51 protein-coding genes and 3 tRNA genes (1 of these 54 only partly in view) are annotated in these 57671 nt (G+C 61.3%); 23 read left to right on the forward strand and 31 right to left on the reverse strand.

Annotated features, from left to right (window positions below; all coding sequences use genetic code 11):
* Positions 1–306: 306 nt before the first annotated feature.
* Positions 307–1143, reverse strand: a complete 837-nt coding sequence (locus N005_RS25600; protein ID WP_047703737.1) for an IclR family transcriptional regulator — start codon at positions 1141–1143, stop codon at positions 307–309.
* Between the two features lie 251 nt (positions 1144–1394).
* Between N005_RS25600 and N005_RS25605 the strand changes: the two genes are divergently transcribed.
* The 8 genes from N005_RS25605 to N005_RS25640 all read left to right on the forward strand — a co-directional run bounded on the left by N005_RS25605 (position 1395) and on the right by N005_RS25640 (position 9533).
* Positions 1395–2420, forward strand: a complete 1026-nt coding sequence (locus N005_RS25605; RefSeq protein ID WP_047703738.1) for an ABC transporter ATP-binding protein — start codon at positions 1395–1397, stop codon at positions 2418–2420.
* Positions 2417–3286 carry an ABC transporter permease gene (locus tag N005_RS25610; RefSeq protein ID WP_047703739.1) on the forward strand — a complete coding sequence of 290 codons (870 nt, stop codon included), beginning with the start codon at positions 2417–2419 and terminating at the stop codon, positions 3284–3286. The genes N005_RS25605 and N005_RS25610 overlap by 4 nt, the downstream gene beginning before the upstream one ends.
* A 6-nt stretch (positions 3287–3292) precedes the next feature.
* The gene (locus tag N005_RS25615) at positions 3293–4087 is read left to right on the forward strand and encodes an ABC transporter permease (RefSeq protein WP_047703740.1); all 795 of its coding nucleotides are present in this window, start codon (positions 3293–3295) and stop codon (positions 4085–4087) included.
* Positions 4088–4094: 7 nt separating this feature from the next.
* A complete protein-coding gene (locus tag N005_RS25620) occupies positions 4095–4385 on the forward strand; it encodes a (2Fe-2S)-binding protein (protein WP_047703741.1) in 291 nt (96 codons plus the stop codon).
* Positions 4386–4593: 208 nt separating this feature from the next.
* Positions 4594–5949, forward strand: a complete 1356-nt coding sequence (locus N005_RS25625; RefSeq protein ID WP_047703742.1) for an FAD/NAD(P)-dependent oxidoreductase — start codon at positions 4594–4596, stop codon at positions 5947–5949.
* The gene (locus tag N005_RS25630; protein WP_047703743.1) at positions 5946–7061 is read left to right on the forward strand and encodes an NAD(P)/FAD-dependent oxidoreductase; all 1116 of its coding nucleotides are present in this window, start codon (positions 5946–5948) and stop codon (positions 7059–7061) included. Before N005_RS25625 ends, N005_RS25630 begins: the two co-directional genes overlap by 4 nt.
* A gap of 17 nt (positions 7062–7078) precedes the next feature.
* Positions 7079–8125, forward strand: a complete 1047-nt coding sequence (locus N005_RS25635) for an ABC transporter substrate-binding protein (protein ID WP_047703744.1) — start codon at positions 7079–7081, stop codon at positions 8123–8125.
* A gap of 82 nt (positions 8126–8207) precedes the next feature.
* Positions 8208–9533 carry a leucine-rich repeat-containing protein kinase family protein gene (locus N005_RS25640; RefSeq protein WP_047703745.1) on the forward strand — a complete coding sequence of 442 codons (1326 nt, stop codon included), beginning with the start codon at positions 8208–8210 and terminating at the stop codon, positions 9531–9533.
* Between the two features lie 178 nt (positions 9534–9711).
* Here N005_RS25640 and N005_RS25645 read toward each other — a convergent pair whose 3' ends face one another.
* Positions 9712–10416 carry a YebC/PmpR family DNA-binding transcriptional regulator gene (locus N005_RS25645; protein WP_047703746.1) on the reverse strand — a complete coding sequence of 235 codons (705 nt, stop codon included), beginning with the start codon at positions 10414–10416 and terminating at the stop codon, positions 9712–9714.
* A 218-nt stretch (positions 10417–10634) separates the two neighbouring features.
* Here N005_RS25645 and N005_RS25650 point away from each other — a divergent pair, with 218 nt between their 5' ends.
* Together N005_RS25650 and N005_RS25655 are read left to right on the forward strand one after the other, a co-directional pair.
* Complete coding sequence (locus tag N005_RS25650) at positions 10635–12041, forward strand: type VI secretion system Vgr family protein (RefSeq protein WP_047703747.1); 1407 nt, start codon at positions 10635–10637, stop codon at positions 12039–12041.
* 156 nt (positions 12042–12197) lie between these two features.
* Positions 12198–12746, forward strand: coding sequence for a cytochrome b (locus tag N005_RS25655; RefSeq protein ID WP_047703748.1), 549 nt, complete (start codon positions 12198–12200; stop codon positions 12744–12746).
* 6 nt (positions 12747–12752) lie between these two features.
* On the opposite strand, the gene N005_RS25660 is transcribed toward N005_RS25655, so the two are convergent.
* The gene (locus N005_RS25660; RefSeq protein ID WP_047703749.1) at positions 12753–13661 is read right to left on the reverse strand and encodes a 1-aminocyclopropane-1-carboxylate deaminase/D-cysteine desulfhydrase; all 909 of its coding nucleotides are present in this window, start codon (positions 13659–13661) and stop codon (positions 12753–12755) included.
* A 188-nt stretch (positions 13662–13849) separates the two neighbouring features.
* On the reverse strand, positions 13850–15889 hold the full coding sequence (locus N005_RS25665) for an oxidoreductase (RefSeq protein ID WP_047703750.1): 2040 nt from the start codon (positions 15887–15889) through the stop codon (positions 13850–13852).
* A gap of 250 nt (positions 15890–16139) precedes the next feature.
* Between N005_RS25665 and N005_RS25670 the strand changes: the two genes are divergently transcribed.
* The 3 genes from N005_RS25670 to N005_RS25680 all read left to right on the forward strand — a co-directional run bounded on the left by N005_RS25670 (position 16140) and on the right by N005_RS25680 (position 19728).
* Positions 16140–17369, forward strand: coding sequence for a DUF3422 domain-containing protein (locus tag N005_RS25670; protein ID WP_047703751.1), 1230 nt, complete (start codon positions 16140–16142; stop codon positions 17367–17369).
* Between the two features lie 194 nt (positions 17370–17563).
* Entirely contained in the window at positions 17564–18694 is a 1131-nt protein-coding gene (locus N005_RS25675; protein ID WP_047703752.1) for a carbon-nitrogen hydrolase family protein, read from the forward strand.
* Positions 18695–18705: 11 nt separating this feature from the next.
* Entirely contained in the window at positions 18706–19728 is a 1023-nt protein-coding gene (locus N005_RS25680; protein WP_392397540.1) for an AraC family transcriptional regulator, read from the forward strand.
* A 283-nt stretch (positions 19729–20011) separates the two neighbouring features.
* On the opposite strand, the gene N005_RS25685 is transcribed toward N005_RS25680, so the two are convergent.
* The 10 genes from N005_RS25685 to N005_RS25730 all read right to left on the reverse strand — a co-directional run bounded on the left by N005_RS25685 (position 20012) and on the right by N005_RS25730 (position 30494).
* Positions 20012–20857, reverse strand: a complete 846-nt coding sequence (locus tag N005_RS25685; protein ID WP_047703754.1) for a DUF2242 domain-containing protein — start codon at positions 20855–20857, stop codon at positions 20012–20014.
* A gap of 224 nt (positions 20858–21081) precedes the next feature.
* Entirely contained in the window at positions 21082–22953 is a 1872-nt protein-coding gene (locus N005_RS25690) for a SurA N-terminal domain-containing protein (protein WP_047703755.1), read from the reverse strand.
* A 222-nt stretch (positions 22954–23175) separates the two neighbouring features.
* A complete protein-coding gene (locus N005_RS25695) occupies positions 23176–23448 on the reverse strand; it encodes an HU family DNA-binding protein (RefSeq protein ID WP_047703756.1) in 273 nt (90 codons plus the stop codon).
* Between the two features lie 148 nt (positions 23449–23596).
* Entirely contained in the window at positions 23597–25993 is a 2397-nt protein-coding gene (gene lon, locus N005_RS25700) for an endopeptidase La (protein WP_047703757.1), read from the reverse strand.
* A gap of 304 nt (positions 25994–26297) precedes the next feature.
* Positions 26298–27581: an ATP-dependent Clp protease ATP-binding subunit ClpX gene (clpX, locus tag N005_RS25705; protein WP_024778305.1), complete on the reverse strand. Its 1284-nt coding sequence runs from the start codon at positions 27579–27581 to the stop codon at positions 26298–26300.
* A gap of 107 nt (positions 27582–27688) precedes the next feature.
* Positions 27689–28330: an ATP-dependent Clp endopeptidase proteolytic subunit ClpP gene (clpP, locus tag N005_RS25710; protein WP_003183177.1), complete on the reverse strand. Its 642-nt coding sequence runs from the start codon at positions 28328–28330 to the stop codon at positions 27689–27691.
* Positions 28331–28422: 92 nt separating this feature from the next.
* Positions 28423–29733 (reverse strand): trigger factor, encoded by a 1311-nt coding sequence (gene tig / locus N005_RS25715; protein WP_041021204.1) that lies wholly within the window; start codon positions 29731–29733, stop codon positions 28423–28425.
* Positions 29734–30158: 425 nt separating this feature from the next.
* Positions 30159–30243: transfer RNA gene (locus N005_RS25720), tRNA-Leu, on the reverse strand.
* Between the two features lie 58 nt (positions 30244–30301).
* Positions 30302–30377: transfer RNA gene (locus N005_RS25725), tRNA-His, on the reverse strand.
* A 40-nt stretch (positions 30378–30417) separates the two neighbouring features.
* Positions 30418–30494 (reverse strand) — tRNA-Arg (locus N005_RS25730).
* 281 nt (positions 30495–30775) lie between these two features.
* Here N005_RS25730 and folD point away from each other — a divergent pair.
* Positions 30776–31630, forward strand: coding sequence for a bifunctional methylenetetrahydrofolate dehydrogenase/methenyltetrahydrofolate cyclohydrolase FolD (folD, locus tag N005_RS25735; RefSeq protein ID WP_047703758.1), 855 nt, complete (start codon positions 30776–30778; stop codon positions 31628–31630).
* Between the two features lie 266 nt (positions 31631–31896).
* Entirely contained in the window at positions 31897–32835 is a 939-nt protein-coding gene (gene pbpG, locus N005_RS25740) for a D-alanyl-D-alanine endopeptidase (RefSeq protein WP_047704164.1), read from the forward strand.
* A 178-nt stretch (positions 32836–33013) separates the two neighbouring features.
* On the opposite strand, the gene N005_RS25745 is transcribed toward pbpG, so the two are convergent.
* Together N005_RS25745 and N005_RS25750 are read right to left on the reverse strand one after the other, a co-directional pair.
* On the reverse strand, positions 33014–33220 hold the full coding sequence (locus N005_RS25745; RefSeq protein WP_047703759.1) for a DUF6021 family protein: 207 nt from the start codon (positions 33218–33220) through the stop codon (positions 33014–33016).
* 100 nt (positions 33221–33320) lie between these two features.
* A complete protein-coding gene (locus N005_RS25750; protein WP_047703760.1) occupies positions 33321–33998 on the reverse strand; it encodes a lipoprotein in 678 nt (225 codons plus the stop codon).
* A 224-nt stretch (positions 33999–34222) separates the two neighbouring features.
* Between N005_RS25750 and N005_RS29510 the strand changes: the two genes are divergently transcribed.
* A complete protein-coding gene (locus N005_RS29510; RefSeq protein WP_162843611.1) occupies positions 34223–34387 on the forward strand; it encodes a hypothetical protein in 165 nt (54 codons plus the stop codon).
* A 75-nt stretch (positions 34388–34462) separates the two neighbouring features.
* Here the strand turns inward: N005_RS29510 and N005_RS25755 are convergent, their stop codons facing one another.
* On the reverse strand, positions 34463–35212 hold the full coding sequence (locus tag N005_RS25755; RefSeq protein WP_047703761.1) for a TerC family protein: 750 nt from the start codon (positions 35210–35212) through the stop codon (positions 34463–34465).
* Between the two features lie 28 nt (positions 35213–35240).
* Positions 35241–35504, reverse strand: a complete 264-nt coding sequence (locus N005_RS25760) for a hypothetical protein (protein ID WP_047703762.1) — start codon at positions 35502–35504, stop codon at positions 35241–35243.
* Between the two features lie 136 nt (positions 35505–35640).
* On the opposite strand from N005_RS25760, the gene nhaR reads away from it, so the two are divergent.
* Entirely contained in the window at positions 35641–36534 is an 894-nt protein-coding gene (gene nhaR / locus N005_RS25765; protein ID WP_047703763.1) for a transcriptional activator NhaR, read from the forward strand.
* On the opposite strand, the gene N005_RS25770 is transcribed toward nhaR, so the two are convergent.
* Positions 36531–37685: an MFS transporter gene (locus tag N005_RS25770; RefSeq protein ID WP_047703764.1), complete on the reverse strand. Its 1155-nt coding sequence runs from the start codon at positions 37683–37685 to the stop codon at positions 36531–36533. The two genes, nhaR and N005_RS25770, sit on opposite strands and share 4 nt — an antisense overlap.
* Positions 37686–37970: 285 nt before the next feature.
* Here N005_RS25770 and sstT point away from each other — a divergent pair, with 285 nt between their 5' ends.
* The gene (sstT, locus tag N005_RS25775; RefSeq protein WP_047703765.1) at positions 37971–39203 is read left to right on the forward strand and encodes a serine/threonine transporter SstT; all 1233 of its coding nucleotides are present in this window, start codon (positions 37971–37973) and stop codon (positions 39201–39203) included.
* Positions 39204–39385: 182 nt separating this feature from the next.
* Here the strand turns inward: sstT and N005_RS25780 are convergent, their stop codons facing one another.
* A complete protein-coding gene (locus N005_RS25780) occupies positions 39386–39895 on the reverse strand; it encodes a DUF1993 domain-containing protein (protein WP_047703766.1) in 510 nt (169 codons plus the stop codon).
* 129 nt (positions 39896–40024) lie between these two features.
* Here N005_RS25780 and N005_RS25785 point away from each other — a divergent pair, with 129 nt between their 5' ends.
* Complete coding sequence (locus N005_RS25785) at positions 40025–40672, forward strand: YceH family protein (protein ID WP_047703767.1); 648 nt, start codon at positions 40025–40027, stop codon at positions 40670–40672.
* A gap of 3 nt (positions 40673–40675) precedes the next feature.
* Here the strand turns inward: N005_RS25785 and N005_RS25790 are convergent, their stop codons facing one another.
* A complete protein-coding gene (locus tag N005_RS25790) occupies positions 40676–41497 on the reverse strand; it encodes a shikimate 5-dehydrogenase (RefSeq protein ID WP_047703768.1) in 822 nt (273 codons plus the stop codon).
* A gap of 165 nt (positions 41498–41662) precedes the next feature.
* Here N005_RS25790 and N005_RS25795 point away from each other — a divergent pair, with 165 nt between their 5' ends.
* Positions 41663–42013, forward strand: a complete 351-nt coding sequence (locus tag N005_RS25795) for a hypothetical protein (RefSeq protein WP_047703769.1) — start codon at positions 41663–41665, stop codon at positions 42011–42013.
* 131 nt (positions 42014–42144) lie between these two features.
* Here the strand turns inward: N005_RS25795 and N005_RS25800 are convergent, their stop codons facing one another.
* The 6 genes from N005_RS25800 to N005_RS25825 form a co-directional block, all read right to left on the reverse strand.
* On the reverse strand, positions 42145–43665 hold the full coding sequence (locus N005_RS25800; RefSeq protein ID WP_047703770.1) for a nucleobase:cation symporter-2 family protein: 1521 nt from the start codon (positions 43663–43665) through the stop codon (positions 42145–42147).
* A 159-nt stretch (positions 43666–43824) separates the two neighbouring features.
* Positions 43825–44643: an arylamine N-acetyltransferase family protein gene (locus N005_RS25805; protein WP_047703771.1), complete on the reverse strand. Its 819-nt coding sequence runs from the start codon at positions 44641–44643 to the stop codon at positions 43825–43827.
* 115 nt (positions 44644–44758) lie between these two features.
* A complete protein-coding gene (gene xth, locus N005_RS25810; RefSeq protein WP_047703772.1) occupies positions 44759–45553 on the reverse strand; it encodes an exodeoxyribonuclease III in 795 nt (264 codons plus the stop codon).
* A 37-nt stretch (positions 45554–45590) separates the two neighbouring features.
* On the reverse strand, positions 45591–48167 hold the full coding sequence (locus N005_RS25815; protein WP_047703773.1) for a bifunctional diguanylate cyclase/phosphodiesterase: 2577 nt from the start codon (positions 48165–48167) through the stop codon (positions 45591–45593).
* 80 nt (positions 48168–48247) lie between these two features.
* Positions 48248–49816, reverse strand: coding sequence for a sensor domain-containing diguanylate cyclase (locus N005_RS25820; RefSeq protein WP_047703774.1), 1569 nt, complete (start codon positions 49814–49816; stop codon positions 48248–48250).
* A 352-nt stretch (positions 49817–50168) separates the two neighbouring features.
* Positions 50169–50828, reverse strand: a complete 660-nt coding sequence (locus tag N005_RS25825; protein WP_047703775.1) for a ribonuclease T2 family protein — start codon at positions 50826–50828, stop codon at positions 50169–50171.
* Between the two features lie 183 nt (positions 50829–51011).
* Here N005_RS25825 and chrA point away from each other — a divergent pair, with 183 nt between their 5' ends.
* Positions 51012–52355: a chromate efflux transporter gene (gene chrA / locus N005_RS25830; RefSeq protein ID WP_047703776.1), complete on the forward strand. Its 1344-nt coding sequence runs from the start codon at positions 51012–51014 to the stop codon at positions 52353–52355.
* Here the strand turns inward: chrA and arsN2 are convergent.
* Complete coding sequence (gene arsN2 / locus N005_RS25835) at positions 52352–52783, reverse strand: arsenic resistance N-acetyltransferase ArsN2 (protein WP_052126474.1); 432 nt, start codon at positions 52781–52783, stop codon at positions 52352–52354. The genes chrA and arsN2 overlap by 4 nt on opposite strands.
* Positions 52784–52970: 187 nt before the next feature.
* Here arsN2 and N005_RS25840 point away from each other — a divergent pair, with 187 nt between their 5' ends.
* Both N005_RS25840 and N005_RS25845 read left to right on the forward strand, forming a co-directional pair.
* Positions 52971–54122, forward strand: coding sequence for a mechanosensitive ion channel family protein (locus N005_RS25840; RefSeq protein ID WP_052126475.1), 1152 nt, complete (start codon positions 52971–52973; stop codon positions 54120–54122).
* 229 nt (positions 54123–54351) lie between these two features.
* Complete coding sequence (locus N005_RS25845) at positions 54352–54831, forward strand: hypothetical protein (RefSeq protein ID WP_047703777.1); 480 nt, start codon at positions 54352–54354, stop codon at positions 54829–54831.
* 10 nt (positions 54832–54841) lie between these two features.
* On the opposite strand, the gene N005_RS29580 is transcribed toward N005_RS25845, so the two are convergent.
* The 3 genes from N005_RS29580 to N005_RS25860 form a co-directional block, all read right to left on the reverse strand.
* Positions 54842–55090: a hypothetical protein gene (locus N005_RS29580; RefSeq protein WP_197678629.1), complete on the reverse strand. Its 249-nt coding sequence runs from the start codon at positions 55088–55090 to the stop codon at positions 54842–54844.
* Positions 55091–55398: 308 nt separating this feature from the next.
* Positions 55399–56901 (reverse strand): cysteate racemase, encoded by a 1503-nt coding sequence (gene cuyB / locus N005_RS25855; protein ID WP_047703778.1) that lies wholly within the window; start codon positions 56899–56901, stop codon positions 55399–55401.
* Between the two features lie 11 nt (positions 56902–56912).
* Positions 56913–57671 carry the 3' portion of a dicarboxylate/amino acid:cation symporter gene (locus N005_RS25860; RefSeq protein WP_047703779.1) on the reverse strand. Its footprint extends 534 nt past the window's final position, so only the last 759 of its 1293 coding nucleotides appear in the window; the start codon falls outside the window, past its right edge — the gene reads right to left on this strand; it ends in the stop codon at positions 56913–56915.

Below are 57671 nucleotides of genomic sequence, written 5' to 3' on the forward strand. Positions count from 1 at the left end.
TCGCGAGCAGGCTCGCTCCCACACTGGAGCTGGGATGGCCGCAACATCGGTGTCCGACGCCGTACCTGTGGGAGCCGGGCTTGCCCGCGATGGCGGCGGCGCATTCAACAGGGGTGCAGACTGATCCACCGCTGTCGCGAGCAGGCTCGCTCCCACACTGGAGCTGGGATGGCCGCAACATCGGTGTCCGACGCCGTACCTGTGGGAGCCGGGCTTGCCCGCGATGGCGGCGGCGCATTCAACAGGGGTGCAGACTGATCCACCGCTGTCGCGAGCAGGCTCGCTCCCACAAAAGGACTCGGAACTTCACCCCTGCCCGAACACCTGCGAAGGTCGGCGCAGCAGCGGGTCGAACGGGTTGATCCGCGGGCCGATCGACGCCGCCTCGCGCTTGAGCATCTCCACCACCGTCGGCAGGCGATCCGGCCCCAGGCGGTCGCTGATGGTCGCCACGCTCAAGGCCGCCACAGCACGCCCGCCGCGATCCAGGATCGGCACCGCCACCCCGGCCATCCCCTGCAACACACCGGTGTTGCGTCCGGCATAGCCCAGGCTGCGCACGTTCTCCACTTCCGAGCGCAGGAAGACTTCGTCGTACAGATGAAAATCCTTGAGCCGCGGCAGGTTGTAGTGGATCACCGTGTCGCGCTCCTCTTCCGGCAGGAACGCCAGGATCGCCAGGCTGCCCTGCCCCACGCCCAACGCCACCCGGCCGCCGATATCGCCGGTAAAGGTGCGGATCGGGAACGGGCCTTCGCTGCGGTCCAGGCAGATCGCATCGAAGCCGCTGCGCGCCAACAGGAATAACGAGTCCCCCAGGGACGCCGACAGCCGCAGCATGGCCGGTCGCGCTAGCTCACGCAGGTTGCCGGTGTTCCCGGCACGGGCGGCCAGGGCGAAGAAGTCCAGGCTCAGGCGATAGCGTTTGCTGCGTCCATCCTGCTCGACCATGCCCTCGTCCATCAGGCTGCGCAGCAGGCGATGGGTGGTCGGCTGGGACAGGCCGATGCGCTGGGCCAGTTGCGTCACCCGCTCCCCGCCTTCAGCGCTGTCACCCAGGCTGCGCAACACGGCGAACAACCTGGAGACGGCGCCAACCCCGACTTCGCTTCTTTCAGTATTCCGATCAGTGGAATTATTCATTAAGTTTTTTACTCATCAATTCACTGATCGAATGAAACTAAAAATAGTCATCGCCTCAGTGAAATAGGCCATTGAGCCCATCCTATTCTTCGTCCTACTCTGCGTCCATACAGGGGCGATTCGAACAACAGCGGCAGCCGATCCAGGTCGAGCGCCAACGCACCGAGTGTCCTGCGTCACCCCTTCGTATCTGCCCTTACAAAAAAGCGCGCCTCACGGCGACGCATAACAATCTCAGGTGGAGCGCAGTCATGGCTTTCGTGCAACTTGAAAACTTGAGTAAACGCTACGGCGACATCGACGCCGTGGTGGCCACCAACCTCGCCGTGGAAAAGGGCGAATTCGTCTCGCTGCTGGGCCCATCCGGCTGCGGCAAGACCACCACCCTGCAAATGATCGCCGGCTTCGTCGAAGTCAGCAGCGGGCGCATCCTGCTGGACGGCCGCGACATCACCCACGCCAAACCCGCCAGCCGTGGCCTGGGCGTCGTGTTCCAGAGTTATGCGCTGTTTCCCCATATGAGCGTCCGGGACAACGTCGCTTTCGGCCTGCGCATGCGCAAGGTGCCGGCCAGCGAACTCCAGCAACGGGTGGACCGGGTGCTGAAGCTGGTGCGCCTGGACCGGCATGCCGAACGCTATCCCCGTGAGCTCTCGGGCGGTCAGCGTCAGCGCGTGGCACTGGCCCGGGCACTGGTGATCGAACCGCCGGTGCTGCTGCTCGACGAGCCGCTGTCCAACCTCGACGCCAACCTGCGCGAAGAGATGCAATTCGAAATCCGCCGCATCCAGCGGGAAGTCGGTATCACCACGTTGATGGTCACCCACGACCAGTCCGAAGCGCTGTCCATCAGCGACCGCGTCGTGGTGATGCAAGCCGGGCGCATCACCCAGATCGATACGCCCTACACCCTTTACGAACACCCGCGTACCCCCTTCATTTCCGGCTTCGTCGGCAAGGCCAACCTGCTGCCCGGCGAACGTGACAGTGCGGGCCTCGTTCAAGCCTGCCAGCCAGGCCAGGGCGAACTGATCCTGAGCCTGCGCCCGGAAAAGATCGACCTGTGCGCCGCCGGCGCGGGCCGCCTGCAAGGCAAAATCGTCAGCCGTTTCTTCCTCGGCAGCCAATGGTTGTATGGCGTCTCGACCGGCCTGGGCGAACTCTGCGTGGTGCGTCGAAATGACGGCAGCGCGCCGATGACCGAAGGCACGGTGGTGGGCCTGGACTGGGATCCGGCGCTGCTGCGGGTGCTGAGTGTCGATGAGGTGCCGGCATGAAGCTGCTGGACGGAATCCGCCGGGGCCGACAAGGCTACCTGATGTCCTCACCGGCCCTGGCCATGTACCTGGGTTTGCTGATGATTCCCCTGGGGTTGACGCTGGTGTTGTCGTTCAACGTTTTCGACTACGGGTCGGGCATCGACAGCCACGCGTACACCTTCGATCACTACATCAGCCTGCTGGGGGATTCGTACTTCTACGAGATCTTTTTGCGCACCTTCTGGATCAGCGCCCTGACCACGATTTTGTGCGTGTTGATCGGCGTGCCCGAAGCGTACGTGCTCAGCCGCATGGGCGCGCCCTGGCGCTCGATTTTCCTGATCCTGATCCTCACCCCGTTGCTGATTTCGGTGGTGGTTCGCGCCTTCGGCTGGAGCCTGCTGCTGGGCGCCGACGGGTTGGTCAACCAGACGCTGCAAGCGTTCGGTGGCGCGCCGATGAAGTTGCTCTATACGCCATTCGCCGTGGTCATCGCCCTGGTCCACGTGATGCTGCCGTTCATGATCATTCCGGTCTGGACCTCGCTGCAGAAGCTCGACCCGGCCGCAGAACAGGCCGCACTGTCCCTGGGTGCCAGCCAGTTCACGGTGATCCGCAAGGTGGTGCTGCCGCAGATCATGCCCGGCGTCCTGTCCGGCACCCTGATTGTGTTCGGCCTGGCCGCCAGCTCCTTCGCCATCCCCGGGCTGCTCGGCGGACGCCGCTTGAAGATGGTCGCCACGCTGATCTACGACCAGTACTTGTCGGAACTCAACTGGCCCATGGGCGCGGCCATCGCCATCGCGCTGTTGCTGCTCAACCTGCTGATCATGCTGTCGTGGAACCGCATGATCGAAGGCCGCTACAAGAAGTCATTGGGGTAACTCATCATGTCCAGGAACGGTCCTTTCGCCCTGTTGTTTCACGCCTTGGTCGTGGCGTTCATGCTGGCGCCGCTGGTGGTGGTCTGTCTCGTCGCCTTCACCCCGGAAAACACCTTGAGCCTGCCGACCACGGAGTTCTCCCTGCGCTGGTTCCGCGCCGTGTTCGAGCGCGCGGACTTCGTCGATGCGTTCTACAACAGCCTGGCCTTGGCGTTCTGCGCGGCCTCGCTGGCGACGTTGATTGCGGTACCGGCGGCGCTGGCAATCACCCGCCTCGAATTTCCCGGCCGGGATTTTTTCAATGGCCTGTTCCTGTCGCCGATCATCATTCCGCACCTGGTGCTGGGTGTGGCGCTGCTGCGGTTGTTTGCGCTGATGGGGGTCAATGGCAACTTCACCTGGCTGATCTTCGCCCACGTGTTGGTCATCACTCCGTATGTGCTGCGCCTGGTGCTGGCGTCGGCCATCGGCCTGGACCGCAGCGCCGAACAGGCTGCGCAATCGTTGGGTGCCGGGCGCTTCACACTGTTTCGGCAAATCACCTTGCCGATGATCCTGCCGGGGGTGGCCGGGGGCTGGTTGCTGGCGTTCATCAACAGTTTCGATGAAGTCACCCTGTCGATCTTTGTCACGTCACCGGCGACGCAAACCCTGCCGGTGCGCATGTATGTGTACGCCACCGAATCCATCGACCCGATGATGGCGGCGGTGTCGGCACTGGTCATTGCGCTGACCGCACTGACGATGATTCTGCTCGACCGGGTCTACGGCCTGGATCGGGTTCTGGTGGGCAAACAATGAGGGCACCATGGCGCTGCTGAAACGACTGGCCGAAGGCGACCGCCCGGCCCTGGATTTTACCCTCGACGGCCAGCCGGCCAGCGGTCTGTTGGGCGATACGCTGCTGACCGCCGTACTGACCTGCGGCGACCACCTGCGCGGCAGCGATTTCAGCGCCGAACCCCGGGCGGGGTTCTGCCTGATGGGCGCCTGCCAGGACTGCTGGGTCCGCCTCGGCGACGGCCGCCGCGTCCGCGCCTGCGCCACCCTGCTCGAAGCCGGCCAGCAAATCACCCGCGAACCGGGGCGCCAGGTATGAACAGCTCATTTATTCCCTGTGGGGGCGACCTGCCTGTCGCCATCGTCGCTGAATGGACCATCGCTATCGCGAGCGGGCTCGCTCCCACAGGGGAGTTTCGGCGATCACAACATCCAGGTTCACCACCGATCCACTGTGGGAGCGAGCCTGCTCGCGATAGCGCCTTCGACAGCGCCACATACCCCTCGGTCTTGTCGATGAGGTCGTCATGAAACCCATCGCCATTATCGGTGCCGGCCCCGCCGGGATCCGTGCCGCCCAGACCCTGGTCGCCCACGGCGTGTACCCGGTCCTGCTGGACGAAGCCTTGCGCGGTGGCGGGCAGATCTATCGGCGGCAGCCGGCCAATTTCAAGCGCTCGCCAGCCAAGCTGTATGGCTTCGAAGCCCACAAGGCCCAATCGATCCACCAGACCATCGATGAGTTGCGCAACCAGCTCGACTATCGTCCCGACACCCTGGTATGGAACGCCGAAGCCGGCCTGCTCGACACCCTGCATGAAGGTCGCGCCGCCCGGCTGGAATATTCGAAGTTGATCGTCGCCACAGGCGCCACCGACCGGATCCTGCCTGTACCGGGCTGGACGTTGCCGGGGGTGTACAGCCTCGGCGCAGCGCAGATCGCCCTGAAGTTCCAGGGCTGCGCCATCGGTGAACGCGTGGTATTCGCCGGCAGCGGCCCGTTGCTTTATCTGGTGGCCTATCAATACGCCAAGGCCGGCGCCAATGTGGTCGCCGTACTCGACAGCTCCCCCCTGGGCGCCCAGGTCCGCGCCCTGCCCGGCTTGCTGAAACAACCGGCCACGCTCGCCAAGGGTCTCTACTACCGGGGCTGGCTGACCGCCCATGGCATCGCCGTGCATCAAGGCGCGAGCCTGTCGCGTATCGACGGTGAGCGCCGCGTGCATTCGTTGAAATGGCGCAACGCAAAAGGCGAACACAGCCTCGATTGCGACGCGGTCGCCTTCGCCCACGGCTTGCGCAGCGAAACCCAACTGGCCGACCTGCTGGGCTGCGAGTTCACCTGGAACGCCCTCAACCGCGCCTGGCTGCCCCAACGGGACAGCGCCGGCCGCAGCAGCGTGACCGGCGTCTACCTCGCGGGTGACGGCGCGGGAATCATGGGTGCCGACGCCGCCGAGAAAGCCGGCGAACGCGCCGCCCTGGCCCTGCTGGAGGACAGCGGTTACCGAGTCGACCCGCAGCGCTGCACCCAACTGGAAACAGAACTCGAACGCATCAGCCATTTCCGCCAGGGCCTGGAACGTGCCTTTGCCTTCCCGCAAGGCTGGGCCGCCGACGCGGCTGATGAATTGATGATTTGCCGTTGCGAAGAAGTCAGCGTCGGCGACATCCGTCGGGTGATCGGCGAAGGCCATTGGGAAATCAACCGGGTCAAGGCCCATTGCCGGGTCGGCATGGGGCGTTGCCAGGGACGAATGTGCGGCGCCGCGGCGGCGGAAATCATCGCCAGCGAAAGTGGACGGCCCATTTGCGGCATCGGTCGCTTGCGCGCCCAGGCGCCAGTCAAACCCGTACCGTTTGGCCTGGAGGTCGAGCCATGATCGAAGTCGACGTGGTGATCATCGGCGGCGGCATCGTCGGTTCGTCGGCAGCGTTGTTCCTGAGCAAGGCCGGGCGTCGGGTGGCTCTGCTGGAACGGGACTTCTGCGGCTCGCACTCAAGCGGTGTGAACTATGGCGGTGTGCGACGCCAGGGTCGGCCCTTGTCGCAACTGCCCCTGTCGCAACGGGCCCACGAAATCTGGAACCAGCTCCCCCAGTTGATCGGCATCGACGGTGAGTACCAGCGCAGCGGCCATCTGAAACTGGCCCGCAGCGCCGAGGACATGCGTGCCTTGCAGGACTACGCCGCCAGCAGCCAGGGCTTTGGCCTCGACTTGCAACTGCTGGATCGCCAGGCACTGCGCGCACGTTTTCCCTGGGTGGGTGCGGTGGCTGTCGGCGCCTCGCTGTGCCCGGACGACGGTCACGCCAACCCACGATTGGTGTCGCCTGCCTTTGCCCAAGCCGCCCGCCGGCATGGCGCTCAGGTTCATGAACAATGCCCGGTCAGCCTGGTTGAACATGACGGCCTGCGCTTTACCGTGCGAACCGAAACCGGCCTGACGCTGCGCGCCCCCTGGCTGCTGAACTGCGCCGGCGCCTGGGCCAGCCATTTCGCCGCACAGTTCGGCGAAGCCGTGCCCATGTATGCCGGGCATCCGGCGATGCTGGTCACCGAGCCATTGCCTTTGGTGATGAACGCCAGTACCGGCGTCGAAGGCGGTGGAATCTATGCGCGCCAGGTTGCCCGCGGCAACTGCGTGTTGGGCGGCGGCCAGGGTTTCGCCCTGGACGACGCTCGCGCCCGGCCCGGCCAGAACGCCGTGATCGAGATCCTGCGCCAGGCGGTCGAGCTCTATCCGTTCCTGGAGGGCGCCCAGGCGATTCGCACCTGGAGCGGCACTGAAGGTTACCTGCCCGATCGCCAGCCGGTGATCGGGCACAGCAGCACCCAACCCGGCCTGTTGCATGCGTTCGGCTTCGCCGGAGCGGGCTTCCAGATCGGTCCGGCGGTGGGCCAGGCGCTCACCGAAATCATCTGTTGCGGCGAATCGAAAACGTCGCTGGATGCGTTTTCCATCACCCGGTTTCACTCCATCTCCGTTTCTTGATAGAGGAAGGTCGCGCCATGAATAACGTCAAACGCACTGCACTGCTGGGCTTTTCCTGCTTGAGCGCACTGTTCGCCGTCGGCCAGGCACACGCCGAGCCAACGCTTTACCTGGGCATGAACGGCGGCACCATGGAGCGGCTCTACGCCGACAAGGTCCTGCCGGCCTTCGAGAAAGCCAACAACGTCAAAGTGGTGATCGTGCCTGGGACCTCGGCGGACATCCTGGCGAAAGTACAGGCCAGCAAGGACAACCCACAGATGCACGTCATGTTCCTGGATGACGGCATCATGTACCGCGCCATCTCCATGGGGCTCTGCGACAAACTCGAGGACAGCCCGACCCTGGCGCAAATCCCCGCCAAGGGCCGCATCAAGGATCAGGCCGTGGCCGTCAGCCTGGGTGTGACGGGACTCGCCTACAACACACGCCTGTTCAAGGAAAAAGGCTGGAGCGCGCCGACGTCATGGATGGACATGGCCGATCCGCGCTTCAAGGACAAACTGGTGTTCCAGTCGGTGGCCTCGTCCACCTTCGGCCTGCACGGTTTTCTGATGTTCAACCGGATCCAGGGTGGCAACGAGACCAACGTCGAGCCGGGCTTCAAGGCCTGGCCGAACACCGTGGGGCGCAACGTGCTGGAATACATCCCCAGCTCGGCGAAGATCTCCGAAATGCTGCAGACCGACGAAGCCGCGCTGTTCCCGCTGACGCCGACCCAGGTGACCGCGCTGAAACTCAAGGGCATGCCAGTGGAATATGCACAGCCGAAGGAAGGCGCCGTGGTGCTCAACGTCGCCGAATGCGCCATCGCCCACAACACCCAGCCCGAGCTGGCACAGAAACTCGCCGCCTTCCTGCTCACGCCTGAAGCCCAGGCCATCGCCCTGGAAGAAGGCGACCAGATTCCGTCCAACCCCAACACCCCCACCACCGAGAAGACCCGCGGCCAGGTGGAAGCCATGAAGCAATACCTGGAAACGGCGATTGCGGTGGACTGGGACCAGGTCAATGAACAGCGTCCGGCGTGGAACGCGCGTTGGAGTCGCAGTATCGAGCGCTAGCCGAACCAGCTTTTGTGGCGAGGGGATTTGTAACAAACTAGGTGGCATCGAACTTTTCTTGATAAACGGTGCCACCCCTCCCATGAACACCCTCGCCCAACTCCGCGCCGGCCAGCTGTCAGGCATCACCCGGTTGGACCTGGCCTGTGGCCTGACGCAGTTCCCCCGGGAAATCTTCGACCTGGCGGACTCCCTCGAGATCCTCAACCTCAGCGGCAACCAGTTGGAAACCCTGCCCGATGACTTGCACCGGCTGACTCGGCTGCGGGTGCTGTTCTGCTCGGACAATCGCTTCACCGAACTGCCTGAATGCCTGGGCCGTTGTGCCGCGTTGACCATGGTCGGTTTCAAGGCCAACCGCATCGAGCGCGTCCCCGCCGCGGCCCTGCCGCCGCTGCTGCGCTGGCTGATCCTGACGGACAACCGCGTCAGCCAGTTGCCGGATGAACTGGGACGGCGTCCACATCTGCAAAAACTGATGCTGGCCGGCAACCGCCTGCAGCAACTGCCCGCCAGCCTGGCCCAGTGTCACCGACTCGAGCTGCTGCGGATCGCCGCCAATCAATTGGACGATCTGCCGCAATGGTTGCTGGAACTGCCCCGCCTCAGTTGGCTCGCCTACGCCGGCAACCCGCTGGAAACCCAAGCCGACGAGGCTGCGCAGCGCAGCACGCCCCCCATCGACTGGGCACAACTGAGCCTGCAACAACCATTGGGCGAAGGCGCCTCGGGGGTGATTCATCAGGCGCTGTGGCAGGCGACAGGCCAACCGGCGCGAAACGTCGCGGTGAAGATGTACAAGGGCGAGATGACCAGCGACGGCTCGCCCCTGCATGAAATGCACGCCTGTATCACGGCGGGCCGACATCCGAACCTGATTGAAGTGTTAGGGCAGGTCGCCGGACATCCTGAAAAACAGGCCGGGCTGGTCATGGCGCTGATCGAGCCCAGCTATCGAAACCTGGCCGGGCTGCCGAGCCTGGCCTCCTGCACCCGCGACGTGTATGCCGACACGTTGCGCTTGAGCGCCAGCGCAGCCTTGCGTATCGCCCGGAGCATCGCCTCGGTGGCGGCACACCTGCATCGTCAAGGCATCACCCACGGGGATTTGTACGGGCACAACGTCCTCTACAACGATCAGGGTGACTGCCTGTTGGGGGATTTTGGCGCGGCATCTTTCCACGCCACCACAGACACCCCGCAAACCCGTGCATTGCAACGCATCGAAGTGCGGGCGTTCGGGATTCTGCTCGGTGAGTTACTGGCGCGGATCGAGCCGGGGAGTGATGAGGTGCAGCTTGCGACGCTACAGGCGTTGGAGGCGCGTTGCTGTCAGCCGGAGGTGCTGGCGCGGCCGGGATTCGAGGAGATTGAGCGGGTATTGGCCGGCAGCTTGGCCACCGGCTGATCGAACGCAGCTTGTCTCTGTGGCGAGGGGATTTATCCCCGTTGGGCTGCGTAGCAGCCCCTTGCCTCAACCTCGGTACACCTGATAAATCGAGTTGGCTGTCTTGGGGCCGCTACGCAGCCCAGCGGGGATAAATCCCCTCGCCACAAAGGACAATCTCGCCTCTCAGGGAATCCCTTTAACCCGCCAACCCGACAAACATATCCTGCACGTCATCGTGGTTGTCGAGGCCTTCAAGGAACGCTTCGACTTCGGCCATCTGCTCGTCGGTCAGGCCGCTGACCGGGTTTTTCGGCTGGTAGCCCAGTTTGGCGGACAACACCGTGAAGCCCTGGGCCGGCAGCGCTTTCTGCACGGCGTCGAGGTCGGCCGCATCGGTGATGAACAACGTCGCGCCCTCTTCGCCCGGTTCGAAATCCTGGGCACCGGCCTCGATGGCGGCCATTTCCGGATCGGCGTCCGGGCTGTCCGGGGCGGCCTCGATCATGCCGACATGGTTGAAGTCCCAGGCCACCGAACCCGAAGCGCCCAACTGGCCCTTGCGGAACGCGACGCGGATTTCGGCCACGGTACGGTTGATGTTGTCGGTCACGCATTCAACGATCAGCGGCACCTGGTGCGGCGCAAACCCTTCGTAGGTCACACGGTGGTACTGCACGGTCTCGCCGAGCTGGCCCGAACCTTTCTTGATCGCGCGCTCCAGGGTCTCGCGGGGCATCGACGCCTTCTTCGCCTGCTCGACCACCAGCCGCAGGTGCGCATTAGTCGCCACGTCGGCGCCGTTGCGCGCGGCAATGGTGATTTCCTTCACCAGCTTGCCGAAGATCTTGCCCTTGGCGTTGGCAGCCGCCTCTTTGTGTTTAACCTTCCACTGTGCGCCCATCACTCACTCTCTTGTCTGACGCGCCAAGACATCTGCCGGCCGGCGCTGTGGCGCAAGTTTATACGGCCTAAACCGGCTGATCGACCAAAAAATGCGCCCCGGCGAATCGACATTTTCACAACATGCTGTAGGCAGTTTCCGAAATAGCGATTCAAGAGCACCCTTTCGCCCCGCGGTTTCGTACCCTCGCGACTTCTTCTCTTCAAGTAAGCACCGCGATGCGCAACGACACGGAAAGCCCCTTCAGCCTGACTCTCACGCAAAGCGACCTGCGCCTGCAAGTGCTGCGGTTCAGCGGTCGGGAGGCCCTCAACCAGCCGTACCGCTTCGACCTGGAACTGATCGGCCTCGCGCCGCCGATCAATCCCGACACGCTGCTGGGGCAACCGGCATTCCTGCGCCTGGACGGTGAATCCGGTGTACATGGCATCGTCCACAGCGTCAGCCTGAGCGCCCATGCACCGCACCGTATCGGCTATCGCCTGACGCTGGTTCCCCATCTCCAGCGTCTGGAGCAGGGTCCGAGACGACGGGTTTTCCATCAGCTCAGCGTCGTGCAGATACTGCAACGCCTGCTGGAAGACAACGCCGTGCCCGCCCACAGCTACCGTTTCGAACTGCCCCACGGACAGTACCCATCCCGCCCGTTCTGTATCCAGTACGAGGAAAGCGACCTGGAGCTGTTGCAACGGCTATGCGAGCAAGAAGGTATTCATTACCACTTCGAACACTCCCCGTCCGGCCATGTCCTGGTGTTCGCCGAAGATCCCAAGAGTTTCCCGGCGCGGGCGATCGAGCTTGCACTGGGTACACAAGCCGATGAGCACCCGGCACTCGAGCGACTGTACCAACGTCACCACCCGACGACGCCTGCCCTGCCCGGCCGCTTCGCCGAGCGGGCAACGTCGCCCGCCGAAACCGGTGCCGCGAATCATGGGTTCAACGGCACCGATCACGAAGCGATGCGGAGCAATCCAGCGTCAGCTCATGCTTATCAGATCGGGCGCCGGAACCTGGAGCGGCTGCGCTGCCGGCAACGGGAAATCCACGGCCACAGCACGCAACCGGCCCTGCGTAGTGGTCGCATCGTGCAGATCGGTGAGCACCCGATATCGACGTTCAACGATCAATGGCTGGTTGTCGAGGTCCAGCATCGCGGCAGGCAGTTTTCGATCCTGGAAGCGAATCAGCCGCCTGTGTCGTCGGCCAGGGATTATCGGAACACGTTCTCGGCCATCCCCTGGTCCAGCGTGTTCAGGCCTGCCCTCAAACACCCCCGGCCGAGCATTCCCGGCTACCACGTGGCACATGTCCTCGGTCCTGCCGGGCGGCCGGCGGAGCCCGATGAGCGAGGTCAGGTCCGGGTCAGCTTGTGGAGCCCGGGTGACGAAGGCATCCCCCTGCCCATGTCACGCTTGAGCCTCCACGACAGCCCGCCCCTGATGGCCGGCAGTGAAGTGCTGGTGAGCTTTCTCGACGGCGATCCCGACCGGCCGGTGCTGTACCCGGGCGGCCTCGATAGCGGTGGCCGGCGCAACATGGCGTCGAAAAAACCGCCACCGGGCAACAGCGACGTCAGGCTGTTGTTCGACTGGCTGCTGAACCCTCCGGACACAACACCCTGATCCGCCAGCGAGTACCGCAGCCGGTCAGGGGGCGCAAACCGGGGTTCGTATGGATAAAACCTGATCCGGCTCATGCAAACCCAGCGAAACGGGCTTACAGTAGCAGCACAACGCCGCACGAGACGGCGCTTTACCCTGATGTCTGGAGATACCCGCATGCCCTGGAAAAATTCCGAAAACCGCTACAGTACCGTCACGATCACCTTGCACTGGTTGATGCTGGTGCTGCTGGCTGTGGTTTATGCCTGCATAGAATTTCGCGGGATCTTCCCCAAGGGCAGCGGCGGTCGAACCCTGATCAAGGAAGCCCACTTCATGCTCGGCCTGACCGTGTTCCTGCTGGTCTGGCTGCGCCTGTTCGCCCGCAGCGTGGGCAAGGCACCGGCCATCTTTCCGGCTTCGCCCGTCTGGCAGACCTTCCTTGCGCGCCTGATGCACTGGGCGCTGTACCTGTTCATGATTGCCATGCCGCTGCTGGGCTGGCTGATCACCAGCGCCGAAGGGCATCAGGTGATGTTCTACGGTTTCGACCTGCCGCTGCTGGTCGATCAGGACAAGGCATTCGCCAAGCAGCTGGAAGGCTGGCATGTGCTGGGCGGCACCATCGGCTACTGGTTGATCGGCCTGCATGCCCTGGCGGGGCTGTATCACCACTACATCGTGCGCGACAACACGTTGCTGCGGATGATGCCGAAGCGCGGCTGACGGCGCTCACTCAACCCCCCGGCGGCCTTGCAAGCCGCCGGTGTGGACGAAAATCAGGCGTGCGCCTCGAGCAAACCGGCCAGCCTCGACCTGCGCCTTGAGCATCATCAACGCCTTGCCGGTGTAGAGCGGCTCCAGTTCGATTGCGTGGGTGGCATCGATGAAGTCCCTCAGTAGCGCGTCGACCCGGGCGAAGCCGCCACGGCTACCGTCGAGCAATTCATAACGTGGGTCGGTAATGCCTGCCTCGCGCACGATGTTTTCGACCTGTTGCGCTACGCCGTGGTCCTCGGGCACCGCGAGCACACCATGGACCGGATGCGCGCCCGCTTCGGCCAACACCAGCCCCGCCAGCGACGTTCCGGTGCCGCAAGCCAGCCACCAGCCGTGATAATCCGTCCAACCCAATGCCGCCAGCTGCTTGCGGGCGCTGGTCACCCAGGCCTTGCAGCCCTGCGCGCCCGGCAAGCCTGAGCCACCTTCGGGCACCGGATGCAGGTGGGGATACCGCGCCTGCCAGGTTGCCCAGAAATCCGCGGCGTGCCGCTCCCGATAGCCGCCATATCCCAACCAGTGCAGCTCCATGCCGAATGCTTGCAGGTCGAGTATTGTCGGTGTTTCCCGAGGATGGCCACGCACCAGCCCGACCGTTGGAAAACCAAAGCGCTTGCCGGCGGCGGCCAGTGCGTGCAGGTGGTTGGAATAGGCGCCGCCCAGGCTCATGATCCCCTCGGCACCGGCCTCGTGGGCGGCGCGCACATGATGAATCAGCTTGAACCACTTGTTGCCGCTGATCAGTGGATCGATCCGATCCAGGCGCAACACCGCCACTTCGACACCGGCGCGGGTGAGCCAATCCAGATGCAGGAGTTCGAGTTTAGGGTTGGGGTGCCAATCAAGGGCAGGAAGAAGCATTGCGAGCAGGCCCGACGCGAAGAGGCCCGCATTCTAACAGGCGGTCACGGATGGCCGCAGATTCAGCCTCACCACATCCCCCTGTGGGAGCGAGCCTGCTCGCGATAGCGGTGGTCCAGTCGACAGAAATGTCGGATGTGCCGCCGTCATCGCGAGCAGGCTCGCTCCCACAGGGGATCTGCGCCCCCTTACAACTGCGCCGCCAACCGCGAACCCTGGTTGATGGCCCGCTTGGCATCCAGTTCCGCCGCTACGTCGGCGCCGCCGATGAGGTGGACGGTCTGACCCGCCGCTTCCAGGCCTTCCTGCAATTCACGCAACGGATCCTGGCCGGCACAGATCACGATGTTGTCCACCGCCAGCACCTGCGGCTCGCCGCTGTCGCCGATACGGATGTGCAGGCCTTCGTCGTCGATCTTCAGGTACTCGACACTGTTGAGCATCTGTACCTGCTTGTTCTTCAGCCCCGTGCGATGGATCCAGCCGGTGGTCTTGCCCAGGCCGTCACCGACCTTGGAAGTCTTGCGCTGCAACAGGAACACCTGCCGCGCCGGTGCATGGGGCTCGGCCTTGATCCCGGCCACGCCGCCGCGTGCCTGGAGCTGGGTGTCGATCCCCCACTCCTTCCAGAACGCCTCGCGGTCCTGGCTGGTGGCGACGCCCTGGTGCACCAGGAACTCCGACACGTCAAAGCCGATACCACCGGCGCCGATCACCGCCACGCTGCGGCCCACCGGCTTGCGCTGCAGAATCACGTCCAGGTAGCTCAGTACCTTGGCATGCTCCACACCGGGAATCGCCGGCACCCGCGGTGCAATCCCCGTGGCGAGGATGATCTCGTCGTAACCGCCTGCCACCAATTGCTCCACATCCACACGGGTGTCGAGGCACAGCTCGACATGGGTGGTCTGCAGCTTGCGCTTGAAGTAACGCAGGGTCTCGAAGAATTCTTCCTTGCCCGGCACGCGCTTGGCGACATTGAACTGGCCGCCGATCTCGCTGGCCGAATCGAACAGCGTCACCTGATGCCCTCGCTCGGCCGCCACCGTGGCCGCGGACAACCCGGCGGGGCCGGCGCCGACCACGGCAATTTTCTTCACCTGGGTGACCGGCAGGTAGTTGAGTTCGGTTTCATGGCAGGCCCGCGGGTTCACCAGGCAACTGGTCAGCTTGCCGCCGAAGGTGTGATCGAGGCAGGCCTGGTTGCAGCCGATGCAGGTATTGATTTCATCCGCCCGGCCAGCGGCAGCCTTGTTGACGAAATCCGGATCTGCCAGGAACGGCCGTGCCATGGAGACCATGTCGGCGTCGCGCTCGGCGAGGATCTGCTCGGCCACTTCCGGCGTGTTGATGCGGTTGGTGGTGATCAGCGGAATGCTCACCGAACCGCGCAGCTTGGCCGTGACCTTGCTGAACGCCGCCCGGGGAACCTTGGTGGCGATGGTGGGGATGCGTGCCTCGTGCCAGCCGATACCGGTGTTGATAATCGTCGCGCCGGCCTGCTCGATAGCCTTGGCCAACTGGACGATTTCCTCCCAGGAGCTGCCGCCCTCCACCAGGTCGAGCATCGACAGGCGAAAAATGATGATGAAGTTCGGCCCTACCGCCTCGCGCACCCGACGCACGATTTCCACCGGCAGGCGCATGCGGTTTTCATAGCTGCCGCCCCAACGGTCGGTACGGTGGTTGGTGTGAGCCGCCAGGAACTGGTTAATGAAATACCCTTCCGAGCCCATGATCTCGACGCCGTCGTATTCGGCTTGCTGGGCCAGCTTTGAGCAAGTGACGAAGTCGCTGATCTGTTTCTCGATCCCCTCCTCGTCAAGTTCCTTGGGCTTGAACGGATTGATCGGCGCCTGGATCGCGCTAGGCGCCACTTGCTTGGGGCTGTAGGCGTAGCGTCCGGCGTGGAGGATCTGCATGCAGAGCTTGCCACCGGCCTCATGAACGGCCCGGGTGACGATCCGGTGCTTGAGCGCTTCTTCTTCGGTGGTCAGCTTGGCGGCGCCGGAATACACGCCGCCCTCGTCGTTCGGCGCAATCCCGCCGGTCACCATCAGGCCTACGCCGCCACGGGCACGCTCGGCAAAATACGCCGCCATGCGTTCGAAACCACCGGGCTTTTCCTCAAGCCCCGTGTGCATCGACCCCATCAGGGTACGGTTGCGCAGCGTGGTAAAACCCAGGTCCAACGGGGCCAGCAGATGCGGGTAGTGAGGGGCGGTCATCGGTAACTCCACAACGGGCGATCACGGAAAGTGCGGAAGCTCTATGGCCTCCATCAGTCATGCCCACAGCCTAAAAGCCGGGACAACCGCGCTCAATGACCGAAACTGACAACCTATTGATCCAAATGTGCAGCGATCCAGTACCAATGGAGGAGCGCACCCAGGTGACTCCCAGTGGAACGGGCCAGTCCCATGTTTAGTGGCCCAAGCGGCTGAACAAAAGACCATTCCAACCAGACAGGCCGCTCGCATGCATCCCCAACGAAAAGCCCTGCACAACGAACTGCACGCCCGCCCATCGCTGTACTTCGACGAACCGGCCCATGTCTTCCATCTGGCGTTCCTGGGTGACAGCGCCCAGTGCACGACCCTACTCGAGCGGCTATGCCCCGCAGACGTGCTGGATCAAGCCGCCCAGGGCATTACCCGGATCGACGGATACCCGCTCAAGTGGGAACGCCACGCCGAGTTCTTCACCCTGACCCTGGTGGTGCCTGCCAGCAGTCACGAACTGCAGTGGAGCACGCTGCCTGAATGCCTGGCGCGGGGTATCGAAGGTCACGCTCGACAGATCATCAATTCGGTCCAGGTGGTGGTGCGCTCGGAAGACGGACTCGACCTGTCCGGCTACGGCTTCAAAGATCCCTGCGGCTCGAGCGTGGGAGGTGGCGACGCCATGGTCTGGAGCGACTTTCGCCTCACCGAGGACGGCACCAACCGCTTCCTGTTCATCAATCGGCGGCTCAACGCCTATCGCCAGGGGCGCATGATCCGGCGTCTGCTCGAAATCGAAACCTATCGCATGATGGCGTCCTTGTCCCTCAGTGTCGCCAAGGCGCTGGACCCGCAACTGAACGAGTTCGACCGCAGCCTGGTGACACTCTCCGAACACAACGCCAATGCCAGCGGCGTGCACGCCAAGGCCTTGCTGGAGGACATCGCGCAACTGTCTCGCCGGATCGTCGGCAGCTCGGTGAAAAATCGCCACCGTTTCAGCGCCACCCGGGCCTACGCACAATTGGTATTCGAGCGCCTGGCCGAGTTGCGTGAAAGCCATCTGGGCGACTGCCAGAGGCTGGGCGTGTTTATCGAGCGACGCTTCAAGCCGACCGTGCGCTATTGCGCGGCGACCGAGCAGCGTCTGGAACAACTGGCCATGAGCGTTGCCAACCTGGGCGACTTGCTCCAGGCGCGGGTACAAGTGGAAATGGAAGACCAGAACGCGGAGATTCTGCGCAGTCTCAATGCCCGGGCCGATGCACAGATCAAGATCCAGCGGGCGGTGGAAGGGCTGTCGATCATTGCCATCACCTACTACCTGATCAACCTGTTCAAGCTGGTCTATAGCGGATTGCATACGCTGGGTGCGGACCTATCGGCGCGCGAAGCATTGCTGGGGATGGCGCCACCGGTGCTGTTGATCATGTTGTTGATCATGTTGTTGATCATGCTGCGGATCAGAAAGGCCAAGAATCACTAAGTGTGAAAGCCTGACCATTGCCCATCGTGGGAGCGAGCCTGCTCGCGATAGCGGTGTGTCAGCTGCCATTGAGCTTGCTGATCCGGCGCCATCGCGAGCAGGCTCGCTCCCACACAGGGACTTCTCTTTTGCTAATTCCAGGTTTTACCGTACCCTGCGCCGTAAGAACCGTACACGGCCGCTGACTGCTCTCCATGCGTAAACTTTTGTACCTGCTGTTTTCACTGGCCCTGATCGCCGCCCTGACGAGCTATGCGCTGTGGACGACGGATCGCCCGACGGGGCACTACCTCTCGGACCTGCGCATCGACCTGGCAGTCGACCAGGGCGTTCCCGCCGAGCGAGGCAACTTGCTGGGCATCCAACCTGAGCTGTTCCCCACCGACTACCAGAACCCCGGGCACCTGCGCCGGAAACTGGCGGCCTATCTGCAGACCGCTCGCGAGCTGGGCTTGCTCAGCGACAAGACCGTCGTGGTCCTGCCCGAACACATCGGCACCTGGTTGATGATCAGCGGAGAAAAGGACGAGCTGTATCAGGCCGGCACGTTGAAGGATGCCATGAACTGGCTGGCGATCAGCAACCCGCTGGCGTTCATCCGCGGGTTGATCAGTGCCCAAGGCGACAACCGCCTGGACGACGCCTACCTGCGGATGAAAGCCGACAGCATGGCCCGCGATTACCAGGCCATGTTCGGTGGGCTGGCCCGGGAGTTCGGCGTGACCCTGGTAGCCGGCTCCATCGTATTGCCCGAGCCCAGCGTCAGTGAAGGTGAACTGAAGATCGGCCGCGGCGCGCTGTATAACAGCAGCCTGGTGTTTGGCCGCGACGGTCGACCGCTCGGGCAACCCCAGCGCCAACAGCATCCGGTGTTCGAGCAACGGGATGTGCTGGAAGCCGACCGCCAGGACGCGCTCCGCGTCGTCGACACTCCCGCCGGGCGTCTGGGCGTGCTGATCGGCAGCGACAGTTGGTATCCGCGTTATTATCGACAACTCAACGATCAGGGCGTGCAACTGATCGCGGTGCCCGCCTTTGTCAGTGGACGTGACACCTGGAACAAACCCTGGAACGGCTATAAAGGCTTGTCCACCCCTAGCGAAGTGAGCCTCAAGCCCGGTGAAATGAGCGAAGGCCAAGCCTGGCACCGCCTGACGTTGACCAGTCAGCAGCCCATCAGCCAGGCCAAGGGTGGTGTGAGCGTGTTTCTGCGCGGCCAGTTCTGGGACAACGGCAGCGCCGGCCAGAGTTTCATCAGCCACGACGGCCAGCATTTCAGCGACGGCGAAGCCCGTGGCGCCCGCCTGCTGAACTTGTGGTTGTGAGCATGAAGCCAATGCGCCTGGGCGACCTGTCCGTGGGCTTCGTCCACAGCCTGGCCGATGCGGTAGCCAGCCATGGCCAGGATCCCCATCCCCTGCTCGAACAGTACGGCCTCGACGCCGCACGCCTGGCCGAGCCCGGGGCGCGACTATCGATTCCACGCTATATGCGCCTCGGTCACGCGGCAATCCAACAAACCCAGGATGCGGCCCTGGGCCTGCGCATGGGCCAGCTCAGCCGCTTGAGCCAGGCCGGCCTCGCTGGCGTCACGGCGGCCCAGGCCCCGACGGTACGCGAAGCGGCACGCTGCCTGATCCGCTTCGAGCCGTTGTATGGCTCCAACTACCGTGGCCAATCGAGTTTCCACGAGGATGCCCGGGGTGCCTGGCTGCGGTTCTACTCCATCAGCCCCTATAACGCCTATAACCGCTTCGTGGTGGATTCGATCGTCGCCGGCTGGCTCCAGCAGTTGTCCAGCGTAAGCGACACCCCGTTACGGGCCGAGCGCATCGAGATCGAATTCGAGGCACCGGCTTACCTGGACGCCTACCGCACGCTCGGCGATTGCCCGATCCTGTTCGGTGCCGAGCAGAATCAGCTGCGCCTGGGCCTGGAAGCCCTCGCCCGGCGTAACCCACAGCATTGCCCCAGCACCTGGCGGCATCTGCTTCAACTGTGTGAACGGGAATTGGAACAACTCACCCGCACCCGCAGCTTGCGCGAACGCATCATTCAACTGCTGGGGCCGTTGCTCAACGGTGGCCGGGAACCCGACCTTGGGGAAGTGGCGGCGCGCCTGAAGCTGCCGACCTGGACACTGCGCCGAAAACTGGCAGAAGAAGGCACGCAATTTCGCGCAATCCTCAATGACACGCGCCGTGACCTGGCCATGACCTACATCCGAGATACCGAACTCGCGTTCGGCGAAATCGCCTACCTGCTGGGCTTCGCCTCGGCCGAGGCATTCCAGCGCGCTTTCAAACGCTGGAATGGCCAGACGCCGGGAGAGTTTCGTCGCAGCCAGAGGGCGAATTGAAATTCAAGCCTGCCGCTTGCGGCTGCTCTTATAGCTCCGTCGCATCCTCGGCGGGTTCCAGCGGATCCAGCTCGTAGGCCTGATATTCCAGCAGCTCTTCCTGATAATCATCCATTTTGAATCCTTCCCATATCGTTGAACCGATGCCTGATGGCCTTGGTGTCAGAATAAAGCTGCTTTATGAACAAAACATGAAGCAAAGGCTTCATGTTTCAAACGTAGCACAGCGATGGGAAATCAACCTATACAGGTGTGACAAGGAATGACTGCCTTGCCACGAATCTCAGGATGAAGGAAGCGGCTGGATCGGCTCGGTCGGCGGCGGCAAATCGCTGGGTGGGGGTGGCGTGACCACTTCCAGCGTCGATTCAGGGCCTACGTAGGGCGCAGGCTCACTGGGGGCAATCGGCGCAGGCTCCGGCGGCGGTGCGACAGGCTCGGACGCTGCAGGTGCGACCTCAGCTGGGGCTGGGGCTGGGGCCGCTGGCTCTACCGGCGCAGCGGGCGCCGGAGCCGGAGTCAACGCAGCCGGTTCGGCCTTGGGCTCCGGCACCCCCAGCTCGGTATTCGGCTTTTCGGCAGCCGGTGCGCCTTTCTTCGCTTCAGCAGGCAGGAACATTTCCACCAGAGCAAAGAAACGCTCGTAGAACTTGGTCGCCGAGACGGTTTCGCTGGCCACCTTGACCATCGAATCATCCGACGAACCGATCGGCATCGACACCGATCCCAATACACCCACCCCCAGACTGGCGGAGTTGTTGATTTTCTTCAGCGCATAACGGTCCTGCAACGCGTTGGCGAACATGGTCGCATGATGGCCAGTACCGCCGTCTTCTGCACAAACCAGGTTGAAGCTGATCTCCATGTGGGTATCGCCGGTCTGCTGGAAGCTCTTGTGGCCACTGACCAGCTTCGGATCGCTGCTGGTAATGATATAGCCCTGGCTGAGCAAGGCCCGGCGCCCCGCTTCGCAGGTCACCGTGTCGCTCACCGGATAAGTGCGGGAGAACGTACCGGAGTCATCGAAGTTCTCATGCTCGTAAATAGCGGCTTTCTTCGACGAGCAACCGGCTGCGGCGACCAGCATCAGTGCCAATCCGACGGTGCGCATGTGAAATGGTCTGAACATTGAACATCCTGAGGAAAACGGTCCGGGGGCGTATTGTGCAACAGAACACCCATCGGCAGCGTGGGTATTCATGTCTCAAAGGGTTTACAAGTCTACTGGGGGATGTTTGCGGGAAAAAGACGTAAATCCAGTGGACCGATGAACATCCTGTCATCTGGCAATAGGCGGATACAAAAAGACCCCGGCTTTTCGGCCGAGGTCTTTATCAGCAAGCCATCAAGTCATCAGAAACGCTTGATGTCCGCCTCGCTTTCCAACTGCTTGCGATAAGCTGCAAAGTCCTGCTGGCCAACACGGGACGCGAGATAACGGCGATATTCAGCTTTCTCCGCGTCGGTCGGTGCCGCGGCTTCATTCACGCCGCGCAGTTGCACCAACATCAGGTTACCGTCGGGCAAGGTCACGCTGGTAAACGTCGGCTTGTCCTTGGACTCGGGTTTTGGCATGCGGAACAAGGCCTGCAGCACTGCCGGGTCGATACCTTCCTGGCTACGGGTCGCCGCCTCGACAACCTTCCAGTTCTGACCGTCGACAGGCTTGGTCAGCGGCGTTTTGCCTTCACGCAGGCTGGCGATCAACTCGTCGGCGCGGGTCTTCGCTGCCTCGCTGGCGTGTTCCTTGGCGAGCTGGGTACGGATGGCTGCTTCCACGCTTTGCAGCGGCAGTTGCTCGGGCTTGCGATGCTCCTTGGCACGCAGCACCACGACGGTTTCCGGATCCAGCTCGATGGCGGTGCTGTTGGCACCTTCATCCAGTACTTCCGGACTGAACGCCGCAGTGACCACAGCGCGGTTGGCCGCGATCCCTTCCCCACCTTCGCGACCGAACGGCGCCGACGTGTGGACGGTCAATTTCAGGTCCTGGGCCGGCTGCGCCAGATCGGAAGCTTCGAACGAAGCATCTTCCAATTGCTTGGTCGCCTCGACGAAACGCTGCTCCACCTGCTGGGTCTTCAGCTCGCGGGTCAACTTGCCCTTGAGGCTGGCAAAGGTTGGCACTTCAGGCGCTTCGACACCCAGCAGCTTGATCAGGTGCAAGCCAAAATCGGTGCGCACCGGCGCCGAAACCTGATCCTTGCTCAGCGCGTACAACGCCTTTTCGAACGCCGGATCGTAGACGCCTGGACCGGCATAGCCAAGGTCACCGCCATTGTTCGCCGAACCCGGATCTTGGGAGAACTCCTTCGCCAGGGCTTCAAACGATTCGCCTTTGGCCAGGCGCGCCTGGATTTCCTCGATCTTCGCCTTGGCCTGGGCTTCGCTGACCTTGTCGTTCACTTCGATCAGGATGTGGGCCGCCCGGCGCTGTTCGGACAGGTTGGCGATTTCTTTCTGATACGCCGCCTGCAGGTCTTCATCCTTGACGCTGACCTGATCGAAGAAAGCGGCTTTCTTCAGCTCCAGGTAATCGATCACCACCTGATCGGGGCTCATGAATTCCTTGGCGTGCTTGTCGTAGTACGCCTTGACCTCGTCATCGGTCAGTTTCACCACCGACGGATCGGCCTTGAGGGTCAGGGTGGCGAAATCACGGGTCTGTTTTTCCAGACGGGCGAACGCCAGCACCTGGGCATCAGTCACGAAACCGCTTCCGGCGAGACCAGCGCGCAATTGGCCGATCAGCATTTCCTGGGCCAGCATCTGGCGGAACTGCAGGCGGGTGTAACCCAGCTGGCGAATCACCTGGTCGAAACGCTCCGGGCTGAATTTGCCATCCACCTGGAACTCAGGCGTCTGCAGGATCACCTGATCCAACGCAGCTTCGGAAAAAGCGAACTTCGCATCGTGCGCGCCTTGCAGCAGCAACTTGCGGTCGATCAGGCCCTTGAGCGCCGAATCGCGGAGCATCTTTTCGTCCAGCAGGGAGGCGTCGAAGTCTTTGCCCAGCTGTTGCATGAGCTGGCGACGTTGCATGTCGACCGCCTGGCTCAGCTCGTTCTGGCTGATGTTCTCGCCGTTGACCTTGGCCGCGTCATTGCTGTGGGTGGTGGCTTTGAAAATGGCATCGAAACCGGTCAACGCCATCAATGCGACGATGACCCCGATGATGGTCTTGGCAATCCAGCCTTGTGAATTGTCCCTGATATTCTGCAGCATGCGTCCCCCAGAAACGGTTGAACTTCAAATTAGGCAACCGTGGAGCGTGGGTAGAATCCGGATAGAAGAAAGGCGCATCCGAGGATGCGCCTTCTCGTAACTGGCGGAGCGGACCGGGCTCGAACCCGCGAGCCCTGGTACGACAGACCGGTTGGAACCGATCCCGCTACCGCTCCGCTGCCAAGCCAGGCATGACCCCGACCCGGATAAACTCAATGAAACTTAGTTAACGGCGTCTTTCAGTGCTTTACCGGCCTTGAAGCCTGGCTTCTTGGCAGCAGCGATCTGCAGAGCCTGACCAGTCTGTGGGTTGCGACCGGTACGAGCTGGACGATCGGTAACGGCGAAGGTACCGAAACCAACCAGAACAACGGAGTCGCCAGCCTTGAGAGCACCAGTGATGGATTCGATTACAGCGTCCAGCGCGCGGCCAGCAGCAGCTTTCGGGATATCAGCGGATGCAGCGACAGCATCAATCAATTCCGACTTGTTCACTCTAAGTCCCCTTATATCTATTTGAGATGATTCTAAGTTTTTTTGGTGAAAGCAAAAACGAGTGCTGAATGGCCTACAGACACTTAAGAGCCGCTTTATAACAAGGGCTCTAAAAAACTGTCAAGGAAGCCCCCCAGGCAAATGCGTATTAATGCGTGCTAATTCTTTCCTTAGAGTCAGACTCTCGCTTCTCATCTTTCGCGACAATCTCCGGAGCCACATCCGGCAAGGGCTCCGGCGCGTATTGCAGCGCAATTTGCAGGACCTCGTCAATCCATTTAACCGGTTTGATCTGAAGATCCTGCTTGATATTGTCAGGAATTTCTTTCAGATCGCGCACATTCTCTTCTGGAATGATCACGATCTTGATCCCGCCGCGGTGTGCCGCCAGCAGTTTTTCTTTCAGCCCGCCAATGGCCAGTACCTGCCCACGCAGGGTGATTTCACCGGTCATGGCAACGTCGGCACGCACCGGAATGCCGGTCAATGCCGATACCAGGGCCGTGCACATGCCTACGCCGGCGCTGGGGCCGTCTTTGGGCGTAGCCCCTTCAGGCATGTGGATATGCGTGTCGCGCTTCTCATGGAAGTCCAGGGGAATGCCCAGGCTCCGGGCGCGGCTGCGAACGACCGTCTGCGCCGCGGTGATCGATTCGACCATCACATCGCCCAGGGAACCGGTCTTGATCAGCTGGCCTTTGCCCGGTACGACGGCGGCTTCAATGGTCAGTAACTCACCACCGACCTGAGTCCACGCCAGGCCGGTCACCTGACCGATCTGATCCTGCTGCTCGGCCAGGCCGTAGCGGAATTTGCGCACGCCCAGGAAGTGCTCCAGCAGGTCTGAAGTCACCTTGACCGCAAAGCGTTTTTCCAGCGCGTGTTCCTTGACCGCCTTGCGGCAGACCTTGGCAATCTGCCGCTCCAGGCCCCGCACACCGGCTTCGCGGGTGTAGTAACGGATGATGTCGCGAATCGCTTCCTCGTCGAATTCCAGCTCGCCTTTCTTCAGGCCGTTGGCCTGGATCTGCTTCGGCGAGAGGTACTTGACGGCGATATTGATCTTCTCGTCCTCGGTGTAGCCCGGCAGACGAATCACCTCCATACGGTCCAGCAACGCCGGCGGGATGTTCATGGAGTTGGAGGTGCACAGGAACATCACGTCCGACAAGTCGTAGTCGACTTCCAGATAATGATCGTTGAAGTTGTGGTTCTGCTCCGGATCGAGCACTTCGAGCAACGCAGAGGCTGGATCGCCACGCATATCGCTGCCCATCTTGTCGATTTCGTCCAGAAGGAACAGCGGGTTGCGCACGCCGACCTTTGTCATCTTTTGAATCAATCTTCCTGGCATCGAACCGATGTAGGTACGGCGATGACCACGGATTTCCGCTTCGTCGCGTACGCCGCCGAGGGCCATGCGCACGAACTTGCGATTGGTGGCGTGGGCGATCGACTCCGCCAGGGAGGTTTTACCGACCCCGGGAGGACCGACCAGGCACAGCACCGGACCACGGATTTTCTTCACGCGCTTTTGCACGGCGAGGTATTCGAGGATACGTTCCTTGACCTCCTCCAGGCCGTAGTGATCGGCGTCGAGGATGTCCTCGGCACGGGCCAGGTCCAGGCGCACCTTGCTCTGGGCCTTCCACGGCACCTGCACCAGCCAGTCGATGTAGGAGCGCACCACGGTGGCTTCAGCGGACATCGGCGACATCTGCTTGAGCTTGTTCAGCTCGGCCTGGGCCTTGGCGAGGGCATCCTTGGGCAAGCCAGCGGCATCGATGCGCTTTTTCAGCTCTTCGATTTCGTTATGGCCTTCGTCGCCGTCGCCCAGCTCTTTCTGAATGGCCTTCATCTGCTCATTCAGGTAGTACTCGCGCTGGCTACGCTCCATTTGTTTCTTGACGCGACCACGAATGCGCTTCTCGACCTGCAGCAGATCGATCTCGCCGTCGAGCAATGCCAGCACGTGTTCGACACGGGCGGACAAATCGATGATCTCGAGGATTTCCTGTTTCTGTTCGATCTTGAGCGCCATGTGGGCGGCCATGGTATCGACCAGCCGGCCGGGCTCATCGATGCTGTTGAGCGACGACAGGACCTCGGCCGGCACTTTCTTGCCCAACTGTACGTACTGCTCGAACTGCGACAACAGGCTGCGGACGAATACCTCTGACTCACGCTCGGGTACGTCGGCTTCTTCGATCAGCGATACTTCGGCGCGGCAATGGCCGTTCACTTCGCTGAAACGCTCGACCGCCCCGCGCTGCTCGCCTTCGACCAGGACCTTGACGGTACCGTCGGGCAGCTTGAGCAATTGCAGGACCGTTGCAATGGTACCTACGCGATAAAGCGCGTCTTCACCAGGATCATCGTCAGCAGGATTTCTCTGGGCCACCAGCAGAATCTGCTTGTCACCCGTCATCGCGGCCTCGAGGGCTTCGATGGACTTCTCGCGCCCCACGAACAGCGGGATAACCATGTGCGGATATACCACGACATCGCGCAATGGCAAGAGAGGCAATTCGATGGTTGTCTTCATGATTTCGCCTCAACGGCGGCCACAAGGCCGGAAACAGATGGAAGTAAGCTTGAAACCAAGATGGGGGCAGCCTTGAAAAAAAACAAGCGCTAAGGGCGTGATGCCTGTCAGTTAAGAGAAATTAAGTCGAACAGCCTGTGGCGAGGGAGCTTGCTCCCGTTGGGAGGCGCAGCCGCCCCGTCCCCAAAAACAGGGCCGCTTCGCGCCCCCGCCACGACTGCTCCAGTAGTCACGTAATGCGACTTGAAAAGCGGCCAAAGCAAAGGGGCCCGAAGGCCCCTCCTTTGTTCCGGCAGCAGGACGCTTAGGCGTCCGGTGCAGCCTTGGCAGCCGGCTCACTGTTTTCGTAGATATACAGTGGCTTGGACTTGCCTTCTATGACACTTTCGTCGATCACGACTTTACTCACCTCGGACTGCGAGGGGATTTCGTACATCGTGTCGAGCAATACGCCTTCGAGAATCGAGCGCAACCCACGGGCACCGGTCTTGCGCTCCAGGGCTCGCTTGGCCACCGACTTCAGCGCGTCGGAACGGAACTCCAGGTCTACGCCTTCCATTTCGAACAGCTTGGCATACTGCTTGGTCAGGGCGTTCTTCGGTTCGGTGAGGATCTGCATCAACGCAGCCTCATCCAGCTCGTCCAGCGTCGCCAGGACCGGCAGACGTCCGACGAATTCCGGAATCAGGCCAAACTTGACCAGATCGTCAGGCTCGACTTCACGCAGGGACTCACCGACCTTCTTGCCCTCTTCCTTGCTGCGCACTTCTGCATTGAAGCCGATGCCGCCGCGCGTGGAACGGTTCTGGATGACCTTCTCCAGACCGGAGAACGCACCACCGCAGATGAACAGGATGTTGCGAGTGTCGACCTGCAGGAACTCCTGCTGCGGATGCTTGCGACCGCCCTGGGGCGGAACGGAAGCGACCGTGCCTTCGATCAACTTGAGCAAGGCCTGCTGCACGCCCTCACCGGATACATCCCGGGTGATGGACGGGTTGTCGGACTTGCGGGAAATCTTGTCGATTTCATCGATGTAGACAATACCCATCTGGGCCTTTTCGACATCGTAGTCGCACTTCTGCAACAACTTCTGAATAATGTTCTCGACATCCTCCCCCACGTAACCCGCCTCGGTGAGGGTGGTTGCGTCGGCGATGGTGAACGGAACGTTCAGCAAACGGGCCAGGGTTTCGGCAAGCAGGGTCTTACCCGAGCCTGTCGGGCCGATCAGCAGGATGTTGCTCTTGCCGAGTTCGACCTCGTCATTCTTCTTGTCACGTTGGTTGAGGCGCTTGTAGTGGTTGTAAACCGCTACGGCCAATACCTTTTTCGCGCGCTCCTGACCAATTACATACTGGTCAAGGATGCCGCTGATTTCTTTAGGCGAAGGCAACTTATGCGCGCTGCTTTCGGCCTGGGCTTCCTGCACCTCCTCGCGGATGATGTCATTGCACAGGTCGACGCACTCGTCGCAAATGAAGACCGAGGGGCCGGCAATCAATTTGCGTACTTCATGTTGGCTTTTGCCACAGAAAGAGCAATAAAGCAGTTTGCCGTTGTCCTCGCCGTTGCGGGTGTCAGTCATTCGATCGATCCAAATCCGATAGGCTTGCAACACAAGATGAAGGCAATTGCGGGCTTTTTCAAGCCCGCAGGCGGCCGGTCATCCCAACCACCTGCATTTTGAGTGGCTCAGGCAGGCATCTGACGCTTGTTGATCACGGAGTCGATCAGGCCATATTCGGCCGCACGCTCGGCGCTCATGAAGTTGTCACGCTCGGTGTCTCGCTCAATGGTTTCGAGGCTTTGACCGGTGTGATGAGCCAACAGCGAGTTCAAACGCGAACGAATGTGGAGGATTTCCTTGGCATGGATGTCGATGTCCGACGCCTGGCCCTGGAAGCCGCCCAATGGCTGGTGAATCATCATGCGCGAGTTAGGCAGGCAATGACGCTTGCCCGCTGCGCCGCCGGCGAGCAGGAATGCGCCCATGCTGCAGGCCTGGCCGATGCAGATGGTGGAAACATCCGGCTTGATGAATTGCATGGTGTCGTAGATCGACATGCCTGCAGTCACCGAACCGCCAGGGGAGTTGATATAAAGATGGATATCCTTGTCCGGGTTTTCCGCTTCAAGGAAGAGCAGTTGCGCCGCAACCAGGTTGGCCATGTAGTCTTCAACGGGCCCGATCAGGAAGATGACGCGCTCCTTGAGCAGACGCGAATAGATGTCATAGGCACGTTCGCCACGGGCGGACTGCTCGATAACCATCGGGACCAGACCGCCTGCGGCCTGGATGTCAGAGCTCTGCTGATAAAAAGAATTGCGGGACATGTCTCGCAGTCACTCCCAAATAGTTATGTCTTGAATACGCATAAGCCAGCGCGAAGGCTGGCTTATGGTGTGTATTTCTTACCGCAGAACAATCAATCGGCTTGTGGAGCTTCCACCGGCTTGACCGCTTCTTCGTAAGAGACCGCTTTATCGGTCACGCTAGCTTTCTGCAGAACAGTATCCACAACTTGTTCTTCGAGCACAACCGAACGGACTTCGTTCAGTTGCTGGTCATTCTTGTAGTACCAGGACACGACTTGCTCAGGCTCCTGATAAGCCGACGCCATTTCCTGGATCAGCTCGCGAACGCGGGCTTCGTCAGGCTTGAGTTCGTATTGCTTGACCACTTCAGCAACGATCAGGCCCAGTACGACACGACGCTTGGCTTGCTCTTCGAACAGCTCGGCCGGCAGTTGATCAGGCTTGATGTTGCCGCCGAACTGCTGAACAGCCTGCACGCGCAGACGGTTCACTTCGTTCTCCAGCAGGGCCTTCGGCACTTCGATCGGGTTGGAAGCGAGCAGACCGTCCATGACCTGGTTCTTGACCTTGGACTTGATGGCCTGACGCAGCTCACGCTCCATGTTCTTGCGAACTTCGGCGCGGAAACCTTCCAGACCGGTTTCCTTGATGCCGAACTGGGCGAAGAACTCTTCGTTCAGCTCAGGCAGCTTAGGCTCGGAAACACTGTTTACGGTCACGGTGAACTCGGCGGCTTTGCCGGCCAGGTCCAGGTTCTGATAGTCCTCTGGGAAGGTCACGTTCAGCACGCGCTCTTCGCCGGCTTTCGCGCCGACCAGGCCATCTTCGAAGCCCGGGATCATGCGACCGGAGCCCAACACCAGCTGGGTGGCCTTGGCGGAACCGCCAGCGAATACTTCACCGTCGACCTTGCCGACGAAATCGATGTTCAGCTGATCTTCGTTCTGGGCAGCGCGATCGGCCACTTCGAAACGGGTGTTCTGCTTGCGCAGGATGTCCAGCATCTTGTCCAGGTCGGCATCCGACACGTCAGCGCTCAGGCGCTCGACGGCAATCGACTCGAAACCGGCAACGGTGAACTCGGGGAACACTTCGAAAGTGGCGACGAATTCCAGGTCCTTGCCTTTTTCCAGCACTTTAGGCTCGACCGATGGCGCGCCGGCCGGGTTCAGTTTCTGCTCGACCACGGCTTCGTAGAACGAAGACTGGATCACGTCGCCCACGGCTTCCTGGCGCGCATCAGCTTCGTAACGCTGACGGATCACGCTCATTGGCACCTTGCCTGGGCGGAAACCTGGGATTTTGGCCTTTTGGGCAGTCTGCTGCAGACGCTTGTTGACCTGAGTCTCGATGCGCTCAGCCGGCACGGTGATGCTCATGCGGCGCTCAAGAGCAGTAGTATTTTCAACAGAAACTTGCATGGATATTCCTCGTTGCACAGACGTTGGCCGGGCGTTTTCCGACCCCAGAATCAAGGGCATGCATTCTAGTAGGTCAAACTCAAGAAGTCACCCTACTGAAAATGGCTGGAAAACAGGCGCCGGCATTGGGAGCGAGGCAAACGGTCATGCCTCGCCCGGATTGCAAATACAGCCGATCATTCCAGAGGCTCTGCACCAACGCTTCTATATATAGAAGCGTAAACCTGCACCTCCCCGGCACTCGAGTTCCGCCAGGAGACCGACGGGCATACCGCGCATCATCGCGAAACACAATCGCAACAACCCATCGCCAAAACCTGCCGCGAAACAAGACCGGCAACAAACCACCTGAATGCCGAAAACAAAAACGGCGCAGCCCTCTTCAGGTACTGCGCCGTTTTCTGCTATTCAAATAGCGACTTGTATGGTGCGGACGGAGAGACTCGAACTCTCACACCTTTCGGCGCTGGAACCTAAATCCAGTGTGTCTACCAATTCCACCACATCCGCGTATCAAGCTTTTAAAGCAAAGGCGCCAGATTTTTAGATCTGGCGCCTTTCTAGAATATGGGGTGGACGATGGGGATCGAACCCACGACAACGGGAGTCACAATCCCGTGCTCTACCAACTGAGCTACGCCCACCATATTGCCTTGTTGCGTTACTTGTGCCAAAGCTGCCTAATGGCGCACCCGGCAGGACTCGAACCTGCGACCATCCGCTTAGAAGGCGGATGCTCTATCCAGCTGAGCTACGGGCGCCTTTTTAATCTGTATTCTTTGACGATTACAAACTAAGTGCTTTCAGTTTTGCCGAGTTGAAACAACCAACTCCGCTCCACCTTCTTAACCAGTGCTAGGCTGTGCCCGACAAGTGCGACGAATGTTATAGACGGCCTGATAGGTCGTCAACTCTTTTTTAAAAAAAATTCATTTAATTAAAGGGGTTAGGGGAATTTGCAGACCAAGCGCCTTTGCCCTCACGCCTCGGCATGCGAGAATGCGCTCTCTTTTTTTCCCCTCTCGATGGTTAACCACGCGCAATGACTGCACAACTTATCGACGGCAAATCGATCGCCGCCAGCCTGCGCCAGCAGATCGCCCAACGCGTCACCGAGCGTCGCCAGCAAGGTCTGCGCACGCCGGGTCTCGCGGTGATCCTGGTCGGCAGCGATCCCGCCTCTCAGGTTTATGTCTCGCACAAGCGTAAAGACTGTGAAGAGGTCGGCTTCCTTTCCCAGGCCTACGACCTGCCTTCCGAAACCACCCAGCAAGCGCTGGCCGATCTGATCGATCGCCTGAACGATGACCCGAACATCGACGGCGTCCTGCTCCAGTTGCCTTTGCCTGAACACCTGGACGCCTCCAGACTGCTGGAGCGCATCCGTCCGGACAAAGATGTCGACGGCTTCCACCCTTATAACGTCGGTCGCCTGGCCCAACGCATCCCGCTGCTGCGCCCCTGCACGCCCAAAGGCATCATAACGCTGCTGGAAAGCACCGGGGTGGACCTTTATGGCCTCGATGCCGTCGTGGTGGGCGCGTCTAACATCGTTGGCCGGCCGATGGCCATGGAACTGCTGCTGGCCGGCTGCACCGTGACCGTGACCCACCGCTTCACCAGGGACCTGGCCAGCCATGTCGGACGCGCCGACCTGGTGGTCGTGGCCGCCGGCAAACCCGGCCTGGTCAAGGGCGAGTGGATCAAGGAAGGCGCCATCGTCATCGACGTGGGCATCAATCGCCAGGACGACGGCAAGCTGGTGGGCGACGTGGTCTACGAGACCGCCCTGCCCCGCGCCGGCTGGATCACACCGGTACCTGGCGGCGTGGGCCCGATGACCCGGGCCTGCCTGCTGGAGAACACGCTGTACGCGGCCGAGACGCTGCATAGCTGAGTCTCCCGGCAAAAGCGAAACCCTGTTGGTGGGAGCGAGCCTGCTCGCGAAGCGGTGTGTCAGTCAGCCATGAATCGCTGACACGCCGACTTCGCGAGCAGGCTCGCTCCCACATTGCTTTGCACCTTCTTTCATTAAACTTTATTTATTCTCGAGGCCCAGCGGTACAGGCATGTAGCGCTGTTGTCGCCCATACTCATAAAATGCAACGCTTTTTTCCAAAGCCGTTGCTGAACGGCCTCTTCAATTCTATCGAGTCTATTCGCGTGAAAATCCGTCTTTCGATTCTCAGCCTGTTCATCGCTTTCTCAGGCGCGCTTATCACGCAGAACATCAACGCCCAGGAAACCATCGCAGCCCCACGAGACACGTCAAAACTGCAAGTCGCTTCCGGCAGCGCGATGTTGTTGGATCTGCAGACGGATAAAGTGGTTTATTCGAGCAATCCGGATGTAGTGGTCCCCATCGCATCGGTGACCAAACTGATGACCGGATTGATTGTGCTGGACGCCAAGCAGAACCTGAACGAGTACATTTCCATCACCATCGCCAACACGCCGGAAATGAAAGGGGTGTTTTCCCGGGTCAAGCTCAATAGCGAACTGTCTCGTCGCGACGTGTTGCTGATTGCACTGATGTCCTCGGAAAACCGCGCCGCCGCCAGCCTTGCGCATCACTATCCGGGTGGCTACGCAGCCTTCATCGCCGCCATGAACGCCAAGGCCAAGGCATTGGGCATGACCAGCACCCACTATGTCGAGCCGACCGGTTTGTCGATCCATAACGTTTCCACCGCCAGGGACCTGACCAAGCTGTTGATCGCCGCTCGCAAATACCCCCTGCTGAGCGAGTTGAGCACCACCAAGGAAAAAACCGTCACCTTCCGCAAGCCGGTTTACAGCCTCGGCTTTCGCAACACCGACCACCTGATCCACAAGGACAACTGGGATATCCAGTTGACCAAGACCGGCTTCACCAACCAGGCCGGTCACTGCCTGGTGCTGGTGACGAAGATGGGCAATCGTCCGATGGCCCTGGTTATTCTCGATGCCTTTGGCAAATACACCCATTTCGCCGACGCCAGCCGGATTCGCAGCTGGGTGGAAACGGGCAAGAGCTCCAACGTTCCGGCGGTGGCCATGCAGTACAAGGCGGCGAAGAACCTCAAGAGCCGCCAGAGCGGTGTGGTCGAAGCTTCGAAATAAGCAGTGCTGCGCACTCAAGCTTTACCGTAACCCCTGTGGCGAGGGAGCTTGCTCCCGCTTGGGTGCGTAGCGCCCACAAAAAGGGCCGCTGCGCAGCCCAGCGGGAGCAAGCTCCCTCGCCACGGATCACCGCATATTCTTGAATGAACAACACCCGACCCGTCGGGCTTTCTTTCGCTCAATGCTTCAGGTCACCGAGCGGATCATAGGCCTTGGCCCGTGATTCGCCGTGCTTGTCTTTCTCATCACGAGGGGCCTTGGCCGGCCCTATCGGATCGACTTGCGGATCATCGAGATCCGGGGAATCCGGATCGAATCCCAGCTCATCGTCAGCGGACGAATGCTCGGAAGAATGGGGCCCTGAGGGCGTTTTCGACTGTGCCATACCTGCCTCCTTGAATCATGGCCCGGACAGTCCGGGCCATGACGATAAGAGTTTCAGGCGTGCCGGGTCGTGCCCGGCAGGTGACGAACGGGGCAGGCCATCAGTGCGCTGCACCCAGGGTCTTGGTGGCGCGGGCCGCCGCCTGCTCCTGCCCTGCCCCGGCCAGCTCGTCCGCCGCTTTCAACCAGCGCTGCGGGTTGACGTTGGCTGGCAGCTGCGTCGGCCGCTGGAGCAGTACCGCCCAGCCGCCGGAATCCTTGAAGGCCGACTCGAACCCACTGAAGCTCATCAGCAGCCGCCGGTTCATGCCCGAACGCAACAAGACCGTGCGCTTCTGTCGGTTATAGCCGGCCAGAATCCCGTACCGAGGCCCACCCCATAATGCCGTGCCTTCGGTGTAGCGCAGCAACACCGGGTTACCCGCGGCGACCTGCTCCAACAATGCGGACAATTCACTGTCGAGGGGGTACACCACCAACCCGTATTCTCGCGCCAGGGTTTGCATATTCTGCTGCAAACCGGCCTCACCACCTGGCAGGTGCAAGGGTTTCTCCAGCAACCCCGGGGTAATCACCGTACCTTGCGCGGTCAACACGGCAGCCAGGGATTGCGGGGCGCCCTGGTACATATCGCCGCGATAGAACGGCACGCTGTTGAGTTCCACCCGTTCGGGCAGGCGCTGGATCTGCGGCGACACGCTGCCCGCGCATCCGGCCAGGACCGCCAGGCAGGCCGTCGCGAATACCAGTGATCGAAAAGAGGGAATGACCGGCAACATGATGAGTCTCTAGTTCAGGTACCCGATGAACGGGCCAGGCTTGGGCCGTCGATCATAAAGCGCCCACTGGCCTGGGTATAGCCTTAAACAGCAGTCTTGCTGCCGCGATAGAACGAACCGCTCCGTCGCCGATGACCGCGAACGACTGCCTGCAACACTTGAACGACTAGACTGTCCATTGAACTGAGAGCGTTTGCCCCGGACCGGGGCTGAGGGAGGCCCGCATGAGCCTGACAACGACAATCCTGATGCTGGTGTTCGGCTGGCTGAGCGTAGCGACAGCCATGCTGTGGGGCGTACTGCGGATTACCCGTCGCCATCATCATCCATCCCCATCGCGCACGGAAAAGCCCAAAGAGTCCAGCCGACGCCACGCCGCCGTGCACTGATCGTCACGTTCTTCAAAAAAACCAAACCAAAAAAACCGCCCGGGCTGAACCCGGGCGGCTTTTGCATGCCTGCAATCAGGCTTCGTTGCCCAACGCCTTTTGCCGGGCGCGACGGGCCATCATATTCAGCACCTCAATCGCAGCCGAGAACGCCATGGCCGCGTAGATGTAGCCCTTGGGCACATGGGCACCGAAGCCTTCGGCGATCAGCGTCATGCCGATCATGATCAGGAAGCCCAGCGCCAGCATGACCACCGTCGGGTTGTTGTTGATGAAGCGGGCCAGCGGCTCGGCCGCCAACAGCATCACCAGTACCGACACCACCACCGCGATGATCATGATCGGCAAGTGTTCAGTCATGCCCACGGCCGTGATGATGCTGTCGATGGAGAACACCAGGTCGAGCATCAGGATCTGACCGATAGCGGCGGCAAATCCGAGGGTCACGCCAGACGTGGCCGTCTTGGGATCGTTTGGCGCGGGGTCCATGCTGTGGTGGATCTCGGTGGTGGCCTTCCACAGCAGGAACAGACCGCCGGCGATCAGGATCATGTCCTTCCAGGAGAACGCCTGGCCGAGGATTTCGATGACAGGCTCCGTCAACTGCACGATGAACGCGATGGTGCTCAACAGGCCCAGGCGCAGGATCAGCGCCATGCCGATCCCGATCCGCCGCGCCTTGGCACGATGCTGTTCAGGCAGCTTGTTGGTCAGGATCGAAATGAAGATCAGGTTATCGATGCCCAGCACGATTTCCATGACGACCAGGGTCGCCAGGGCGATCCAGGCAGTGGGGCTGGCAGCGAGTTGTAAAAGATAATCCATGGGTCAGTCCTGGCTCGATGTGACGGGGTCAGATGGCTTGGGTGGAGGATTCAGCTTTATCAGCGTCCTCCTTCGGTTCTTTCTTGGGGCTGATCAACCCGCCAGTGGCGTCGTTCAGTGTCTGCTCGGCAGCCTTGTGGGTATCGTCGATGGCTTTTTTGGCCGCGTCGACCGCTTGTTCCTTCAACTGCTGGGCCAATTGTTCAGCACTTTTCTCAGCCTGTTCACAACCCACCAGTGCCATTGCGGACATCGCCAGAAGGGCTGCAAGCCCCAGGGATTTGTACGTCATGAATAGAAGCCTCTGTAGAAAGACGGAGCCTGAAGATGGCTCACCAATGGCCAGGGATTCTAGAGACGTCGATACTTCAGGAAAATTCGTATTTTCAGCGGCTATACTTCGGTTTTTTACGAAGCCAAGTGAACCCATGCTCAATTATCGGCAACTGCATTACTTCTGGGTCGTAGCCAAGACAGGCAGCATCGTACGGGCGTGCGAGCAGTTGAACCTGACCCCGCAGACCATCAGCGGGCAGATTTCCCTGTTCGAGCAAACGTATAACATCAAATTGTTTCGCCGCGTCGGACGACAACTGGAACTCACCGAAGCCGGTCGCCAGACGCTGCCCTACGCCGAGCACATGTTCCAACTGGGGGGCGAGCTGGAGCTGATGCTCCGGGCCCAGCCCAACGAACAGCAGACGCTGTTCCGGGTCGGGGTGGCGGACGTAGTGCCCAAGTCCATCGTCTATCGACTGCTGGCGCCGACCATGGAACTGAGCAAACCGCTGCGCGTCACCTGTCGCGAGGACAAACTCGAACGGCTGCTGGCGGACCTGGCGATCCAGCGCCTGGACCTGGTGATTTCCGACAGCCCGATGCCCAGTCACCTGGACATCAAGGGCTACAGCCAGAAACTGGGGGAATGCGGCATCAGTTTCTTCGCCACCGCCGCACTGGCCGAACGCTACGGGGAGGATTTTCCCCGCGGCCTGCAGGATGCTCCCCTGCTGATCCCCGGCCCCGAAACCGTAGTTCGCAGCCGCCTGCAACGCTGGTTCGCCGAGCAGCAGATCCAGCCGCGCATCGTGGGTGAGTTCGACGACAGCGCGTTGATGCAGGCCTTCGGTCAGTCAGGCAGCGGCATTTTCATCGGCCCGAGCGTGATCGCCGAAGAAGTGAAGCGCCAGTACGGCGTGCAGGAGATCGGCCAGACCGACGCGGTGAGCGAGTCGTTCTATGCCATCTCCGTGGAGCGCAAGGTCAGCCACCCGGGCATCGTCGCGATTGCCGAAGGCGCACGGCGCGAGTTGTTCCATTAAGCGTGAACGGGGCGGGGCTTGAACGTCATCAGCAGCAGCGCCAGCAGGATCGATATGAGGATGAACCCGGCCGCCGCAAAACCGACGCTGCCCAGGCCCAGCGTATCGATGACCCGCCCGCCGACCATCGCCCCCAGGCCAATGCCCAGGTTGGCGCCAGCGATGTTCAGCGACGCGGCGAAGGCTGGCGCCTCCGGGGCGGCCTTCATCAGTCGCACATGACTGACCAGGAACAGCGCGGCCTGGGTCACGCCCCAGATCGCCATCGCCGCGGCCAGCCACAGGGTGGAATGAATGCTCGGCACCAATGCCACCATGCCGCCGATCATGAACAGGCAGAACACCATCGACGCGATCAGCGGATGCCGGTCCACCGCTCGACCACCCAGGGAGTTGCCCACCAGCCCCACGGCGCCAAACCCCATCAGGCACCAGCCCACCAGCGTGCCATCGAACCCGGCGAGACGCTCGAGGATGTCGGCCAGGTAGGTGTAAGCGGTGAACATGCCGCTGAATACCAGGATCGACAACAGCACGTGGCCTTGCATCAACGGGCTGCGCAGGATCTTGAACTGCGAGCGGAAGCTGACTTGATGCAAGTGCAGGTTCGTCTTCGGCAGGTAGATGAACAGCAATAGCGCCTTGGCGAAGGCGATGACGGCGAGGATCGCGAAAGCACTGCGCCAGCCGAACGCATCGGAAACCAGCGTTCCCACCGGGATCCCGAATACCGTGGCGCAGACAATGCCGAAGCCGATCCGGGCAATGGCCCGTCCGGCATGCTGCGGCCCGACGATGTCCACCGCCGTTTCGCTGGCCAGTGCCCAGAACACCGGCAGGCCGAGCGCCGGGATCAACCGGGCAATGGCCATGACCCAGATATCGGGGGCAACGGCCGCCAATGTGTTGGCCAGGCCGAACATCAGCAGTACGCTGATAAACAGTCTGCGCCGTTCGAAACGGGCAAACCAGGCTGTCAGGAATGGCCCGAACGCCGCCACCGTAAACGCGAACAGCGTCACCAGCAATCCGGCCTGGGGAATGCTGACGTGCAAGTCGCGAGCGATGGATGGCAGCAGGCCAACAATGATGAATTCCGTGGTCAGCACCGTGAAACCGGCGGCCGACAACAGGAAAATGGGTAACAACATGCAGAACTCCGAGAAAACGACAACACCAGCGTTGGCCTGAGGGCCCGCTGGAGGAAGAGAGAGAGGTGAGAGAACCAAAGCCTAACAGAATGTGGGCCACAGACAAATGTGCTTAAACACCTGAGTGACGGATCGTCACAGGTCCGTCAGATTCTTTACCGGGCTGTGCTAAAGTCCGCGACCCGCAAACATCGAACATTTCTTCCGGTCCCGCTCACGTGGCCTGCCCGCTTGTTGCCCTGAACGCGGACCGTTGCCCACAACAAAAAACACATGGATAGCCGTATGACTGCTTTATCCCCTTCCCTTTTGCAACGCTTCAAACGCACCAGCCTGGTGACGCAAATCGTCATCGGCCTGATCATCGGTATCGCCCTGGCCTGGCTGGCGCCGGACGTGGCGAAATCCACCGCATTCATCGGCAAGGTCTTCGTCTCCGCCCTCAAGGCGGTCGCCCCCATCCTGGTGTTCGTACTGGTCATGGCTTCGATCGCCAACCATAAACAAGGCCAGGAAACCCATATCCGGCCGATCCTGTTCCTGTACCTGCTGGGCACTTTCGCAGCGGCGGTGGTTGCAGTGGTTGCCAGCACCCTGTTCCCCTCCAGCCTGGTGTTGTCCGCCCAGGACGTGGCTGTCACCGCTCCCGGTGGCATCGGCGAAGTGCTGCAAAGCCTGCTGCTCAGCGTCGTGGATAACCCGGTCCGGGCGCTGACCGACGGTAACTTCATCGGCATCCTGGCCTGGGCCATCGGCCTGGGGATTGCCCTGCGCCACGCCGGCGAAACCACACGGACCATGCTCGACGACCTGTCCAACGGCGTGACCGCGATCGTGCGCCTGGTGATCAGCTTCGCCCCGCTGGGGATCTTCGGGCTGGTTGCCTCGACCCTGGCCACCTCCGGCTTCGGCGCCCTGCTCGGTTACCTGCACCTGTTGACCGTGCTGATCGGCTGCATGCTGTTCGTCGCACTGGTGGTCAACCCGCTCATCGTGTTCTGGAAACTGCGGCGCAACCCGTATCCGCTGGTGTTCACCTGCCTGCGCGAAAGCGGCATCACCGCGTTCTTCACCCGCAGTTCAGCGGCCAACATTCCGGTGAACCTGGAACTGAGCAAACGCCTGGGCCTGCACGAGGATACCTACTCGGTATCGATCCCACTGGGCGCGACCATCAACATGGCCGGCGCCGCCATCACCATCACTGTGCTGGCCCTGGCTGCGGTGCATACCCTGGGGATCGTGGTGGATGTTCCGACAGCGGTCCTGCTGAGCGTCGTCGCGGCCATTTGTGCCTGCGGCGCGTCCGGCGTGGCCGGCGGCTCGCTGCTGCTGATCCCCCTGGCGTGCAGCCTGTTCGGTATCCCGAGTGAGGTCGCCATGCAGGTGGTTGCCGTGGGATTCATCATCGGCGTGCTGCAGGATTCTGCGGAGACGGCGTTGAATTCGTCCACCGATGTGCTGTTTACCGCGGCGGCTTGCCTGGGTGAGGAAGAGCGGCTCGCGCGTACGGCATAACCGTTGCGGTGGGTGCACCATCGTCATCGCGAGCAGGCTCGCTCCCACAGGGGCCAGCGGTAACCACGGAACCAATGTGGGAGCGAGTCTGCTCGCGATAGCGGCGGTATATCCGCCGAGGACAAACCACAAAAAAGCCCGGAACGGCTCACACCGTCCCGGGCTTTTTCATGGCTGCGAGCTTAGAACGCGCCCATGTAGTCGCGCTTGCCCACTTCCACACCGTTATGACGCAGCAGCGCATAGGTGGTGGTGACGTGGAAGAAGAACTGCGGCAGGCCGTAGGTCAGCAGGTAGTTCTGACCGGTGAAGCGTTTTTCCTTCGGCGTGCCCGGACGGGTGACGATCTCGATGTTTTCCTTGCCATCGACCTGCTCGGGGCGGATGCCGTCGATGAAGGCCAATACCTTGGTGATCAGGGCTTGCAGCTCGGCGAAGGTGGTTTCGCTGTCGTCATATTTCGGCACTTCAATCTCGACCAGGCGAGCGGACACGCCCTTGGCGAAATCCACGGCAATCTGCACCTGACGCACCAGCGGGAACATGTCCGGGTACAGGCGGGCTTGCAGGAAAGCGTTCGGGTCGATGTTTTTCGCAGTCGCGTGGGCTTCGGCCTTGTTCAGGACGTCGCTCATGGCGTTGAGCATCTGCTTGAAAACCGGGATGGATGCGGCGTACAGAGAAATAGTCATGGCGATCTCATGCAGGTGAAAGGAAGGAACACAGCAACGGAGGCGATTATAGCCACGGCTTTGTTGCACACCTTGTCTTTTATTGCGCAAGGATTAGGCTAGGCGGCTTCACAGCATAGGGGACGCGCGATGAGCATCGAAGAACAAGGCCAGGCCGAAGAACCACGGCTCAACAGCACGGAAATCCGCATCCTCGGTGCCCTGGTGGAAAAACAGGCCACCAACCCGGAAACCTACCCACTGACGCTCAACGCCCTGGTATTGGCCTGCAACCAGAAAACCAGCCGTGAACCGGTGATGAACCTCACCCCGGGCCAGGTCGGCCAGAGCTTGCGGGCGCTGGAGGGGCGCGGCTTTACCAAACTGGTCATGGGCAGCCGCGCCGACCGCTGGGAGCATCGGGTCGACAAGGCCCTGGAACTGGTACCGGCCCAGGTCATCCTGATGGGCTTGTTGTTCCTGCGCGGTCCGCAAACGGTCAACGAGTTGTTGACCCGCAGTGGCCGCATGCATGACTTCGAAGACACCGACCAGGTGTTGCATCAACTTGAACGCCTGATTGCCCGTGGGCTGGCGCTGTTGGTGCCACGCCAGGCCGGGCAGCGGGAAGACCGCTATGTCCATGCCATGGGCGACCCGGCGGACATAGAGGCGATCCTCGCCGCCCGCCAGCACCCGGTGGAACGCGGTGCCGGCAGCGGCGTCTCGCTGGAACGCATCGAAGAACTCGAAGCGCGGATCGCGGCGCTGGAGGAACGTCTCGCGCGTCTGGAATAGGCCCTACGCGGACCGGGCAAACGCCACGGCTTTCTTGAACTGTTCCAGGCTGGGCCGCACGCCGGTGTACAGCACGAACTGCTCCAGGGCCTGGATCGCAACCACCTCCAACCCGGTGATGATCCGTTTGCCCTCAGCCCGGGCACGCACGATCAGCGGCGTTTCCGATGGAATTGCCACCACGTCGAACACCGTCTCGGCTGCGGCGATAGCATCGGGCTCGAACGCCAGCTGATCGGCTTCCGGCCCTCCGGCCATGCCAATCGGTGTGACATTGATCAGCATCCGCGGCCGCTGCTCACCCAGCTCGGCTTGCCACTCATACCCCAAGGATTCGGCCAAGGCCCGCCCGGCGGCTTCGTTGCGGGCGACGATCAGCCCTTGCTGGTAGCCGCCATCACGCAGGGCGCTGGCCACGGCCTTGGCCATCCCACCGCTGCCGCGCAGGGCAAAGGTCGAGTCCCGGGGCACGGCATGGGTCTGCAGCAATTGGGCGACCGCGATGTAATCGGTGTTGTAGGCCTTTAAATGGCCATCGGTGTTGACAATGGTGTTGATGGACTGGATCGCGGCGGCGGAGGCGTCCAGTTCATCGACCAGGGCAATACAGGCTTCCTTGAACGGCATCGACACCCCGCACCCGCGGATGCCCAAGGCGCGGATACCGCCGACCGCACCGGGCAAGTCCCGGCTGCTGAAGGCCTTGTAATAGAAATTCAGGCCCAGTTGCTCATACAAGTGATTGTGAAAGCGCAGGCCGAAATTCCCGGGGCGCCCCGACAGCGACATGCACAATTGGGTGTCTTTGTTGGGATTGATTTGCATGTTATTTCCTTGCATTCACTTTCTGACAAACGGGATCGCCGCCCGCCTGACCTTACACAATATTTACCCAACGGCGCTGCAAATCCTGGGAAAATCGTTGTCAGAGCAAGTACCCCCGTGACCTTTCAGCGGTCTGTTACAAACGGGGCCAAACGAGGAACCACCATGAATCGTAAACTCCCTGTCATCGCCCTGCTCGTGGGGGCACTCGCGGTCACCGGCCAGGCATCCGCCCATGGTCGCGGTGGTTGGGAGGGTCCCGCAGTGTTTGGTGCAATCGTCGGCTCGGCTATTGTCGGCTCGGCGCTCATCAACCGTGACCGGCCGGTGTACGTGCAACAACCGGTCTACGTCCAGCCGCAACCGGTTTATGTGCAGCAGCCCCCACCAGTCTATTACGAGCCACAGCCGGTGTACGTCGAGCGGCCTATCTACTATCGCCCGGCACCGGTGTATTACGGGCCACCACGGGGCTACTACTACGGCCCGCCTCACGGCCATTACGGTCGCTGGTAACCGAACAGAAAAACAGCCTGTAATCCTCGATCACAGGCTGTTTTTTTAGGTCGGCAGCACAGTTCAGCATTGATGTGAACTGATCCACCGCTATCGCGAGCAGGCTCGCTCCCACAGGGGATTTGGCAAAGTCAGACATGTTCGCTGCTTTTCAGCCGCACCGGCTCATGTTCCGCGGTCGAATGGGCGGGCTCTGCCACCACCGGAATTTCATTGCCATCGCAATCATGCAGCTTGCCGTCGCTGAAATAGTCGCCTTCACGCAGCGCCGCCAGGTCCTGGTAACGCAACACCCGCTCGGTGCCGGCGGCAAAGACTGACTGCTGGTCGGAGTTGCCTGCGGTGAGGTGATTGAAGGCCAGGTTGAGGATGATCGCCATGATCGCCGAGGAGCTGATGCCCGAATGGAAGATCGTCGCGAACCAGGTCGGGAAATGATCGTAGAAGTTTGGCGCGGCGATGGGAATCATGCCGAAGCCGATGGAGGTAGCAACGATGATCAGGTTGACGTTGTTGCGGTAGTCGACTTTCGACAGGGTTCGAATGCCGCTGGCAGCCACGGTACCGAACAGCACGATGCCTGCGCCGCCCAGCACCGAGGTCGGTACCGCAGCGATCACCCGGCCCATGAATGGCAACAGCCCCAGCACCACGAGGAACACCCCACCCGTGGCCACCACAAAACGGCTCTTGATTCCGGTCACCGCCACCAGGCCGACGTTCTGGGCAAAGGCACTCTGGGTAAAGGAACCGAAGATCGGCGCGATCATGCTCGACAACATATCCGCCCGCAGGCCGTTACCCAGGCGCTTCGAGTCGACCTTGGTGTCGATGATCTCGCCCACCGCCAGGATATCGGCCGAGGTTTCCACCAGGGTCACCATGATCACGATGCACATCGACAGGATCGCGGCGATGTGGAACGTCGGCATACCGAAGTGGAATGGCGTGGGAAAGCCGAACATCGGGCCTTCACTGACGGAGGAGAAATCCGCCATGCCGAGGAACACCGCGATCACCGTGCCAATGACCATCGCCAACAGAATCGACAAGCGGGAAATGGTCGCGCTGCCCATCTTGCTCAGCAACAACACCAGCACCAGCGTGATGGCGGCCAGGCCGATGTTGGCCATGCTGCCGAAATCGGCGGCGTGACTGTTGCCACCCATGGCCCAGCGCGCCGCCACCGGCATCAACGTCAGGCCAATGGTGGTGATGACGATGCCGGTGACCAGCGGCGGAAAGAAACGGGTGATTCGCGAAAACACCGGGGTGATCAGCAAACCGATCAGGGACGCGGCGACCACGGCCCCCAGGATGGCCTGGAAGCCGCCCTCCCCGCCGGTCCCGACAATCGCCACCATGGTCGCGACCCCGGAAAACGATACGCCTTGCACCAAGGGCAACTGGCACCCGAAAAACGGCAGGCCGAGGGTTTGCAACAAGGTCGCCAGTCCCCCCGCAAACAATGATGCCGCAATCAACAGGCCGATGTCCGCCGATGACAGGCCGGCCGCCTGGCCGATGATCAAGGGCACCGCGACGATGCCGCCGTACATGGTCAACACATGCTGCAGGCCGTAAGCCATATTCGCGCCGACACCAAGGTTTTCGTCCTCGGGCCGTGGGAGTGAAACATGGGGCGTTTTCATGGTTCGGGGGTTCCCTGTTTTTTGTTATGGACACACTGTATTCAAAACTAAGGACAAATGTCCATAGAGTTGTATACAATTTCCCCACCAACAAATCAGCATTGCTGGGCTAGTGGCCTGTACGGTTAATTCGAGTAAACGAATCAGCCACACAGGCCACTAGAGCAGCCCGGCCACCGCAGGCCGTAACAATTCCCGTGGTGGCACCCGCAGGCCGAACTCGGTTTCCAATAGGTCGATCAGCTCGTCGGCATCGGTGATAAGCCGTCGCTCACTCTCCTGCCCCATCCGATGCACGGCATAGCTGTTGCCGTTGAGGGTCTTGCGTAAGCCGTCCCCGGTGCGGGCCACCATCAGCCGGCCCATGAACGGTGAGTCAGGGTGGTTGCAGACGTACCAGTTACCCAGGGTGTAGTCGATGTCTTCCTGGCGTTGCAGGTCGAACAGGTACATCGGCCGCCATTCGCCCGCGACATTGGCACGCAGCAGGTAGCCGTCAGGGTGGTCCTCGAGGCGATATGGCTCATGGGGGGTCGCCTGGATGTCACGGCTGTCCAGCAGCAGCGGCCCGGTTGGCACCATGCCACCGAAGCCGACATCGGTGATGTAGCGCACGCCGTCTATCGTCACCAGGCTGAGGCGATGGGTCCGGGCGGTCCAGGCACCTTCGGGCGCATTCATCACCACCCGGCCAGTGATGCCACGAACGTCAAAACCCAGCTCCTGCAACAGCGCCAGGAACAACTGGTTGAGTTCGTAGCAGTAACCACCACGTCCCTGCTCGAAAACTTTCCGTTCCACCGATTCCAGATCGATGGGCACCGGCTGGCGCAGCAGCGTCGAGAGGGTTTCAAAGGGGAATTCGGCCGTGTGGCGGCTTTGAAGCTGGCGCAACGTATCGAGCGTCGGCGCGGGCGCTGTGGCGAAGCCCAAGCGTTGCAGGTAGCGGCGCGAATCGCTCAGTCGGGGCTGGCTCATTAGGGTGTCCTTTTCCTGGTCCGGTGCAGGGCTGACGGGCAGCTCGCTGCATATGGCGCCAGGTATAAGGCATTCCCCTTCCGGAGACAACAACGAACCGGGACGCGCCGGATGTTCAGCGCCGCTTGCGTGAAGCCAGCCGGATCCAGGTGGGGGCGTGATCGCTGGGGTGCGGCTGGTTCCTGACCCAGGCGTCCACGCCTGCCTCACTCAGATAGGGGCTTGCCGCCGGGTTGAGCAGCAGGTGATCGATGCGCAGCCCGGAGTTTTTCTGCCAGTGCTGGCGGAAATAATCCCAGAAGGTGTAGATCCGCTCGTCCGGATACAAATGGCGCAACGAATCCGTCCAGCCCTGGTCCAGCAACCGTTGATAGCACTCGCGGCTTTCGGGCTGCAATAGCGCGTCCTTGAGCCAGGAGCGCGGGTTGTAGATATCCATGTCGGTGGGTACCACGTTGTAGTCGCCGGCCAGCACCACGGGGTGATCGCTGGCCTGCAACGCCTGGGCGTAATCGATCAACCGCTCGAACCACGCCAGTTTGTAATCGAACTTGGGCCCTGGCTGCGGATTACCGTTGGGCAGGTAGAGACAACCGACCAGCACGCCATGCACGGCCGCCTCCAGATAGCGACTGTGGCTGTCGCCCTCATCGCCGGGCAAGCCGCGCCGGCTCTCCAGCGGTTGCGCATCACGGGCCAGTATCGCCACGCCGTTCCAGGAGGCCTGGCCGTGCCAGATCGCCCCGTAACCCACCGACTCCAGTTCGGCCGCCGGGAAATCCCTGTCGAGCGCCTTGAGCTCCTGCAGGCAAACGATGTCGGGTTTCTCCCGCTCCAGCCATTCCAGCAGGTTGGGCAACCGGGCGCGAATACCGTTGATATTGAAAGTCGCGATGCGCAGCTTTTTCATGGGCCAGGACCTCGAAGTGCCAGGACGTCAGGAGTGTTCAGGAGCCGGTTTTCGACAGCGGCCGGGGGTTTTCCAGCAAGTTGGAAAATGCCTGCTTATCGATCGGACGACTGAGGAAATAGCCCTGCACCTCATGGCATTGGTCCGAACCCAGCGAACCCAGCTGAGCCAGGGTTTCCACGCCCTCGGCCGTAACGGTCAGGCCCATCGCCTTGCCCAGGTTGATGATCGCCTGGACCACCGCACGGTCGTTGCTGCTGTTGCTCATGGACGCGATGAAACGCTTGTCGATCTTGATGCCGTCGAAAGGATAGGTGCGCAGGTACCCCAGGGAGGAGTAGCCGGTCCCGAAATCATCCATGTTCAACCGCACACCCAGTTCCTTCAGGGCATTCATCACCTGCAGGGCGCCGTCCACGTCGTTGAGCATCACGTTCTCGGTGATTTCGAGTTCCAGGCGACTCGCCGGGAAACGGGTTTCGATCAGCACCTGGCGTACGTCCTCCACCACATCGCTGCGTTCGAACTGCGCCGGCGACAGATTGACCGACACCATCAGGTCCCCAGGCCAGGTCAGTGCGGTTTCGCAGGCCTCACGCAGCACCCAGCGCGAAAGCGGAACGATGAGGTCGGTCTGCTCGGCCAGCGGAATGAAGGCATCGGGACCGAGCAGGCCCTGGGTGGGATGCTGCCAGCGCACCAAGGCCTCGACAGCCACGATTTCCCGGCCGTCGACTTTGTAGCGTGGTTGGAAATGCAGGATGAATTCGTTGTTCTTCAGTGCCTGGCGCAGGTCGCTTTCCAGCTGGCGTCGATGCTGGATCTGGTCGTTCATCTGTGAGGCGAAATAACACCAGGTTTTCTTGCCCTCGGACTTGGCCTGGTACATGGCAATGTCGGCGCAGCGAATCAACTCGCCGGGCACGTAACCCTGGCGACGACTCACCGCGATGCCGATGCTGGCACCGATGTGCAGGGCATGGGTTTCGTAGTGGATCGGTTGCTGCAGGCTATCGATCAGTCGAGCGCAGAATCGGTCGATCTCAGTGGTGTTCTCCATCCCGCTGAGCACCACGACGAATTCATCGCCGCCCAACCGTGCCACCAGGTCCTGCTCGCGAGTGCTGTCACGCAAGCGCTGGGCGACTTCCAGCAGTACCGCGTCGCCGGCCGGGTGGCCCAGGGAATCGTTGATCGGCTTGAAGTTGTCCAGGTCCACCATCAGCAAAGTCAATGGGGCGGAATGCTCCTTGGCGGCCAGCGCCTCTTCCAGGTGCCGCGCCAGCTTGTTGCGGTTCGGCAGGCCGGTCAGCGCATCGTGCAGCGACAGATGCTGAACCTGGGCGTGGGCGGCCACCTCATCGGTGATGTCGCTGGCTGTGCCGCGGTAACCGACCACTTCGGACTTGTTGTAGATCGGCCGCGCCGAAACCCGGCAGAAGCGCAGCTGCCCGGAATGATCGCGGTAGGAACAGCGCAGGTTGCTCGCGCTCTGCTCTTCCGTCAGGTCGCCCAGCCACAGGGCAATCGGAGTGGTGTCGCAGTACAACAGTTGCTCGAGGTCCTGACCCAGCCATTGCTGGGCAGAAAAGCCGGTGACCGTGTTGAAGCGTCCCGACAGATAGGTGATGTGCTGTTGAGCGTCGATTTCCCAGATCCAGTCGGAAGCGGCCTCGGCCACGGCCCGGAATCGCTCTTCGCTGGCTTCCAGGGCCTGGGTCGAGCGTTCCAGGCTGTCGTAGCTGGCGTCCACCTGCCGTGCCGTGCGCAAGGCATAGCGGAAAAAATAGGCTGTGAGCAGCGCCAGGATCAGCAGCGCCCCACCCAGTGGCGGCATCAGCGACCAGAGCAACTGCCGGCCCGGCTGCTCGAGGCGCGACACCAGGCTGTAGCCGGTGCTGTCCAGCGGCACCGCCGGCTGGCCGGGCGCAAGCTCGTTATCCTTCTTGAGATTCAGGTCGGTGAGGCCATACCGTTTGCCCAACGCGCGCAGTTTGACATGGGTCAGTTGGTCGACGAACAGCAGGATCGACGTGCCCTTGGCGTCGACCCGGGGGCGCTCGTCATTGGGCAGGATCACCGAAGCGGTAATGATGGCCGGCCAGCCTTCGAACAAGGTGTAGCGGACCGCAGGAACGGTCAGGTCGGATTGCCCCTGGAGCTGCTCCACCAGGTCCTTCAACGGTGCGTCGAGATACGCTGTCGCCTGCGCCTGGACATTCTGCCCCCGCACCACAGCGTATTTGGTGCGCTCACGGTCGACGACGAACACCCCCTCATACCCGTCGTTGGTGAACAGGGTCTTGCCCATGTTCTGTTCCGCGTAGGCCCATTGCACATCGACGTCACCGTTGAGGTGCTCATAGGCGGTGGTCCAGTAGGTGTAGCTGGTGATGTAGTTTTTCGACGCGATAATGCGATTTTCCAGGGCGCGCTCGGTGTAGAAGTGCGTCTTGCGCACATCCTCTGCATCCAACTCCCGGGCAATGTTGAAGAGTGCCGCGACGGCCACCAGGACACCCAGGACAAACAACCCGGCCACTGCGGCCACCAGGCGTCGGGTAATCGGTGTGTGGCGCGCGACACTGGAAGGAATATCGGCGGCGGTCTCCATTTACCTGCTCCTGTCCGATCGGTGAACGGCGAGATCCTGAGCAGTGGACCCTTTTCAGTCGGCGATGATTCCAACGGATCTCAACGGTCCGAACGCTCCAGCCTATCGAGGCCGCTTTCAGTCGACCACGCCTCCACCCGGTTGCGACCGCTGTGCTTGGCCTGATAAAGCGCCGCATCGGCCCTCTGGATAAAAACCTCGATGCTGTCCAGGCTGCTGGGCACGAAGGCATGGCAGCCCAGGCTCACCGTCAGGTAGCCGGTGGGGGAACCGGAATGGGTGATGTGCTTATCGATGAGGCTCTGGCGGATCTGCTCGGCCAACGTCATGGCGCCCTGCAGGTCGGTGTCGGGCAACAACACCGCGAACTCTTCACCGCCATAACGTACCGCCAGATCGGCCTTGCGATGGCAGCACCCCTTGAGCACTTTCGCCACTTCCGCCAGGCAATGGTCGCCGGCCACATGCCCGTAGGTATCGTTGTAGCGCTTGAAGTAGTCGATATCGAGCAGGATCAGGCTCAAAGGACTGCGCTGGCGGGCCCCCCGGCCAAATTCGATGTCCAGGGCCCGCTCGAACAGCCGACGGTTCGCCAGCCCCGTCAGGCTGTCATGGGTGGCAATCAGCCTCAATGTTTCCTGGGCCTTGCGCAGGTCGGCCTCGATCCGCTCGCTGTTACGCACCTGGTGTACGAACACCCAACCGAACAGACAGATGCCCGTGACCACCAGAGCCACGATGAGACTGGACTGAAAGGCTTTGCCATACCAACCGGCGAGAATCGCCTGCTCGGACATCGCGACAGTGACCATCAGCGGATAGGCCTGCAGGTGCTGATGATCGTATAGCCTGACGACACCGTCGGCGGAGCGGATCATTGCAGTGTCGGGCTCCTTGATCCGCGGATCATGCCGGAACAGGCTCTCCTGGGACATGGCCCGGCCGATCTGCGTCTCATCGAAGGGGCGGCGGGCCAACAAGGTTCCGTCGGTCAAGGCCAGGGCCATCTCGCCCTTGTCGTCAAGGCTGAAGCTTCTGAAGAATTTATCGAAGTAGGACATTTTGATCCCGGCCAGCAGCACGCCCTGGAAATTGCCGTCCTGATCATTCACGCGCCGGGAGACCGGGATGATCCAATCGCCATTTTGCCGACTGCGAATGGCCGGCCCGATATGGGCGATCAGCGAGGCGTTCTGCTGATGGAAAGCGAAATACTCCCGGTCCGCTACTCCGTCGCCTTTTTGCAAGTCATCGAAGGAGGTGACGATCCAATGCCCGCTCTTGTCGAACAGGAACAGGCCGTGCAACTGCTCCAGTGATTGCACGCGTCGGGCAAAGGTTCTGTGCAGGCGCGGTTGCAGCGCCGGACCGAAGCCATCGACCTGAATCCAGTCGGTCAGGCTGGCGAGCACCAGGTCTGCCTGCAGGAACGTATCCTGGGCCTGCTGGGCCATGGCCCGGGTAAGGTTGGCCGAGGCGATACTCGCGGCCTCCAGGTCATGGTGCCGGGACTGTTCCAGTTGCAGGTAAAGCAAGCCGCACAGGCACAGGCAGACCGCCGCGATAAACGCCACCGCTGCCTTGAGCAACGGCAGGCGCTTGAGGGCACCGCCGGGGGTATTGAGCGGATCATGGAGGACGATAGGCAAACGAATTCCCGAGAGGGCAAAGCATGAGCGAATCGCTCAAAGCCCCCAATAGGCGAGAGCTTAGCCTACCGCCAGTGGGGCGGCAATTTGCCGGTGCAACGCAGCCGATGGGTGGGGTTGTGGATCCAAAATCTTCTATTGCCAGCCAGCACAGCGCTGAACTTGTGGCGAGGGATTTATCTGTGGCGAGGGGATTTTAGGGGCGACCCGACGCGTCGTCGGGCAACCAGTCAACACAATCTGTCCTATATACCGCGATGTCAGGATTTAGGGCTGCTGCGCAGCCCAGCGGGGCGGTGCGACGTTTCGATACGCCACAAGTGTTTTCACCATGGACAGTCCGATACTGCCCTCAGCGCACCGGCGGCACCCGGATATCCCCACTTCGGCATTGCGTCTTGACGCCCCTGCCGCAACTGGAAAACGTCAGCGCCTTGTCCATGCACACCCGGACTTCCGACAATTGCGGCCCGCTGCAGATGACAGCAATTCCATCGGCCGGAATCCCAGGATTGCTTTGCCGGAACAACCGGGCGATCTCCTCGGCTTCGAAATAATACGAAGAACTGGGGGGTTGCAGCTGCGACGGCACCTTCACCTCCGCCAGCGCCTTGTCGGACGCCTCCAGAAAGCCCATGGCGCCGAGGCCACTGCAAGTGCCGTGCTTGGACCACTCATGCTCCAGCAACTTGCGGGTCGGAAACAACATCAGCCCCTTTTCCCGCTCGGCAGCGGTCAGCGCCACCCTCGGTTCACAGGATTGCGGCCAGCCACCCTTTGCGTACTGCGGCCAGAGGCCATGCAGGACAAAACCATAGCCTTTGCCGGAACATTGCGCATCGCCCGAATGAGTCAGGCAGAACGTCGGCGACCAGGACAGCGAGAGCACGTAATAATCGAAGACCCCCGCGACGGACTCCGCCCGGGCACTGCGTGATTCACGGGCGTTGCCCGTCCCCATACCGCCCAACGCGAGCGCGAGCAGCATGACTATCGCAAAACGTTGTTTCATTGACCCGCTCCTTGGGCAGTCCTGCAAAGACAGTGACGACGATTCGGTCGGTGATTGTTCAAGGGTTATGTTTCAAGCCGGTGAAAGGAGGTGTTTTTTACAGGGAAACCCAGGCTGGGGCTATCCAAATTGCGTAACGCCCCATAACGTAGTTCGCCTTCCCTCCCAAGTACGTCACCGATCATGGACAACCCCTCCCAAGCCCTCGAAGCCCCCTCGACCGTCAGCCTGCGCGACGCTTTCTGGTTCTGGCTGAAATTGGGTTTCATCAGCTTTGGCGGACCGGCGGGACAGATCGCGATCATGCATCAGGAACTGGTGGAGCGTCGGCGCTGGATTTCCGAGCGGCGTTTCCTGCATGCCCTCAACTACTGCATGTTGCTGCCGGGCCCCGAAGCCCAGCAGTTGGCGACCTACCTGGGCTGGCTGATGCACCGTGGCCGGGGCGGCGTCATCGCCGGCGCGCTGTTCGTAATGCCTTCGCTGTTTATCCTCATCACCTTATCCTGGCTGTACGTCGCCTTCGGTGAAGTGCCGGTGGTGGCAGGCGTTTTCTATGGCATCAAGCCCGCCGTGACGGCAATCGTCGTCCATGCCGCCCACCGCATAGGCTCCCGTGCGCTCCGGAACAGTGGATTGTGGGCAATAGCCATCGCGTCGTTCGCGGCAATATTCGCCTTCAATGTCCCCTTCCCGCTGATCGTGCTCGGGGCAGCGGTCATCGGCTATTTCGGTGGCCGCTGGGCGCCGGAGAAATTCAGCCTGGGCGGCCAGGCGGCCGGACATCGCTCCTTCGGGCCAGCGTTGATCGACGATGACACCCCGACCCCGGACCATGCCCGGTTCAGCACCTTCAGACTCATCCGGTTGGCTCTCATTGGTGCCTTGCTGTGGATCTTGCCGATGGGCCTGTTGACCCTGATGTTCGGCTGGGAAGGCACGTTCACGCAGATGGCCTGGTTCTTTACCAAAGCCGCGTTGCTGACTTTCGGCGGTGCCTATGCGGTTTTACCCTACGTGTATCAGGGAGCGGTCGCACACTTCGGCTGGCTGACACCGACTCAGATGATCGATGGCCTGGCCCTGGGCGAAACCACCCCAGGCCCCTTGATCATGGTGGTGGCGTTCGTCGGTTTTGTCGGTGGCTATGTCATGCAGGTGTTCGGCCCCGAACAGGCCTTTCTCGCCGGTGCCGTTGCGGCCACCCTGGTGACCTGGTTCACCTTCCTGCCTTCGTTTCTGTTCATCCTGGCCGGCGGCCCGTTGGTCGAGTCGACCCACAACGCCCTGAAGTTCACCGCACCGCTGACGGCGATTACCGCGGCGGTGGTCGGCGTGATCCTCAACCTGGCGTGCTTCTTCGGCTACCACGTACTCTGGCCCAACGACTTTGCCGGGACGCTGGACTGGCCATCGGCAATCATCGCCCTATTAGCCGCCATTGCATTGTTTCGCTACAAACGTGGCGTGATCCAGGTACTGGTGGCGTGCGGGCTGGCCGGGCTGGCGGTGCATCTGTTGCGTTAAGAGAGTCGCTTGCTCAGGTAAGTCGCCGAAGCCGGGCACAGACTCTTGAACTGGACCGTCGAGCTGATTGCCGCAGGCGCCAGCGAACGTTCCTGCACCTGATAACCATGGGCAGCAAAAAAATCGCTGGCGCTTTCAGTCAGCAAGTGAACCCGCTCCACCCCTTCGTCTTTAGCAAAGGCTTCAAGGGCGGCCAGCACCGCCGCGCCCGTGCCCTGCCCTCGCCGACCCTCAAGGACGACCAACGAGCGCAGTAACCGGTCGCCCCCGGCTCCCTCGATCCCGCCAAACGCCACATCACTGTCCTGCTGCCTGAAACTGAAAAACCGCCGGCCGGGCAGGCTCAGGTCATCCGCAGGCAAACCGGCCAGGATGAGCGCTTCGCGCAAGGGTTCCAGGTCGTCGTGACTCAGTGCTGTCATGCGCATGGCTGTCGCTCTTTCATCGGTTTCGCACAGGAAACTACGCCACGCCCACCGATTTTCGCAACAACAGGCCGGGAATAAAATTGAACGGCCCGTACCTCACGTCACCTAACTAAGTTCCTGGCCCTGTCCAGACTCCCACGCCAGATAGGGCCCGAACCCGAAAAGCAACGGCGCAGGTGACCGATCCATGGACTCAAGCTCCCTCGAATTCTTTACCGACACCCAGCTGCTGGGCATCTCCATCGCCAACTGGCTCCTCGCCCTTGGCGTGATGACCGTGAGCTTCATCGTTGCCAGGGCGAGCATCGGCTTCCTCCTCAGGAACGTACGGGCCCGGGCGCAGAAGCCCAACGCCTACCTCAGCCACATCGCCGTCGAAGTGCTCTCCAGCACCAGCAACACCCTGTTGTTGCTGGCCTCGATCCTGATCGGCATCGGCGTGCTGGACTTGCCGGAGCGTTGGCTCAGCCGGGTCAGCAGCCTCTGGTTCGTGGTGGCGGCCCTGCAGATGGGACTCTGGGCCAACCGGGCCATCGCCCTTGCCCTGTTGCACTATTTCGCCCGCCACAACCACACCGAGATCCATCAGAAAAGTGCCCTGGCGACGTTGAGCCTGTGGGGCGCGAAGGTATTTCTCTGGGCCATGGTGCTGTTGGCGATGCTCTCCAACCTCGGCGTGAATATCACCGCGTTTATCGCCAGCCTCGGCGTCGGCGGCATCGCCGTGGCGCTGGCGGTGCAGAACATCCTTGGCGACCTGTTCGCCTCGCTGTCCATTGCCGTGGACAAACCCTTCGAAGTCGGCGATTTCATCGTCGTCGGATCCCTGGCCGGTACCGTCGAACACGTCGGCCTGAAGACCACGCGAATCCGCAGCCTGGGTGGCGAACAGATCGTGATGGCCAACGCGGAGATGATCAGCACCACCATCCAGAACTACAAACGGCTCCAGGAACGGCGCATCGTTTTCGAATTCGCCCTGCCCCTCGACTGCTCCACGGAACAGCTCAAGCAGGTGCCGGTCATCGTCGAACGCATCATCAAGGCACAGGAAAAGACCCGCTTCGACCGCTCGCACTTTCGCGGCATCGGCCAGAGCGCTCTGGAATTCGAAACGGTGTATATCGTGCTGGACCCCAGCTACAACATCTACATGGACATCCAGCAGGCGATCAACCTGGGCATGATGGAAGAATTCGCGAAAATCGGCGTGCGCTTCGCGATTCCTGCGCGGACGGTCCACGTCGCCTCGCTGCCACACATGCCTGCGCAACCTACCGGGGAAAGCGACCACGAGATCCCGACGCGGGCGACGCCGAAGTATCAGGCGCGGCATTAGTAGCAAGCTGAGATCAAATTCAACCGAAACCCTGTGGGAGCGATCAGCCGCCACCGATGCAAAGGACAGGACGCCTTCGCGAGCAGGCTCGCTCCCACAGAGAATCGTGGAAGACTGATGTCGAAGCACGCCCGCCCCGACACTCGAAAGCCTTCCCCTGACCCAACGCAACTGAACACCTGACCCCATCAGCTAAGCTCATCTGATCACTACGACAGGGAGCATCGACATGAGCAAGGCAGACGAGCTGGCGGCCAAGCTGAGGCAAACCCGGCAAAGCCGTGCCGACACGGATAACAATGCCGACCTGGCGATTGAGCATTGGCCCGCCCAAGTCTATGAGCTGTACCACCAGATCGAAACCTGGCTGGCGCCGGTCTGCGAAGCCGGGTTGACGATTCGGCGCAACCCCACTCACGTGTTCGAAAGCCACTCCAGCGGTTCGACGTACAACTACGCCATTGATCGACTGTTGATGGAAGGGAACCATCACCGCATCGAGTTCGACCCGATTGCCCGCTTCTCCGCCCATGGAGAGGGCTGTATTGAAATCCACCTGAAGGGGCAGACACGCTGCCTTCTGCGAACCGTCGGTGAACATGGCGAATCGCGGTGGCATGTCCAGGCGAGCGGACAGCCGCAGCCCGAGCCCATGGCACTGGACGAAGATGCGCTGCTTGCTCTGGTAGAGGAAGGTCTGGGGCTTTAACCCACGCGATTCAATTACTGGCTTGAGAGGGCAACTGGAGTGTCACGCCGTTGCCAGGTTCAGCGTCCGGCGCCTTCACTTGCGCTATCGACGGCCTCACCAGATTGTTCAAGGCGTTGTCGATTTCGTCGGCCGCGCCTTGTGCATGTTCGGCATTCGCCCAGCTCCAATAGCGATCGGACATCAATCCGCCCACCGCCTGGGCACACAGTTCGTCACTGCAGATACCCATTTTCCCCGCAGCAGCAATAACGGCCATAAGGGCTTGCTCCAACTGGAAAATTCGTTCGGTAGACACAACTGACGGCTCGATAGATCGCGAAAGCAAAGCTTACCAAGATATCAATAGGCCACCAACCGCAAGCGCTCAACGGTCACCCGATTGCTCAACCACCTGTGGCGCCGAGGGTGCAAGGCCAGGTGATCGATCAAGAAGCTTGATTCATAGTGACTGGACTTACTGTGGCGAGGGAGCTTGCTCCCGCTGGGCTACGAAGCAGCCCTTGGAGCTTTTGGGGAGCGCTCCGCACTCCAGCGGGAGCAAGCTCCCTCGCCACAACATTCATTTCATACCTTGCAAGGTTGAAGCATCCGTCGGTGGTCGGTCTTTTCCGCCAAGGCAATGCACTTCAACGCCAGGATCATCGTCGGGTCCACCAGCGCCACTGTATGCCCGTTGATTTCAAACGCCTCGCCGTGTTCGAGCACCAGGGGCAGTTCCGTGCATCCCAGAATCAGCACCCCTGCCCCCAGTTCGTACAAGTGCTCGGCCGCCAGCAGCAACTGTTCCCTGCACAGTCCATCGGTGAACCCGGCCTTGATTCCCCGCGGCCCGTAGATGGCGTCCATGACCATGGCCTGATAATCGACCCCCGGCGTCAGGATCTGCAGCCCGGCGCGGCGTGCAGCCTGGTGATAGACCTGGCTCTGTACCGTGCCGGAAGTCGCCAGGAGCCCGATGACCTTGCCCGCCCCGTGCCGATGCAGGATCCACTCCACCGTCTCGCTCAACATGTTCACGATGGGCACCCGCAGGTTCGTCTGGATGCGTTCGACAAAGGCATGGGCGGTGTTGCAGGGAATCGCGATGGCATTGACGCCCGCGCTTTCAAGGCGCTTGCAGGTGGCATACATCGCCAGGGTCGGATCGGTTTCACCCCGCAGCAGGTTGGCCGTCCGATCCGGTATCTGCGGGTTCTGTTCGACCACCATCCGGATATGGTCCTGGTCCCTGTCCGCCAGGGTATGGGCGACCACCTTGGCCATGAAGTCCACCGTGGCGGCGGGCCCGACGCCGCCCATGATGCCCAGTTTGAAGGTCGCTCGACTTGGCGATGTCCGCTGCTGCGTCGCGAAATCAGCGTAGATCGAGTTGATGTCCAACACGGCCATGCCACGTCGCTGCAGATCGGTACAAACCAATGAAAGCTCGGTCATGCCGGGCAGTATCACTGTCGCCCCTTGGGCCTGCAGCGACAGACACGCCTGATGCAAGGCCTCCAGCGGCGCGCCCTCCAGGTGACCGTCCTTGATGCCGTCGAGACCGTACATGGCCTCCATCAAGTTCGATTGAGCCTCGGCGTCGGGGTAAACGATCCGGAAATCCTCCGCGAAGTAGCGCTCGAACAAGCCACAGTGGCGCACGAAGTCAGAACCGATGATACCCAGCGTTGCCCCCGACTGAACGGTACGCCCGACATACCGGGCCAGGGCCGCCATCATGTCCAGCACGGGAATGCCCAGCTCGTCCTCGATTTCGGCACGGAAGGTATGGCTGGCGAAGCACGGGAGCATCACCGCATCGAAGCCACTTTCCTGGAACGACTTGCACACCTGGAACACATAGAACTTGCGCGACGTCATGCTCGCATTCGTGTCCAGGGGCAGTAGCACGTCCTTGAACGGGTGCTGCTCGACCAGAAAATGGTAGCGGCCCTGATCCTCGAGCACCGCCCTGGACTTGAGCAGTTTGTAGAACAGGTCGCCACCGGCCAGGGAGCCAAGCCCGCCGACGATGCCCAGCTTCCGAACCGCAGGCGTCTGCCGGGTCGACTTCGCTTTCACCTTCATGACGTGGCTCCCTACACAACCGGAACCGGTTCGGATCGAGACCGGGCGGGGGCTGTGTCACGGTCCTCGGCCACCTCCTCGTGCGGTTCGGATTGAGCGACCACCGCCGTTGCAATGCTGTTGCCCACCACGTTGGTCGCCGTGCGTGCCATGTCCAGGAACTGGTCGATGCCGATGATCAACAACAGCCCCGCCTCGGGAAGATTGAACATCGGCAAGGTGGCCGCGACCACGACCACCGAAGCCCGTGCCACGCCGGCCATGCCTTTGCTGGTAATCATCAGCGTCAGAAGAATCAACATCTGCTGAGTGAAACTCAGGTCAATGTTGTAGGCCTGGGCGATGAACAGGATGGCGAAGGCCTGGTACATCATCGAGCCGTCCAGGTTGAAGGAATAACCCAGGGGCAATACGAAGCTGGACACGCGCTTGGGCGCGCCGAACTTCTCCAGCGCCTCGATGGTTTTCGGGTAGGCGGATTCACTGCTGGCAGTGGAAAAGGCCAGGAGAATCGGCTCGCGGATGAGTTTGCCGAGCCGGAACACGGCGCGTCCGAGGCACAGGTAGCCGGCCCCGAACAGCAACGCCCAGAGAATCAGGATGCCCAGGTAGAACTCGCCGATCAGCTTGCCATAGTCGACCAGCAAGCCAAGCCCCTGGGTGGTGATGGCCGAAGCGATGGCGGCAAACACGCCAATCGGCGCGAAGGCCATGACGTAGTCGGTGATCTTGAACATCACCTTCGCCAACTCTTCGATAGAGTCCGTGAT

This window comes from Pseudomonas mediterranea CFBP 5447, assembly GCF_000774145.1.
Lineage (GTDB): Bacteria > Pseudomonadota > Gammaproteobacteria > Pseudomonadales > Pseudomonadaceae > Aquipseudomonas > Aquipseudomonas mediterranea.

Coding starts and splice junctions, on each gene's coding strand:
- N005_RS25600 (WP_047703737.1), bottom strand. CDS start 1,143: ATGAATAATTCCACTGATCGGAATACTGAAAGAAGCGAAGTCGGGGTT.
- N005_RS25605 (WP_047703738.1), top strand. CDS start 1,395: ATGGCTTTCGTGCAACTTGAAAACTTGAGTAAACGCTACGGCGACATC.
- N005_RS25610 (WP_047703739.1), top strand. CDS start 2,417: ATGAAGCTGCTGGACGGAATCCGCCGGGGCCGACAAGGCTACCTGATG.
- N005_RS25615 (WP_047703740.1), top strand. CDS start 3,293: ATGTCCAGGAACGGTCCTTTCGCCCTGTTGTTTCACGCCTTGGTCGTG.
- N005_RS25620 (WP_047703741.1), top strand. CDS start 4,095: ATGGCGCTGCTGAAACGACTGGCCGAAGGCGACCGCCCGGCCCTGGAT.
- N005_RS25625 (WP_047703742.1), top strand. CDS start 4,594: ATGAAACCCATCGCCATTATCGGTGCCGGCCCCGCCGGGATCCGTGCC.
- N005_RS25630 (WP_047703743.1), top strand. CDS start 5,946: ATGATCGAAGTCGACGTGGTGATCATCGGCGGCGGCATCGTCGGTTCG.
- N005_RS25635 (WP_047703744.1), top strand. CDS start 7,079: ATGAATAACGTCAAACGCACTGCACTGCTGGGCTTTTCCTGCTTGAGC.
- N005_RS25640 (WP_047703745.1), top strand. CDS start 8,208: ATGAACACCCTCGCCCAACTCCGCGCCGGCCAGCTGTCAGGCATCACC.
- N005_RS25645 (WP_047703746.1), bottom strand. CDS start 10,416: ATGGGCGCACAGTGGAAGGTTAAACACAAAGAGGCGGCTGCCAACGCC.
- N005_RS25650 (WP_047703747.1), top strand. CDS start 10,635: ATGCGCAACGACACGGAAAGCCCCTTCAGCCTGACTCTCACGCAAAGC.
- N005_RS25655 (WP_047703748.1), top strand. CDS start 12,198: ATGCCCTGGAAAAATTCCGAAAACCGCTACAGTACCGTCACGATCACC.
- N005_RS25660 (WP_047703749.1), bottom strand. CDS start 13,661: ATGCTTCTTCCTGCCCTTGATTGGCACCCCAACCCTAAACTCGAACTC.
- N005_RS25665 (WP_047703750.1), bottom strand. CDS start 15,889: ATGACCGCCCCTCACTACCCGCATCTGCTGGCCCCGTTGGACCTGGGT.
- N005_RS25670 (WP_047703751.1), top strand. CDS start 16,140: ATGCATCCCCAACGAAAAGCCCTGCACAACGAACTGCACGCCCGCCCA.
- N005_RS25675 (WP_047703752.1), top strand. CDS start 17,564: ATGCGTAAACTTTTGTACCTGCTGTTTTCACTGGCCCTGATCGCCGCC.
- N005_RS25680 (WP_392397540.1), top strand. CDS start 18,706: ATGCGCCTGGGCGACCTGTCCGTGGGCTTCGTCCACAGCCTGGCCGAT.
- N005_RS25685 (WP_047703754.1), bottom strand. CDS start 20,857: ATGTTCAGACCATTTCACATGCGCACCGTCGGATTGGCACTGATGCTG.
- N005_RS25690 (WP_047703755.1), bottom strand. CDS start 22,953: ATGCTGCAGAATATCAGGGACAATTCACAAGGCTGGATTGCCAAGACC.
- lon (WP_047703757.1), bottom strand. CDS start 25,993: ATGAAGACAACCATCGAATTGCCTCTCTTGCCATTGCGCGATGTCGTG.
- clpX (WP_024778305.1), bottom strand. CDS start 27,581: ATGACTGACACCCGCAACGGCGAGGACAACGGCAAACTGCTTTATTGC.
- clpP (WP_003183177.1), bottom strand. CDS start 28,330: ATGTCCCGCAATTCTTTTTATCAGCAGAGCTCTGACATCCAGGCCGCA.
- tig (WP_041021204.1), bottom strand. CDS start 29,733: ATGCAAGTTTCTGTTGAAAATACTACTGCTCTTGAGCGCCGCATGAGC.
- folD (WP_047703758.1), top strand. CDS start 30,776: ATGACTGCACAACTTATCGACGGCAAATCGATCGCCGCCAGCCTGCGC.
- N005_RS25745 (WP_047703759.1), bottom strand. CDS start 33,220: ATGGCACAGTCGAAAACGCCCTCAGGGCCCCATTCTTCCGAGCATTCG.
- N005_RS25750 (WP_047703760.1), bottom strand. CDS start 33,998: ATGTTGCCGGTCATTCCCTCTTTTCGATCACTGGTATTCGCGACGGCC.
- N005_RS29510 (WP_162843611.1), top strand. CDS start 34,223: ATGAGCCTGACAACGACAATCCTGATGCTGGTGTTCGGCTGGCTGAGC.
- N005_RS25755 (WP_047703761.1), bottom strand. CDS start 35,212: ATGGATTATCTTTTACAACTCGCTGCCAGCCCCACTGCCTGGATCGCC.
- N005_RS25760 (WP_047703762.1), bottom strand. CDS start 35,504: ATGACGTACAAATCCCTGGGGCTTGCAGCCCTTCTGGCGATGTCCGCA.
- nhaR (WP_047703763.1), top strand. CDS start 35,641: ATGCTCAATTATCGGCAACTGCATTACTTCTGGGTCGTAGCCAAGACA.
- N005_RS25770 (WP_047703764.1), bottom strand. CDS start 37,685: ATGTTGTTACCCATTTTCCTGTTGTCGGCCGCCGGTTTCACGGTGCTG.
- sstT (WP_047703765.1), top strand. CDS start 37,971: ATGACTGCTTTATCCCCTTCCCTTTTGCAACGCTTCAAACGCACCAGC.
- N005_RS25780 (WP_047703766.1), bottom strand. CDS start 39,895: ATGACTATTTCTCTGTACGCCGCATCCATCCCGGTTTTCAAGCAGATG.
- N005_RS25785 (WP_047703767.1), top strand. CDS start 40,025: ATGAGCATCGAAGAACAAGGCCAGGCCGAAGAACCACGGCTCAACAGC.
- N005_RS25790 (WP_047703768.1), bottom strand. CDS start 41,497: ATGCAAATCAATCCCAACAAAGACACCCAATTGTGCATGTCGCTGTCG.
- N005_RS25795 (WP_047703769.1), top strand. CDS start 41,663: ATGAATCGTAAACTCCCTGTCATCGCCCTGCTCGTGGGGGCACTCGCG.
- N005_RS25800 (WP_047703770.1), bottom strand. CDS start 43,665: ATGAAAACGCCCCATGTTTCACTCCCACGGCCCGAGGACGAAAACCTT.
- N005_RS25805 (WP_047703771.1), bottom strand. CDS start 44,643: ATGAGCCAGCCCCGACTGAGCGATTCGCGCCGCTACCTGCAACGCTTG.
- xth (WP_047703772.1), bottom strand. CDS start 45,553: ATGAAAAAGCTGCGCATCGCGACTTTCAATATCAACGGTATTCGCGCC.
- N005_RS25815 (WP_047703773.1), bottom strand. CDS start 48,167: ATGGAGACCGCCGCCGATATTCCTTCCAGTGTCGCGCGCCACACACCG.
- N005_RS25825 (WP_047703775.1), bottom strand. CDS start 50,828: ATGAAACAACGTTTTGCGATAGTCATGCTGCTCGCGCTCGCGTTGGGC.
- chrA (WP_047703776.1), top strand. CDS start 51,012: ATGGACAACCCCTCCCAAGCCCTCGAAGCCCCCTCGACCGTCAGCCTG.
- arsN2 (WP_052126474.1), bottom strand. CDS start 52,783: ATGCGCATGACAGCACTGAGTCACGACGACCTGGAACCCTTGCGCGAA.
- N005_RS25840 (WP_052126475.1), top strand. CDS start 52,971: ATGGACTCAAGCTCCCTCGAATTCTTTACCGACACCCAGCTGCTGGGC.
- N005_RS25845 (WP_047703777.1), top strand. CDS start 54,352: ATGAGCAAGGCAGACGAGCTGGCGGCCAAGCTGAGGCAAACCCGGCAA.
- N005_RS29580 (WP_197678629.1), bottom strand. CDS start 55,090: ATGGCCGTTATTGCTGCTGCGGGGAAAATGGGTATCTGCAGTGACGAA.
- cuyB (WP_047703778.1), bottom strand. CDS start 56,901: ATGAAGGTGAAAGCGAAGTCGACCCGGCAGACGCCTGCGGTTCGGAAG.